The following is a 57,671-nucleotide window of genomic DNA, read 5'->3' on the forward strand; positions in this document are numbered from 1 at the left end:
CAACATCTATAGTAGAAAGAAAATCTATTACAATTATAAAGCCGTTTTTATTATGTTTATTAAGCTTGACATAATATGTATTAACAATTGATCCTGCCTAACTTTTAAACAGATCAACATTTAATGTTATTTATAGATATGGTTTATATGTAATTTTCAATAATAGATTAACTAAAAAAATACGAATGTATTAGTAGTGATTAGCTCACCAATGGTGCAATAATAAAAGCTATTAAATTAATCCATTATTAAAAATTATGCATTAGTACAGTTAAAAGATTAAATAATCAAGTCATCATCCTAATTTTATTATTAATATTAACTATTGCTTGAATAATTAGCTAATGATCTCACTTAAGCCTATATTCACACTACTTTTAAGGATATAATTATCGTACATTATCAAATTGTTAAGTTCCTATTATGACTTCTTCATCTCTTCGAAAATCGGGCGTAATTTTTGGCGCTTTTTTAGTGACTACATTTATTATTGGTGTGGCTGGTGCATTGCAATCACCCACATTAAGTCGTTTCTTATCATTTGAAGTGGGTGCTGATCCTCGTTTGGTAGGTATATTTTTCTCAATTAATGCATTAGCTAGTATTATCGGTAGTTATTTGTTAGCCAAATATTCAGACAACAAAGGTGACAGACGTAAGATTGTTATTTTTTGTTGCTTGATGGGATTAGCAAATAGTCTGATTTTTGCTTATTCACGTAACTATTATGTATTAATTACATTAGGCGTATTTTTTGCTGCGTTAGCTTCGGCTGCCATGCCACAAGTTTTTGCTATGGCGCGAGAATATGCTGAAAAAAGTGGCCGTAATGCCGTTGCATTTAATTCATTGATTAGAGCGCAATTATCTTTGGCATGGGTTATTGGTCCGCCATTATCATTTGGTTTAGCTATCCATTATGGTTTTACCTCAATGTATTTATGTGCGATGTCGATGTTTATCATATCCATGTTTGTAGTAGCAGTTTTTTTACCACCAGTAGAAAAAAAGTCAATCAGTTCACTGAGTCCTAGTCAGTTAGCTACCGCTAATCAATCAATTTTTACTAATCGCAATGTGATGTGTTTGTTACTTTCTACTATTTTTATGTGGACTGCTAATATGATGTATATTATCGATATGCCAATTTATGTTGAAACAGTATTGCATCTCTCTGATTCATTACCTGGTGCGTTAATGGGGCTGGCTGCAGGGATTGAGATTCCAGTAATGATAATTGCTGGGTATATGGTGCCAGCATTAGGTAAGCGCAATCTGTTTTTTATCGCTATCATTTGCGGAATTTTATTTTATGTTGGTATGATTTTATTTACTGACCCAACCATGTTATATGTATTGCAGATTTTTAACGCACTATTTATTGGCATCGTTGCCAATATTGGTATTATCTATTTTCAAGACTTGTTACCAACTCGAATGGGGGTTGCTTCAACTTTATTTAATAATGGCATTATTTGTAGTGTTATTTTGGCTGGGATTATTCAAGGTTTTGCATCACAAGCATATGGTCATGAAATAATTTATTGGATTGGCTTAATGATGGTTACTATTTCTTTTGTCTTTTGTGCATTGGTTAAGAAATAATTTCAAAAGCTTTATACTTATATTTTACGTCTTCCTGATTATTTAGCTAATCAAGGAAGACGCAATAATTCCATCAACCAAAAAGTTAAACGTTAAATGTAGCTTTTATTTGTTGATAAAAGTCGTAATCAGTACGTTCATAATGTAATGGCGTAATCGCGATATAGCCATTATTGGCTGCATCGAGCTCTTTATCATTATCAAGCACATTTTGATTGCGTTGTGCTCTAAACCAAAAATATTCATGTCCTTCAGGATCTTGTGTTTCAGCAACCACAAATTTGCTAACATCAGCAGTCCCTTGTTTGGTGATTTTAATTCCTTTTATTTGCTCTGCTCGGCAATTAGGAAAATTAATATTAAAACAAGTATTCTTTGGTGTCGTTAGGGATTGTAATTGCCTTATTACTGACTCAGCAAGATGAGTTGAGCAATGCCAATCTGTTGGTATATTGTCCTCACTACTCACTTGACTCAATGCTATTGCTGGCACACCAAGTGTCATAGCCATCATTGCTGCGCCAACTGTTCCAGATAATACAGTTTCAAAGCCTAAGTTTGAACCATTGTTAATCCCAGATAGAACCAAATCTGGTAATTGTGCCGCCATTAATGATTTGATGGCAAATAACGAACAGTCAGCTGGTGTACCATAAACTGCATATTCTGTTTGGTTACGCTTTTGTATGCGAAATGGTGATTTCAAACTAACTGAACAAGAAACACCACTTTGATCGACAACTGGTGCAACTATCCAAACTTCGTTGGCAATATTTTCAGCAATACTCTTTAAAATTCGGATCCCAGGTGCATCAATTCCATCATCATTAACTAATAAAACTCGGTTGACTAATTTTTTCGACATACTTATTTCCTTTTTAATTTCCTTATTGAATAAATGTATTGCACTGATCAATTGCTCCACTATCAAAACCACGTTTAAACCAACTATAACGTTGTTTTGATGAACCATGAGTAAAACTATCAGGAATTATATAACCATTATTTTGCTGTTGTAAGCGATCATCGCCAATTGCTTGTACGGTATTTAGGGCTTGTTCTATATCATCCATTTCCAAAATATTCTGTTTTTGCATGGCATTTCCCCATAATCCAGCATAACAATCGGCTTGTAATTCAAGTTTGACTGATAACTGGTTACTGGTCTCCTTAGATTGATTTTGCCTTAATTGTTCAACCTTAGCAAAAATCCCAAGTAAGTTTTGTACATGGTGTCCTACTTCGTGAGCAATCACGTAGCCTTGAGCAAAATCACCACCGCCCCCAAGGCGTTGTTTCATCTCTTGATAAAATGATAGATCAAGGTAAACCGTTTGATCGAGATTACAATAAAATGGTCCCATCATTGCTTGACCTGTGCCACAAGCAGTTCGAGTTGCACCACTATAAAGTACTAATTTAGGTGCAATATAGGTTTTACCTAATTGTTGAAACTCTTGACTCCAATAATCTTCAGTACTGGCCAAGATAATTGAGGTAAATTTAGTTGCATTATTATTTATAGAACTATTATCAACAGGCAATGTTGATGATATGGATGTGGTATCGTCTAAATCAATCAGATTGCTATTCAGTAAGCCAGTTAAATCAACGCCATAATAACCAGCAACTAACACGACAATAAATAAAATAATTTTACCTTTACCACCAATTGGAATCCTTGTTCCAATATCACTTCCTGATTGTGAGCGGCGATCTTCAATGTTATCACTCTCTCTTTGGTTTCTCCAACGCATAGGGAATACCTCATCAGTTTAAGTTATATTATTTTAAAGGATTATAGATAAGGTTACTAGCAATAGACATCCATTACGTGATTAAAAAAGTAAATGATAAAATAGTATGATGAGAGTGTTATTTTTGCTGATTTTAGGTATATAATTTTGGTTATACTCTTTGGAGTATTATTCGTATAAACAAAACTAAATTTGCAATTATATGTGATTAAAGTTTTATCTTAATTCTTTATCTAGTCACTTAGATAACGCTAATTATTTGTTAGTGTTACTTATTATACATTTTTATAACTTTACGATTTTATCTTTTTACTGTATCAATCATTGTGATATGGTCTTCTATTAATCAGAATCGTACACTTTCAACAAAAAAGTAAGTCAAGTCGGGTAATGACAACTACTTCTGTTTGGCATAGTAGCTAATTAAAGTTAATTATTTGGATTTAAATCTTAATATTGATTAATTTAAAAGGCGTTATTTTATGGCAAAATTAAATAAAACTAATAATAAACCGTTAGACATTACTGATATTCCCATTATTGATGATAATCAATTAAAAAAAGCGACTTGGGCATCGGCTTTTAGTAATGCTATTGAATGGTATGATTTTGGGGTATACAGTTTTTTGGCTTATATTATCGGACAGATATTTTTTCCTCATGTATCTCCTAGTGTGCAAATTATTGCTGCATTATCGACTTTTTCGATTCCCTTTTTTATTCGCCCATTAGGTGGCATTATTTTTGGCTTAATTGGTGATAATATTGGCCGTCAAAAAGTGTTATCGATTAGTTTAGTGATTATGTCATTAAGTACGTTTGGTATTGGGCTTATTCCCACTTATGAAACTATTGGTGTTACCTCGCCAGTTCTGTTATTAATTGTTAAATTAGCTCAAGGTTTCTCAATAGGTGGCGAATATTCAGGTTCAGCAACAGTTGTTGCTGAATATTCACCAGATCGTAAACGTGGTTTTATTGGTGGCTGGCTTGATTTTGGTTCAATGGTTGGATTTATTTTAGGGGCAGGTCTAGTAGTATTTTTGTCTATGCTACTTAGTCAGTCGGCATTGTACAATTGGGGGTGGCGTATCCCATTTTTAATCGCTTTACCTTTAGGTATAATTAGCTTTATATTGCATCATATCTCAGAAGAAACCCCAACTTTTCAACAGCACCTTGAGGCTAGGCAATCAGCTGACATAGCTGAAACATCATCAACTACTGCGTTAAAACAAATTATTAGCCAATATTGGCGACATATCTTAATTTGTGCTGGATTGATCATTGTGACTAATGTGTCTTTTTACTTATTATTAACTTATATGCCAAGCTATTTAGCACATAACCTAAATTATGATACTGAGCACGGCTTGCTAATTATTATCGCTATTATGGTTGGGATGTTAATTATTCAACCCATAATTGGCTTATTAAGTGACAAAATAGGTCGCAAACCCTTTATATTGATTGGTAGTATTGGCTTACTCCTTTTATCTTATCCTGCATTTGTGTTAATTAATAGCCAACATATTCCACTCGTCTTTTTAGGCGTATTTATTTTAGCGTTATTCATAAACTGTTTTACTGGAATTATCACTTCAATATTGCCGGCAATGTTTCCAACTAATATTCGCTATAGTGCCATTGCCAGTATTTTTAATATTGCGATTATTGTTGCAGGGTTAACACCAACACTAGTGGCATGGTTAGTTGAATCAACTGGCAATTTATTTATGCCAGCTTATTACTTAATGATGATAGGTTTTATTGGTGTTATTACTGGTCTTGCAATGCACGAAACAGCTAAAAAACCATTGCACGGTACGACTCCAACTGCGGCTAATCGCTATGAAGCCAAAGCTCTCTTATCTGAACATTTTGATTCTATTGAAGATGAAGTAGAAGATATTGATCAACAGATCGAAGATCTACAAAATAAAAGACAAGAACTGGTTGATCAGCATCCAAAATTGGATTAGAAAGTTTTATTCCCAAAAAATATAAAGATATGCAAAATTTTTGTATTTACTTAATTATTCTGGTTGATTAGGAATTTGCAGGAATAAAATGCTTTAATCCTATAAATGTACAATTTTATATTTTCTATAATGCAATCGTATACAGTTAATGAGTCCTGTTAGTGCAAAATTTATTTACTGGCCTTTGCTCTTTAGTGCTTGTTAAAATTAAGTTAATATAAAAAATTAAAAACTGGATGATTCAATAATATGGAATATAGGGCTATTAAAACTAAAGAGATAGGTATTATTTATGGCAGAGATGCTATTTATTTGGATGAATTTAGACAGATATTTGGTACAGAATATTGTTGTATTTTTAAAGGTGAATTTAGCTCCTCATTGACGGGTATAAATTCTGACAAACATTTTATTCCATATATTTTTTCTTTTTCTGGTGTTATTTATTATCAGTGTTGCGAATTAGATCTTTATATAAATGAAAAAAAATTAGATTCATCTTTTGATTTAGTTTGTAATTCTAGTTTAATTCAAGAGTTAAAAAACGGCAGCATATCCTCTAAGATAAGCGAAGATCATAAACACTATGTATTACAAACTTATGATTATATTTTTGATATTATTGCAAAAGATTACAAACTCGTGATTGAAAATGAATAATTGAATTTTATTAAGATGAAATTGAACGTGATGGCGTGTTCTATCCGCTTTGTAAAGCATTTCGGATTATAAGATAAACTACGTTGTTCTAGTATTTTTTATACTTGATTTTTGATTCTATAATTTAGCGTTAAGATCCATTTACTAATAAAATGGATCTCTTATTAAATTGTAGATAGTGGTCGTCATTGGTGGCATACTATTTTTTAACAGATTAAAACAGAGAATCTTTATGCCAAATATAATGATCTATAGGTAACCATTGATCTTTTTGTAGATGATACCAAACTGTTAAATTTTCTTCAGCATTAATTTGCCAAGTTATTTCGGTTATTTTAATTTTCTGCTGCTCAATTTCGTCTGGTTTGAAAATATTTAGCAGCCTTATCCTAAATTCTGTTATTGGACCTTCATCAGTTCCTAAAATATATGTTTCTTTTTCATAGGAAGGAAATTTTTCTAGTGCATCATCTAAGGATAAATTTTTCACCATTTCATAAGAAATATATTGAGATTGAGTATTTTTTTCTGTCACTACTGATGTTTCTTTAATAGGATTTACATCAATAGCTTTTTGTTCGGCAATTGCAGACTTACTACAATAAAATAGAAAAAAGAAAATAATCAATAAATAAAGTTTTTTCATCATATTAATATAAAATTTAGTTATTATATTCCCAACCATTAAATATTTATTTTAAATTTTAATATATTAAATAGTTAATGTACAAAGAATTAAATCTGAGTTAATCTTCTTGTTCTTTTCAAATTTTTATCCTCAGCAATATTTATAATTGCTTCTTCTCTATCTATATTAGAATATAAGGCCTTTTTATATCAATATAAACCAGCGTTTAACCTTTTATTTTTAGGTGTGCTTGTTTCAACAATTTGTTTGCGAAGAGTTACTTAATACATTGAAGTAAATCGTTGTTGACCGTCTAATAATAATGACAGTGGCGATTCAAATTTTGCTTTTTCAAGGATTCCTTCAATTATTCGGGGTTTAAATCCTACTTGTCCACCGATATATAAGGTCATTAAAGTACCGATATTAAACGAACGAGATATTGAAGTAATTAAACTTTCATTCTATCTTCATTCCATATCTATCTTCTTTAAAATCAGGTGATTATAATTTTCCTGTCTGATATTTATTAAGTGAAGTTGAAACATCAAGATGATTAGTTTGAAATGATAGCTTATCTATTGATAAAAGCGATTAAATTATATTTTTTAATTATGAATTTATGAAATCTATAACACAACAATGTTTAGATTATCTGCATAACCTAAATAGTCTAATTGGAAAAAATTAAATGATTTTCTAATGAAATACAATCTAAAATTATCTAATTTATATGCAAATTTTATACTTTGTTGTATGCTTATTTTCAGTCATCACTTAAGAATATAGTGAAAAAGGAATGTTAAATTTGAAAAGTGCTTTTTTATTTCCCATGCTATTTTTGTTAACTACCACAGATAGCTATGCAGCTGTAGTATCTACAAGATTTTATACTATTAGGGGTAATAGTGAACAGGTATTTTTCTTTGTTTTTTCTGAATTTTTAATCATATTATTTGTTATTATGATTAGTATTGTTGGCGTTATTGAAAATCGAATTCAAAATAAAAATATTAGAAAGCCAAAGAAACCGAAAAAAATATTCAAAATAGATGTACCATTAATAAAATCAGTCCAAGAATTTAAAAAACTAAAAAAGAATAGTAACCAACACCGTATATTTGCTTTTTTAGGAAAGTATTTTTATCGACTAAAAGAATTTTTTAGCAAAAAAAGTTGAGGAACGCTATTTTTAAAACTCAAAAATGTATGCATTGTTCGATAAAACTTTAATCTTCATTCTTTATACCACCGCTATACACTAATAATTATCTTTTATTTTTATTCCTTTTAGCTTTTTGTGTCAGTTTTGTCCTTTCTCTCTGTAAAGTGTAATGTACTCTTTTCAATAAATTTAATTGGTTATAATATAATCAGTAAGAGTTGAATATTTGTCTAATTCTAATTTAAATAAGGGAACCAAAATGACAGTGAATAATAGTACATCAGGCCTTGTTGAAAAGTTAAAAAGTATTGTTGGTGATAAATATACTTTAACTGATCCAAGTCGTACTTTACCTTATCGCCAAGGTGCGCGTTTTGGCCTAGGGGATGCATTAGCGGTGGTTATACCTGGCACACTATTAGAGCAGTGGCAAGTTTTGAAAGCTTGTGTTGAAGCTGATGTTATTGTAATAACTCAATCAGCTAACACTGGTTTAACAGGTGGTTCAACGCCAGATGGTAATGATTATGATAGACCGATAGTTATTGTAAGCACCCGTCGATTAGATGGTATTCAAGTAATTGAAAATGGCGATCAAGTTGTCTGTTTGCCGGGTAGTACGTTATTTCATTTAGAAAAAGAACTAAAAAAATATCATCGTGGACCACATTCAGTGATTGGCTCGTCTTGTATTGGTGCTTCAGTATTAGGTGGCGTTTGTAATAATTCGGGTGGTGCGTTAATTCAACGGGGGCCAGCTTATACTCAAATGGCAGTATTTGCTCAATTGGATGAGCAAGGGCAGTTACATTTGGTTAATCATTTAGGTATTGAGTTAGGCGATACGCCTGAGGATATTTTACAAAATCTACAAAATCGTGTTTATACCGATAAAGATGTTAACCCGAACGCTGGTTTAGGGCATGATCACCATTATTGTGATCATGTGCGACAAATCGATGCTGATACACCGGCTCGATATAATGCAGATCCAGCTCGTCACTACGAAGCATCTGGTAGTGCAGGGCGGTTAATGGTATTTGCGGTGCGATTAGATACGTTTCCATTAGAGGAAAACACTGCTGTGTTTTATATTGGCACGAATAATACCAATGAACTAGATGATATTCGTCGTCATATTTTAGGACAATTTAAAAATTTACCAGTTTCTGGTGAGTATATTCATCGAGATGCGTTTGATATAGCTGCAGTATATGGTAAACATCTATTTTTAGCGATCCAAAAATTGGGCACTGATAACATACCTCGTATGTATGCTTTGAAAAATTTTGTTGATCGAATAATGAGTAAAATTCCCTTCATTTCGGGCAGTTTTTCCGATAAATTTGCCGTGACTGTTTGTAAATTGTGGCCAAATCATTTGCCAAAATCGATGCGTGATTATCGTGATCGTTATGAACATCATTTGATTTTAAAAATGTCTGATGGTGGCATAGCTGAAGCTGAAGCATTTTTGCAGGACTATTTTGCTACCAGTTCAACGGAAAAACGTAATGGCAGTTATTTTCGTTGTAATGATAAAGAGGCAGAAGCCGCAATGTTGCACCGTTTTGCCGTTGCTGGTGCGGCGACAGTTTATCGTAATGTGCATACTAAAACGGTTGAGGATTTAGTCGCGTTAGATATCGCTTTGCGACGTAATGATAAAAATTGGTTCGAAACCTTGCCTGAAAGTATTAGTCAGCATTTTATTCATAAGTTGTATTATGGTCATTTTTTCTGTTCAGTGTTCCATCAAGACTATTTAGCAAAAAAAGGTACTGACTGTGCTAAAGTGGAAGAGGAGATGTTGGTGATACTCGATCAGCGTGGAGCGCAATATCCAGCTGAACATAATGTTGGTCATTTGTATCATGCTAATTCAGATTTGAAAAACTTTTACCATGAGTTAGATCCAACTAATAGTTTCAATCCAGGTATTGGTAAAACCTCCAAGAAGAAATTTTGGAAATAATTCAAACCAAAATTCTAAAATTATCACCGCCACTATTAATTTAATGGCGGTTTTTGATTAATTTACTATTATTGTTGATTAGTTAAAGTAATTTTTTTAATTGGTAAATGGTTTCTAACGCTTGTTTTGGTGTTAGTGCATCAGGATCGATCTGTTGTAGGGCTAGTTCGACTTCTGATGGTTCTGCATCGCCAATAAAGGTAAGTTGTGAGCTTTCAACATAGCTATTAGCTGATTGTTTAGAAATGACTTCTAGCTCTTTTAGTTTTTGTTTGGCGCGTTTTAATATGGTTTTAGGTACTCCTGCAAGTCCTGCTACCGCTATACCGAAACTCTTGCTTGCAGCACCTTCTGAGACTTCATGAATAAAGGCGACAGTATTATCATGTTCTATTGCATCAAAATGGATGTTATAAACACCTTGCATCTGTTCTGGCAATTGAGTTAGTTCAAAATAGTGGGTAGCAAATAGAGTCATCGCTTTGATTTGGTTAGCCAAATTTTCAGCACATGCCCATGCTAATGAAAGACCATCATAAGTTGACGTTCCACGCCCAATTTCGTCCATTAAAACTAAACTATTTGGTGTCGCATTATGCATAATATTAGCGGTTTCAGTCATTTCCACCATAAAGGTTGACCGTCCTGAAGCTAAGTCATCGGAAGCACCAATCCGTGTAAAAATACGATCAACAGGACCAATGATTGCTTTAGAGGCAGGAACGAAACTACCAATATAAGCCAGTAGAATGATTAATGCAGCTTGACGCATATAGGTACTTTTACCACCCATGTTTGGACCAGTTATAATTAGCATTCTTCTATTCGGTGATAATAATAATGAGTTGGCAATAAATGGCTTTTGTAATACCTGTTCTATTACAATGTGTCGGCCATCTTTGATTTCAATACCTGCTTGATTGGTTAAGGTTGGACAATAATAATTAAGCGTCAAGGCTCTTTCAGCAAGGTTGGTTAGTACATCAAGTTCCGCAATTGCATCAGCACTGATTTGCATATCAGCTAATGATGGCATCAGTTGATCGAATAGTTGTTCATAAAGTTGTTTTTCTAGAGCTAAAGCTCGCCCTTTAGATGTTAAAACTTTATCTTCGTACTCTTTTAACTCAGGAATAATATAGCGTTCGACATTTTTCAGTGTTTGTCTTCGCGTATAATGGATTGGTGCTAAATGACTTTGCCCACGGCTAATTTGGATGTAATAACCATGAACCGCATTAAAGCCAACTTTCAATGTATCAATGCCTAAAGTTTCACGCTCGCGAATTTCGAGCTGTTCTAAATAGTTGGTTGCACCATCGGCTAGATCACGCAGTTCGTCCAACTCTTGATTGTAACCGCTAGCAATGACACCTCCATCACGAATAATTACTGGTGGTGATTCAATAATTGCTCGATTTAATAGATCGGCTATTTGATCAAATTGATTGATTTTAGCACGCAATGCAATGAGTGCCGGTGCCTTAAATTCAGACAATGATTGCTGAAGTTGTGGTAAAAGGTTGTAGGCATCACGTAATCGAGCAAAATCGCGCGGACGAGCACTTCTTAATGCTAATCTTGCCAAAATTCGTTCAAGATCACCGATTTGTTTTAATAATGGTTGTAAATCGATAATATTATTCTGTAATTCACTTATTGCTTGTTGCCGATTGTGTAAAATAGATAGATTGCGTATCGGTGAATGCAACCATCTTTTAAGCATTCGACTACCCATAGCGGTTTGGGTTTTATCTAAAATGTCGGCAACGGTATGTTCAGTACCACCCGATAAATTTTCAGTAATTTCTAGGTTTTTTCTGGTAGCTGCATCTAAGACTACAAAGTCAACAGGCGATTCTTTAATTATTGACCGAATATGAGGCATAGCCGTACGTTGGGTATCTTTGACATATTGCAATAAGCATCCCGCTGCACATAATGCATAATGACAATTCTCAACTCCGTAACCAACTAAATCATTAGTACCAAATTGTAAATTAAGTTGTTGTTTTGCCGTTTCAAGATCGAAATCCCATATAGGTCTTCGCCTTAAACCATGACGATGTTCAATCAAAGACAGCGATTCGAAATTTTCTGGATAGAGTAATTCGACAGGCGCGGTTCGTTGTAATTCTGCTTGTATTGCTTCGGGATTATCACATTCAAATACAAAGAAACGGCCAGAACTCATGTCTAAAGTTGCATAACCAAAGTGTTCTTTTTGTTGCCAAATACAAGCAAGTAAATTGTCTTTGCGATCTTCTAACAACAATTCATCACTTACAGTACCGGGAGTAACAATACGAACAATTTTACGTTCAACCGGTCCTTTACTTGTTGCAGGATCGCCAATTTGTTCGCAAATTGCGACTGATTCACCAAGTGAAATGAGTTTGGCTAAATAACTTTCAACCGCATGGTAAGGTACTCCGGCCATCGGAATAGGTTGACCATTAGATGAGCCTCGTTTGGTTAGGGAAATATCCAAAAGCTGTGAACCACGTTTAGCATCTTCATAAAACATCTCATAAAAATCCCCCATACGATAAAATAGCAAAATATCAGGATTTTCAGCTTTCAATTTTAGATACTGGCGCATCATTGGTGTGTGGTCGGTAAAATCTTGGTTATCAGTCATAATGTTATTTCTTTAATTTTTTAAATTCAATTTATCCAATTTATCGCAATTTCAACTTCTATCGCAGAATTTCATCGTTAGACAGCCAAATGGCTTATGATAGTAAAAATTTGTAGTTAAGATAAGCTAGCATAAATTATTGCTAGGATAATATATACCACATTTATGGTCGATTAAATCTTGCACTATACAATTGTTACTTAATTTAAAGCTGTATCACTCTAATAATCTATTATTATAACGAATTATTTTTACTTAATGCAGAGGTTATTTTTATGCTTAGGGTAAAATTTTTTATTGAATTAATATTATGATTTTATTTGATATTGTTTGCAAATTCTTTTGTGATTAAAAACTATTTGATTAATTAGTGCCTAATTATGTGTAATGGTCTTGAATAAGACCCCAAAATTTGGTAGTTTACTGCAAGTTATTTTTATCATTTAAAACAAAAAGAAGGTAATTGTTATGACAATCAAAGTAGGTATTAATGGTTTTGGCCGTATCGGTCGTATTGTTTTCCGTGCTGCACAAAAACGCTCTGACATTGAAATCGTTGCTATCAATGATTTATTAGACGTTGATTATATGGCTTATATGCTTAAATATGATTCAACTCACGGTCGTTTTGACGGTACTGTTGAAGTTAAAGATGGTAAATTAATCGTTAACGGTAAAACAATCCGCGTTACTGCTGAAAGAGATCCTGCGAACTTAAAATGGAATGAAGTAGGTGTTGATGTTGTAGCTGAAGCAACTGGTTTATTCTTAACTGATGAAACTGCTCGTAAACACATTCAAGCTGGTGCAAAAAAAGTTGTTTTAACTGGCCCATCTAAAGACAATACTCCAATGTTTGTTATGGGTGTTAATGATAAAGAATATGCTGGTCAAGATATCGTTTCTAATGCTTCTTGTACTACTAACTGTTTAGCGCCTTTAGCTAAAGTAGTTAATGATAACTTCGGTATCGTTGAAGCGTTAATGACTACTGTTCACGCAACTACAGCAACTCAAAAAACTGTTGATGGTCCATCTCACAAAGATTGGCGTGGTGGTCGTGGTGCTGCTCAAAACATCATCCCATCATCAACTGGTGCAGCTAAAGCTGTAGGTAAAGTTATTCCTGAATTAAATGGTAAATTAACTGGTATGGCTTTCCGTGTTCCAACTCCAGATGTTTCTGTTGTTGATTTAACTGCACGTTTAGAAAAACCAGCTAAATACGAAGACATCTGCAAAGCTATCAAAGCAGCAGCAGAAGGCCCAATGAAAGGTGTTCTTGGTTATACTGAAGATGACGTTGTGTCTACAGATTTCTTAGGTGAAGTTTGTACTTCTGTATTTGATGCTAAAGCTGGTATCCAACTAAGTGACAATTTTGTTAAATTAGTTTCTTGGTATGATAACGAAGTTGGTTACTCAAACAAAGTATTAGACTTAATTGCAGTTGTTGCTAAATAATCAGAAGCAGTTGTAATTGCAAAAAAGCGACCTGGTGTCGCTTTTTTTATTTCTAGTAAGAGGGTATATACTCTTCCCAATAAAAAACGCCTATTTCGAGAAATAGGCGTTTTGCTTTTATTATTTAATTAAACTTTAATTAGATAACAACTACTTCAGCCGCTGCTGGTCCACGTGGGCTATCTTGGATAGCAAATTCGACTTGTTGCCCTTCAGCTAAGGTTTTAAAGCCATCGCCAGAAATTGCAGAAAAGTGTACAAATACATCTTTGCTGCCATCAGCTGGAGTGATAAAACCGAAACCTTTACTTTCGTTGAACCATTTTACTTGGCCTGTTTTTTTATTCATTTACTAGACATCCTAACAATAATTAATAATTTGCCTTATCGGCTGTTTAGGCATTAACTAAACATTAATACGTCAACTCATAAACTAATATAACTAGTTTAGAACTAAATTAAAAAGTTAATCGTTTCCATAAAAATGCTTCCCGTTGTTAGCCCGTTACTATTACCTCACAATTTAAAATCGAAAGCAAGATGTTAATGACAATTTTTTCATCTTAGTGTACGGTTTTATATAAAATTTTTATATTAAATAGTGTAATTTGATATATGACAAATTGTTATGGTTCTAAGTCATTGAAGTTATTTCGAAAGTAAAAAAAAGTTTAAAAACTGAATCATAAAAAATTTTTCTTATGACTCAGTAGAAATGATTACTTTTTTGAATAATTTAGATAGGATTACTTCTGTTTGGCTCTTTCAAAAGATTCAATTATTTCTTTACGAGCAGCTTCAGCATTATCCCAACCATCAACTTTTACCCATTTGCCTTTTTCAAGTGCTTTGTATTGCTCAAAAAAGTGTTTAATTTGTGATTTTAATAATTCAGGTAAATCGTCTACATCTTTAATATGGTCATATTCTTTTGATAGTTTAGTATGCGGTACCGCAACTAATTTAGCATCAGAACCTGCCTCATCAGTCATTTTCAAAACACCGACTGGACGACAACGAATTACAGAACCTGGTTGTAATGGATATGGAGTTGGGACTAATACGTCAACCGGATCTCCATCAAGTGATAAAGTGTGATTAATGTAACCGTAATTACATGGATAAAACATTGCAGTTGCCATAAATCTATCAACAAATACTGCACCTGTATCTTTATCGACTTCATATTTAATTGGGTCAGCATTCGCTGGGATTTCAATCACGACATAGATGTCATCAGGTAATTCTTTACCGGCTGGTACATTTAATAGTCCCATTTTTGTATCCTCTATCTTTTTATTAGTTAATAGTGTTTAATCATAAATATAAAACGAACATTATAAAAATTTACTCTGTTTCGCTCAATTCTTTTAAATATTGAAAAATTTGTCTGGCTGTTTTTGGCGGCTTATTGGCAGTTAGTTCTTTTTTAGCTGAACGTGCAAGTGTGCGTAATTGCTGTCTATCTGCGGTAGGAAATAACTCCATAATTGATTCAGCATCGCCAGTTTCAATCAATTCATCGCGTAGTTTCTCTAATCGGTGAAACATGGCAACTTGCTGATTATGGCGATTTTTAAGTTTATCCAATGCCTGTGTAATCGGTTCAATATCACGATTTCTAAGTAATTTACCTATGTATTGAATTTGTCTACGATAGCCTTCTTTTTTTATTTTTTGAGCTAATTCAATAGCATATAATAAATCTTCATCAAGTGGGATTTTACTTATTTCATTTTTGCTTAAATTGACAAGTTCGACACCTAGTTTTTTAAGCACCTCGGCATCTCTTTTGATTTCACTTTTACTAACGTAAATAATTTCATCATCTTCTTGATTTATATTGAAGTCAGGTTCTAGATTTGGCTCTTGATTGTTATTCATGCTATTTCTTTTGTTAACTAAAATTAAATTCTGGCATATTATAACGTATCACTAGCAGAATTGTAGAAAATAATAAAATGAGTATTGAACAAATTAAAAAAGATGCGATAAGCCAACAACAACATCTATCCTCTATTGTTGCCGATGCTATCAAACAAGCACAAGCTCGGGTTGATTCAGTAGAAGTGTCGATTAATCAATCTACAGGTATTAATGTTAGTACTAGAGAAGGTGATACTGAAAATGTTGAATTTAATAGCGATGGTGCATTAGGTATTACTGTCTATCAAAATCAACGTAAAGGTAGCGCATCTACCAGCGACTTGTCACCACAAGCGATCAGCCAAACAGTGGATATGGCAATCAATATTATGCAATATACTTCGCCAGACCCTTGTTCTGGTTTAGGCGATCGTGAATTAATGGCATTTGATGCTCCTGATTTAGATCTTTTTCATCCAAGTGATTTAAATGTTGATAATGCAATAGAACAAGCAAAACAGACCGAACTAACTGCACTTGCAGAGTCTTCATTAATAAGTTGTGATGGTGGTTATTTTAGTAGCCGTTATGGTGTTTATGTCTATGGTAATAGTTTAGGTATGTTACAAGGCTACTGTGCCAGTTCGCATTCACTTTCTTGCTCGGTGATTGCTGAGCAAAATGGGCAAATGGAGCGTAATTATGCCTATACTTCTTCTCGGGATATTAATAAATTGCAATCACCAGTTTTTGTTGGAAAACAAGCTGCTGAGAAAGCTGTTGCCCATTTAGGTGCTCAACAAATTCCAACCATGCAAGTACCTGTCCTTTTTTGTTCTGAAGTAGCAGTGGGTTTAATAAGGCATTTAGTTGCTGCAATTAGTGGTGGTTCGATTTACCGAAAGTCTTCTTTTTTGTTAGATAGTGTAGGAAAAGCAATTTTGCCTGCTTGGCTAACAATTTTAGAAGACCCATATATTTTAAGAGGGGTAGGTTCTTCACCATTTGATAGTGAAGGGACGAGAACTGTTAAGCGCAATATTATTGAACAAGGTATTTTGCAAAGTTATCTGTTAAGTAATTATTCCGCCAAAAAATTAGGTTTAAAATCTACCGGACATGCAGGCGGTATACATAATTGGTTAGTCTCACCAAGCCAAACTGATGCTGATTTCACTGCAATGTTAAAAAAACTAGATAAAGGCGTTGTTATTACGTCATTAATGGGACAAGGTGTTAACAATGTGACCGGTGATTATTCGCGTGGAGCTACGGGTTTTTGGGTTGAAAATGGTAAAATCCAATATCCAATTAATGAAATTACCGTTGCCGGTAATCTTAAAGAAATGTATCAAAATATTGTAGCGATAGGTAATGATATTGAAACAAGAAGTAATATACAATGTGGTTCAATATTGATTGAGAAAATGAGCATAGCAGGAAAGTAATTAAACATGGGAAAGTTTACAAATAATGCATTATTCCAAAAAATCATTTTTTGGATGCCTGGGCTGATGAGTTTATTGCATTATAAGCGAGAATATCTCAGTTTTGATATTAAAGCTGGATTGTCAGTAGCAGCAGTATCGTTACCGGTTTCAATAGCATATGCTGAACTTACTGGCGTAGGAGCAATTGCAGGCTTATATTCGACGATCTTACCATTGATTGTGTATGCACTATTTGGTTCTTCTAAGCAACTAATTGTTGGGCCCGATACAGCAACTTGCGCAGTTGTAGCTGCTGTAGTGTTTCCTTTAGCTGCTAATGACCCAGTTTTACGATGGCAATTAGTTGTCTTATTAACCATTATGATTGGTATTTGGTGTCTGATCGCCGGTAGACTTCACTTAGGTGCTTTAGCTGATTTATTAAGTCAACCGATTCTAATTGGTCTTTTAAATGGTATTTCAATAACGATTATGGTTGACCAGTTAGCCAAAACATTGGGATTTAAGTATGACTACTCTTATTTAATTGAGCGCATTGCTTATTTCCCTTTGAAGATATCACAAATCCATGTGCTAACTGCGTTTGTGTCATTTTTTACTTTAGTAATATTGGTAGTGTTAAAAAAATTCAAACCGCGTTATCCGGCACCGCTATTTGTGGTCATTATTATGACTTTTCTTTCATGGCTGTTTAATTTTGAACAATATAATGTTCGGATTATTGGAAGTGTGACCAGTGATTTCATCCCTGCAGAATCATGGTTAGAATTTGATAAAGGGTTAATGCGGAATTTAGTCGTTCCATCCCTCAATATTGCTGTTATCTGTTTTGTTAGTATGATGATAACGGTACGCAGTTTTGCTTCTAAAAATAATTATGAGACCAATGCCGATGTCGAATTTAAAGCATTGGGTATGGCCAACATAGTTGCCGGGTTATCCCAAGGATTTGTCGTTAGTGGTACCTCTTCCCGAACGGCTGTTAATGATGCCAATGGTGGTAAAACTCAGTTAGTGTCAATTATTGCCGCTATTCTAATTGGCTTTGTGGTGTTGTTCTTTTTATCACCATTACAATATATTCCTACCTGTGTATTAGGCGTGATTCTAATCTATTCTTCACTATCACTTATTAATTTTCAAACCATTATTCGATTTTTTAAATTTGATCGCGATGCATTCTACTTAAGTTTAACTACACTTATTTCGGTTTTAGTTATTGGTATCATTCCTGGAATGGCGCTAGCGGTTTTATTAGGGTTATTTTTATTTTTGCGTCGTGTTTTTAGACCGAATGATCAGTTATTAGGTGTTGATGATAGTGGTCGAATTCATTCAATTGGTTCTGATGTCAAACCATTGAGTAATACTATGATTTATCGATTTAATTCACCGCTTACTTATTTTAATATTGCCTACTTTAAGCGTAGAATTATCAATTATATTGATGATTCTGCTGAACCTATCAATTATGTTATTGTTGATGCGATACCTTGTTTTACTTATAAAGATGTTAGTGTGTTGACGGGTATTGATGAATTGGTAAACTCATTAAAAGTTAGAAATGTCGTGCTGATTTTGGCTGGTCGACGCAAAACATTAAAAAATTGGTTTAAACAGATGAATCTTAAATTAGATAGTGACTATATTGAATTTGCCTATGACCTCTATTTTGCTGTGCGATTAATGCAAAGTAAGGAGCATATGGACAGTAAAGTGGATGAAGAAGTTATTAACTAAATGTTGAATAATCATTTTTAATTAACTAAGGATAATTATGACTAACATCAAAGATTGTATTAAAATTGAAATGATTAGTACTGGTGATGAAGTTCTATATGGTCAAATTGTTGATACTAATGCTGCATGGTTATCTAATTTTCTGTTTCAAGAAGGAATTATCATTACCTCTCGCCATACAGTAGGGGATAATTTATCAACGTTGATTGAGACTTTGCAAGAGCGTAGTTTGCAAAATGATATTTTAATTATCAATGGTGGATTAGGGCCAACCAGTGATGATCTTAGTGCTCAAGCAGCAGCACTGGCTAATAATGAATCACTAGTTTTACAGGAAGAATGGATTAAGTCACTTGAGCGTTATTTTCTTAATCGTGGTAGAGTGATGCCTGATAGTAATATTAAACAAGCCATGCTACCTCAAAGTGCGACGTTAATTGATAATCCTATTGGTACCGCATGCGGTTTTAAAATCAAGCTGAATAATTGTCTATTATTCTTTACTCCCGGTGTGCCTTCTGAATTTAAACAAATGATTAAAAATGAGATTCTTCCTGAGATCAAGTTGAATTATCCACTGGCAGAAAGCAAACTTTGTTATCGATTAACAACAATGGGCCGAACTGAAAGCGATTTAGCACAAGAAATTGACTCCACATTGGATATACCGGAAAATATCACGATTGGTTATCGTGCCGCAATGCCTATTATTGAATTAAAATTAACGGGTCCAGAAAACCAAAAAAGTGAAATGGATAAGCTGTGGCAACAAATTAAATCGGTTGTTAATGCTAATTTGCTTTATGAAGGTGTATTAAGTGAATCAGGTGAGACAGGATTAGCTCATGTGGTATCAAAATTATTACACGATACTAATCAATCTATTGTTATTATTGAACAACAATCAGCAGGGATGATTAGTTATCAATTGTTCGAAGCTGATGCTCCTGTCGTCAAATCAGAGATTGTACCTTTATTATTGGATGAACCGAGCAGTTATTTCACAGGATTATTAAAAGCACAAGGTGCTAATATAGCGATCGGTATTATTAATTTTCAAGAAAAGAATAGCCAATTTACTTTAATTATTGCAACATTAAAACAAGTATTACACTTTAATTTAAAGTATACCGGACGAAGTCAAAGCAAAAGAACACAGCAACAAGTCTTAGCAGCAATTGCATTGGATGGCTTACGACGTTACCTTTTAAATATGCCTATAATAGGTGCTAATGTTTGGTTAGAGGTAATGGAATAGATATTTATTATTTCAATTCATCTAAAATAATGGATTTTACATAACATAGTAATATTAGTTATGGACAATTCGCTACAAAATTAAGTAGAATAGCGGATCTTTCAATTGAAGCATATAAGTTAAAATATTAGAGGTAAAAATGGCTCGTGTAACTGTCCAAGATGCAGTAGAAAAAATTGGTAATCGCTTTGATCTCGTTTTAGTTGCAGCAAGACGTGCTCGTCAATTACAAGTCGAAAATAAATCGCCATTAATTCCAGAAGAAAACGATAAAGAAACTGTGGTTGCTTTACGCGAAATTGAAGATGGGCTTGTCAATAAACAAATTCTTGATACTGCTGAATTCCAAGCTCGTCAAGATGAAGAATCAGAAGTGCGTACAGCTCTTCATGAAACGGTACTTTTAGAAAATACTCCTTCATACGAATAAACATTGCTGAGAATTGCCCATGCAATATTTTGAAAGCTTAAAAGAGGTAGTTGCATCTTATCTTCCTGTCAAGCAAGTTGAATTGATCCAAGCTGCATATCTCTTTGCTAAGCAAGCACATGAAGGGCAATTCCGATGTAGCGGTGAACCATATGTAACCCATCCGGTTGCTGTTGCAACCATTTTAGCTGATATGCGGCTAGATTATGAAACCATCATCGCTGCACTTTTGCATGATACTATCGAAGATACCCCGGTCACCTTCCAAGACATTACGCAAAAATTTGGTAAGCATGTTGCAGTTTTAGTGGAAGGGGTTTCAAAACTTGATAAGTTAAAATTTAGAAACCGGCAAGAAGCACAAGCTGAAAATTTTCGGAAAATGGTTTTAGCCATGACCGAAGACGTGCGCGTAATTTTAATTAAATTAGCTGATAGAACGCATAATATGCGTACTCTTGGCGCATTAAGACCAGATAAACGCCGCCGTATTGCTAAAGAAACTTTAGAGATTTATGCGCCATTAGCTCATCGTTTAGGCATCCATCATATTAAAACTGAGCTTGAAATACTTGGTTTTACTGCTATGCATCCTAATCGAGCTAAGGTTCTTAAAAAAGTGGTTGAAATTGCTCGAGGAACCAGAAAAGAACTGATTCAGCAAATTCTCTCTGAAATACGAGGTCGCCTTGCAGATGCAGGTATTGATGCTCAAGTAGAAGCGCTTGAAAAGAATATCTATGCGATTTATCAGAAGATGCAACTGCGTGAACAACATTTTCATTCAATTATGGATATTTATATTTTCCGAATTGTAGTGGAAGATGTTGATGCTTGTTATCGTGCGCTTGGTTTAGTGCATAATTTATATAAACCACGCCTTAATCGTTTTAAAGATTATATTGCTATTCCTAAAGCTAATGGTTACCAATCATTGCATTCATCTTTAATTGGTCCGCATGGTACTCCGGTAGAGGTTCAAATACGAACTGAAGATATGGAGCAAATGGCGGAAATGGGTGTTGCTGCGCATTGGATTTATAATGAGAATGATGAGTTAAATAATACTACCACTCAGATTAAGGCCCAACGTTGGATGCAAAGTTTGCTAGAACTCCAGCAAAGTGTCGGTAATTCATTTGAATTTATTGAAAATGTTAAGTCTGACCTTTTCCCAAAAGAGATTTATGTCTTTACGCCAAAAGGTCGTATCGTCCAATTACCTGAAGGCTCAACAGCGGTTGATTTAGCTTATGCTGTGCATTCTGATATTGGTTTCCAATGTATTGGTGCATTAGTTGATCGTAAACCTTATCCGCTTTCTCAACCTTTAAGTAATGGCCAAACTGTCGAAATTATAACTTCGCCAGAAAGTCGTCCTAATGCAAGCTGGCTAAATTTTGTCGTTAGTGCTAAAGCACGATCTCGTATTCGCCAAGCACTAAAAACGTTAAAAAGAGAAGATGCAATTGAGTTAGGGCGTCGTCTACTTAATTTAGCGTTAATTAAATCTGGCGGTATTGAATCATTAACACTCAAACAGAAAGATCGTATTGTTGAGTTGACCAAGTTAACATGCTTTGATGATGTATTAGCCGAAATTGGTCTTGGTAACATCATGTCCCATTTTATTGTTAAAGGTTTAGAACATAAAGCGCTTTTATCTAATCAATCTGATACCAATAAAACCTTAGTTATTACCGGTAGTGAAGGGGTTTTAGTGACCTTTTCGAAATGTTGTCATCCTATTCCCAATGATCCGATTGTTGGCCATGTTAGCCCTGAAAAAGGTTTAACCGTTCATCATGAATCGTGTCGCAATATCAGTGGTTATCAGAATAATCCAGAAAAATATATTGCACTTAAGTGGGCACCAAATATCAAACAACAATTTATTGCTGAGATTTGGATTGATATTATTAATAGCCAAGGTACTTTAGGTCATATTCTTTCAATTATTAATGACGAAAAAGCTCATATTCAATGGCTAAATACAGAAGAAAAAGATAGGCAAATTTATACAATTATTTTGCAGCTTGAAGTTAAAAACACACAACAATTAAATGATTTAATTAGAAAGTTATCACTACAACAAGATGTAGTGAGTGTGATGCGTAATATTAATTAATTATCATGTCTGATCGTTTACTAAACCATATACCACTAATCAAATTAGCGGGTATTGGTGCTAGTTTAGAGAGTAAATTCCATGCGCTAGGCATTAAAACCATTCAAGATCTACTATTACATTTTCCTCTCCGTTATGAAGATCGAAGTTCTTCTTGCGCTATCGGTGATGCTAAAGTTGGCGAATATACCACTATTGAAGGTCGTATAATTAAAACAGAGATTATTTTTAAGCGTCGCCAAATGCTGTTATGTTATATTCAAGATGATTCTGGAATCGCTATTTTACGTTTTATGCATTTTAATGCAGGTATGAAAGCGTCGATGATGGTAGGAAAATGGATAAGTGCATATGGTGAAATAAAAAGCGGTAAAACCAATTTAGAAATTATTCATCCGCAATTTAAGATCAACGCGAATAAAGATGAACAAGCATCGCTAAGCGATTTAAATGAAGAGCGATTTACACCTATTTATCCTTCTACATATGGATTGACACAAAATGTAATCCGTAAAATGATAAAATCGGCATTAATTTTACTGAAAAACAATTTACCAAATGAAATATTACCTGATTCATTAAGTCAAAATTATTTACCTATTTTGGATGCATTGAATATCATTCATAATCCTTCTATTACGACTGATATTGACCAGTTATTAGTCGGTGAACACCCAGCTATAAAACGTTTTGTATTTGAAGAGTTACTTGCCTATCATTTAAGCATGTTAATGATTAAAAGAGATAATCAAAAGCAACATGCTTATTCAATGCACAGTAATCAGCGTTTAATTCTGCCTTTTCTAGCTTCATTACCATTTAATCCAACTCACGCTCAACAAAGAGTTGTACAAGATATCTATCAAGATATGACAAAGCATATTCCAATGATGCGACTAGTGCAAGGAGATGTAGGCTCAGGTAAAACTTTAGTGGCAGCTATGGCAGCCTTAAATGCGATAGAGAATGGTCATCAAGTTGTTTTAATGGCGCCAACCGAAATATTGGCAGAGCAACATTTTAATAATTTTAAACAATGGTTTGAACCATTAGGTATTACTGTAGATTGGCTATCTGGTCGATTAACAGCTAAAAATAAACAGCAGCGATATGAGGCTTTAAAGCAAGGTGAAATAACGATGTTAGTTGGTACCCATGCGGTGTTTGTTGATAAAGTTGAATTTTCCAATTTGGGGCTGGTTATTATTGATGAACAACATCGATTTGGCGTGAATCAACGGTTAAGTTTGTGGGAAAAGGGTATTAAAAATGCCATACATCCACATCAATTAATCATGACTGCAACACCAATACCAAGAACGTTGGCAATGACAGTTTATGCAGATTTGGATGTTTCAATAATTGATGAATTACCTCCAGGACGAACCCCAGTTACCACTGTTGTTATTCCTAATTCCCGTCGAGAAGAAATTATCGACAAGGTTAATCAAGCTTGTTTAAGTCATCGTCAGGTTTATTGGGTTTGTACTTTAGTAGAAGAATCAGAAACTCTGGATGCTCAAGCCGCTGAAATATTAGTTGAGGAATTGAAAGAAAGGTTACCACATTTAAATATAGCACTTGTCCATGGCAAAATGAAATCTGATGAAAAGCAATCTGTTATGCAGGCTTTTAAAGCGGGAGAGGCTCAACTTTTAGTTGCGACAACGGTTATTGAAGTTGGGGTCGATGTGCCCAATGCGAGCTTAATGATCATTGAAAATGCTGAACGTTTAGGACTTGCTCAACTACATCAATTACGAGGTAGAGTAGGACGAGGCAGTGCAATTTCACATTGTGTGTTAATGTATCAAGCTCCATTAAGTAGAATTGCTCAGGCTCGCATGAAAGTAATGCGTGAAAGCAATGATGGTTTTGTGATTGCCCAAAAAGATCTTGAAATTAGAGGTAGTGGTGAAATTTTAGGGACTAGGCAAATGGGGGAAGCAAATTTTAAAATCGTTGATTTAATCCGTGATCAGCATTTAATTAGCGATGTGCAAAAAGCATCATATCTTATCTTAAGCGAGTCTCCGGAGTGCGCTAAACAACTTGTTGATTGTTGGCTTCCGGAACGGCAAAAATATATCAATGCTTAATCTCGTTCTTACTGATAAATTTCTTATCATTTTCACTGTTAATGATTATTTTTATGTTGAAATCTCTTTTCTTACTAGGATATAACCACACAGAAAAGAACAATAAAACAGTGGACTTAGAAAGTTGTTCTAGTCCACATTAATTAGCTTTTTAATTATAAAAATGAACGGTATGGCAGCTCTGGTTCATCTGTAAAAATATCTCTGAATCCGCGATAATGTTGATAGTTCATTTTATGCTTATCAGTTGGATATGTATACTTTCCACCAACTTGCCAAAAGAATGGTGTAAATTGATATTCAAGACGATCTTTTTTCATTCGCCAAAGTACTTCTATTTCACGAGGGTCACTTTGGAAATTAGCCCAAATATCATGATGGAAAGGTATCACGATTTCCGTTTTTAATGATTCTGCTGCTCGTAAAATGTCAGAAGATGTCATTTTATCCGTCACCCCTCTAGGGTTTTCTCCATAAGATAGCAGTGCAACATCAATTTTGTGATCATTACCATGTTTCGCATAATAATTAGAATAGTGTGAATCCCCAGAATGATAAAGTGAACCACCAGAAGTCTCGAATAGGTAATTTACAGCGCGATCATCCATACTATCTAATATTGATTTGTCAGTGGATGATACACCTTTAGGTAAGGTTACTAATGACGTTCTATCAAAAGAGTCTAATACGCGAATTGTGATATCACCAACTTCAATGGTTTCTCCTACCTTAGCAACAATACAACGATCCTCTGGAACTCCCCAGCTTTTCCATAGGTCAACACAGGCTTTAGGGCCGATGAATTTTACTTTCGGTGAACAATTTTGAATGACTGCCGCTGCAACATTAACATCAATATGATCGGCATGGTCATGGGTTGCCATAACTGCATCAATCTCTTTTATTGCAAAAGGATCGAGAACAAATGGGCTAGTCCTTAAATTAGGTTGTAATTCTCTTACTCCTCCCATTCGCATCATTTGATGTTGTTTATTCATGAATGGATTCGCGTGAGTCTTTTTACCTGTACCACACCAAAAATCGACAGAAATATTTGTATTACCGGCAGATTTTAACCAAATTCCAGTACAAGCAAGCCACCACATGGTAAATGTATTTGGTTTAACCTCGGTCGTTTCTATTTCTTCATTAAGCCATGTTCCCCATTCAGGAAATGTATTTAAAATCCATGATTCTCTGGTAATTTCGTTCACTTTACTCATACTTTATTCCTTCTATATTTGTGTTTTTAAACTAAAATCACTTCAGTACCTTGTTCCTTTATCTTTTCGATTACTTCCTTATTTGCTTGTTTACCAGTAATTAAAATATCAATTTTAGTTACTGGGCAAAAAAGCATACCAGAATTAGCTTTAGTATTTATTTTAGAACTATCAACAACGACTACTAATTTTTCAATTTTTTCAAGTATTTGTTGTTCAGCCACCGCTCCTAGTATTTCATTCTTATACAGCCCATTGGGTGTTAATGTTTTACCACTTGTAAACATCCATTTTCCTGCATAAGAATCAGTTATATTTGCTATAGGATTTAGAATAATGTTTTGTGTTTTGTTATATAACCCTCCCATAATGATGACGTTTTCGTGATCATGTTCAATCAAGTAACAAGCTAAAGGAAAATAGTTGGTAATGATCGAAACATTTTTACCACATAATTCACGACCTAATAAAAATGCAGTCGACCCACAATTAATAACTATATTTTCATCACTTCCACACAATTTTGCCGCTCTTATGGCAATACGTGCTTTTTCATGATAATGATCGGTATTATTATTTCCTATCGGTGCCCAAATTGGTTTTTGTACTTCTATTCGCATAATGCCATTACGAACTTTTTTTACTTTTCCGTCCTGATCGAGTTTTGTAATATCTCGACGGGCTGTCGCTGGTGATATTGCAAAATAAGAAACCAATTCAGTAACTCTTACCATCCCTTTTTCATTAACCATTGCCACTATTTCGTTGTGGCGTGATATTTCGTTCATTGTTCCCTCTTATTAATTTAATATGATCAAATTTGATTAAAAATGATGTTGGTTATCATTTTGTATTTTGTCAATTATTTAAATATTAATATCAATAATCATAAGTTCAATATATTGATAATAATAGTTATATTTTTAGGTTTTGCTTCTGTTTTTTGAAGATAATGTGATGAGTGTCACAATTGCTAAGTCAATAAGTTTAGAAAAGTGATCAATATCAAAATAATCATAAATAATCATTGAGTGATTATTTATGATTGTGGAATATAACAAGTGTTATTCAGCGAACTGAATAATATTAAATAGGTTGAAGTTCCATCTATGAGTTTTGCGATAGGTAATTATATAAAAGACATTTGAAGGTTATAGATACCTAAACAATAACGTTAACGTTAGAAATGTCGATAACCAATGAGAGGGACATATGGAAGTAATTTATAACATATTTTATATTTTTTATAGTCAGGTTATGACAAAGGCACCTTTATTATTAGGGTTGGTCACCATGTTAGGTTATTGCCTTTTACGTAAAGATATCACGACGATTTTAAAAGGTACGATTAAAACCATTGTTGGTTTTATGTTATTACAAGTTGGTTCAGGTGTTTTAGTTTCAACTTTTAAACCTGTTATTGCCAAACTTTCAGAATATCATGGTATTACAGGATCAATCATTGATACATATGCTTCTATGGTTGCGGTGGAAAATGGCATGGGTGAACACTATTCATGGGTTGGCTATGCTGTTTTACTGGCATTAGCTATTAATATCCTACTCGTTATTTTTCGTCGTTTAACTGGTATTAGAACGATTATGTTAACTGGCCATATTATGTTTCAACAAGTTGGTTTAATTACACTGTTTTATTTCTTATTTGGCTATAACATGTGGGAAACCATTATCTATTCATCAATTATCACTGCATTATATTGGGCAATATTCTCGAATATGATGTTTAAACCTACCGAAGCAGTCACTGGAGGAGCAGGTTTTTCAATAGGCCATCAACAACAGTTTGGTTCATGGATAGCAGTTAAGTTAGCGCCAAAATTAGGGGACAAAAATGATTCTGTTGATAATTTAAAACTACCTAAATGGTTACATATTTTTCACGATAGTATTGCTGCAACTACAATAGTTATGACGATATTTTTCGGAATTATTTTACTTTCATTTGGCTTAGATAACTTACAAACAATGGCTGGATCAACCCATTGGACTATTTATATTTTTGAAACAGGACTTAAATTTGCTGTCGCAATTCAGGTTATTGTTGGTGGTGTAAGAATGTTTGTAGCAGAGTTATCCGAAGCATTTAAAGGCATTTCTGAAAAATTAATACCAAATGCGGTTCTTGCTATCGATTGTGCTGCTATTTATGCATTTTCTCCTAACGCCATGGTATTCGGTTTTATATGGGGAGCATTAGGTCAATTTTTAGCTATTGCACTATTATTGATTTTTAAATCACCAATCATGATTATTCCTGGATTTATCCCGATGTTTTTTTCAAATGCAACAATAGGGGTATTCGCTAACCATTTTGGTGGATGGAAAGCAGTAATGAAAATCTGTTTTGTGATGGGAATGATAGAAGTATTGGGTTCGGCGTGGGTAATTAATATTTTTGCTCAACATGGCACACCAATTGATTCATGGATGGGAATGGCTGATTGGGCAATTTTATTTCCTCCAATTTTACAAGGCTTATCTTTCTCTCATTTATTCATTTATTTACTAATCGGACTAGCACTGGTGTATATGTTTTTTGCTGCAAAAAGATTACGAGCAGAAGAAGCATTACAAAAAAATAGACTAGAAGACAACGATGTTAGCCAAGATATTAATGAAGCTGTTGTTGAAAAAATGGATGAAGTAGCAATCAGTGAAGGTCAACCGATACGTATTCTTGCTGTCTGTGGTAGTGGTCAAGGCTCGTCAATGATGATGAAAATGAAAATAGCTAACTATCTAGATAAAAAAGGTATTCCAAATATTATGGATTCATGTGCAGTTACGGATTACAAATCACGATTGCCTAACGTTGACATTATTGTTGCTTCAAAGCATTTAATTCATGAAATTGAAGTTAATGAAGGACAACATGCATTAGGTGTACAAAATATGTTAAATCCACAGACATTTGGCGATGAACTCATCGAGATTATCAATAAAGTTAATGCTAAATAGACAAAATATACTAAAAAGGAGGCTAACATGGCTTTCAAAGAATCATTAATTGAAAATAACTCTATTTTACTAAAAGCAGACGCTAATAATTGGCAACAGGCGGTGAAGTTAGGCACTGATATGCTGGTTGCTTCTAATGCAATTGAGCCATCTTACCACGATGCAATCATTCATTGTGTTAACTCCATGGGGCCTTACATTATTATTGCTCCAAATCTCGCCATGCCTCATGCCAGACCTGAAGATGGTGTAAATCGCACTGCTTTTGCGTTAGTTACCTTGAAAAATCCAATACATTTTGATGGTGAAGTAGCACCTGTTGATGTTCTTGTCACGCTTGCTGGTAGTACATCCGATCAGCATATGGAAGGTTTGATGGAAGTGATAAAAATCGTAGAGGATAAAAATAGTGAAACAGGTATTGATTTAGATAAATTAAGACGCTGTAACACGAAAGACGATGTTTATGCTGTCATCGATCAGGCATTAAATGGAGGTTAAATATGTTTCTAGCTTTAAAAGAACGAGTTTTACAAGCTAACTTATTATTACCCAAATACAATCTTGTCACTTTTACCTGGGGCAATGTTTCAGAAATTGATCGTAAAAATGGGGTGATGGCTATTAAACCCTCTGGCGTTGAGTATAGTGATATGGCTATTGATGATATTGTCATTGTGTCATTAACGGGGGAAATAATAGAGGGTAATTTAAATCCTTCTAGTGATACAGCTACACATATTGAACTTTATAAAGCCTTCCCAAATATTGGTGGGATTGTCCATACTCATTCGCGATATGCAACCGTTTGGGCACAAGCTGAATTGGATATACCTGCACTAGGCACTACACATGCTGATTATTTTTATGGTGATGTGCCTTGTACACGCCGACTAACTGATAGTGAAATTGCTACAGATTATGAAAAAAATACCGGTTTAGTCATTATTGAAGAATTTAAACGTAAAGCTATTGATCCTAGTGCTATGCCTGGTGTGATTGTTTCAGGCCATGCGCCTTTTTGTTGGGGTAAAAATGCTTCAAATGCTGTCCATAACGCGGTAGTTCTTGAAGAAGTAGCAATGATGGCCATTTCAACTCGACAACTTAACCCAACAGTTAAAATTCAACAAACATTATCCGATAAGCACTATTTCCGTAAACACGGTGCTAATGCATATTATGGCCAAAATAAAATAAATTAAGGAAATAAAATGACTTTACCAAAATTACAAATTGCTTTAGATCAAACAGACTTAAAATCAGCTCTTGATGTTGCTAAAAACGTATCAGGATTTGTAGATATCATAGAAGTAGGAACTATTCTTGCTTTTGGTGGTGGAATGGAAAGTGTTAGATGTTTAAGACAACTGTATCCTAATCATATCTTAGTGTGTGATTTGAAAACCACTGATGGCGGAGCTATTTTAGCAAAAATGGCTTTTAATGCAGGTGCTAATTGGTTAACTGTATCAGCAGCAGCACATATTGCCACTATTGAAGCATGTAAAAAAGTGGCAGATGATTTCAAAGGTGAAATTCAAATTGAACTATATGGACATTGGACTTTTGATGATGCCAAAGCGTGGCGAAAATTAGGTATTAAACAGGCTATTTATCACCGTTCTCGTGATGCTGAATTAGCTGGTATTGGCTGGGGAAAGGATGATTTGGTTAAAATGCGACAATTGTCAGATTTAGGTCTTGAACTTTCCATAACGGGCGGAATTATTCCTGAAGATATTCACCTATTTGCAGGAATTAAAACCAAAGCCTTTATTGCTGGTCGAGCTCTTGCTAGTGAAAATGGTAAGCAAACTGCTCAAGCTTTAAGAGAGCAAATTGCTAAATATTGGTAATAGATGCGATGCAGTCAGTAAAATGACTGCATATTTGATGTTCAAATAAATATTATTAGGTTTTATTATGGCAAAATATGCAATCAATCCGACCAATCAATCTAATTATATTGGTATTTATGAAAAGGCATTACCTAATGAACTTACTTGGCAAGAAAAACTGCACGAAGCGAAAACATTAGGATTTAATTTTATCGAGATATCAATTGATGAATCAGAACAGCGAAGAGCAAGACTTGATTGGTCAGATGATGAAATTTATCAATTAAAGCGATTATGTGAACAATATGGACTACCATTGCATTCTATGTGTTTAAGTGCTCATCGTAAATTTCCATTTGGATCTGCCGATAAAAGCGTACGTCAGCAAGCCAAAGTTATTATGAATAAAGCACTGATGCTCGCCTATAAACTAGGAATAAGGGTAATTCAATTAGCTGGATATGATGTTTATTATGAACCAGCCAATTTACAGACTCACCAGCGATTTATTGCGGGAATGCAGTGGTCAGCGAAACAGGCTGAAAAAATGGGGATAATGCTTGCCGTTGAAATCATGGATACTAGTTATCTCAATTCACTCTGTAAGTTTGAAATTCTAAAAAAAGAAGTCAATTCTCCTTATTTTATGGCTTACCCAGATGTAGGGAACATTTCTGGTTGGAATTATGATGTCTGCACAGAGCTTATGTTAAGTCGAGAGCACATTGTTCAAATACATCTTAAAGATACTTATAAGGTTAAAGCTAATTATTCTGGTCAGTTTAGAGATTTAACTATTGGCGAAGGAGAGGTTGATTTTCTTGCTATATTTAAAATACTAAAACAGATAAATTATACTGCTCCGCTTGTTATTGAAATGTGGGCAAAAGATCATAAATGGAGAGAAAACATTATAACAGCTCAAAAACGGCTCAAAACCATAGCCGAAAATGCCGAATTTGTTCTGTTTAGTTGATTTTTATCTAATCATAAATTATCAATGTTCCATGTTTGATGAACTTTAGAAATGGAGCATTGATGACTTTATAAATCATTTGAAAATATATAGTTATTCCAATTATGGTAGCTTTAGATTTATTAGTTGCTATTATAATTTTATTTTTAGACTTACTGCTTTTAATAACGAAATAATTATGATTATTTGAACTAAATTTCAGCGATACTATGATGTAAGCGTTGTAATTTATATTAAATTTTTATATAACTTTTGATTATCAATAGCATAAAATTATTCAAATTTTTTTGTATCTTGCTTAGAAAACTTAATGATTTGATCTTTGCACGAATATGGCTATCGTGTAATATAGTCTGCATTATAAATCTGATTAAATTGCGAATATTTTATGAAATCCGCTCTAAAACTCTTTTCTCTTTTTTTAGTTATTTTCACATTATTAGGCTGTGGTTTAAGAGGTCCTCTTTATTATCCAGCAGATCAGTCAAATGCAATTATTGAATCTAATGATACAAATAAATTAGCTTAAAGGAATAATATGATGGATTTTTTACATTATCAAAATGGCCATTTATTGGCGGATAACGTTGCTATTTGTGATTTAGCTAATCAATATGGTACTCCTTTATATGTTTATTCTGCTGATCATATAACTAAGCAATTTCTTTCTTATCAAGATTCTTTAAAAAATAAGAAGCATTTGATTTGTTATGCTGCAAAAGCAAATAGTAATTTATCTGTTTTAAAATTATTAGCTAAACTTGGTGCCGGTTTTGATATTGTTTCACAAGGTGAATTAGAGAGAGCTTTAAAAGCTGGCGCCGATCCAAAAAAGATTGTATTTTCAGGCGTTGCAAAATCTGTTGTTGAAATTAGACGTGCACTTGAAGTAGGAATTAAATGTTTTAATGTTGAATCAGAACCTGAATTATATCGTATCAATCATATTGCTCATCAATTAGGGAAAATAGCTAGCATTTCTTTACGGATTAATCCTGATGTAGATGCAAAAACACATCCGTATATTTCAACAGGATTGCGTGAAAACAAATTTGGTATAAGTTATCAATTAGCGTTAGATACTTATCGTAAAGCAGCATCATTAAATAATATTAAAATAGTCGGAATTGATTGTCATATTGGCTCTCAATTAACTGAGTTGTCGCCTTTCCTTGACGCAGCTGATCGTATATTGGCATTAGTTGACCAATTAGTAGCAGAAAATATTCATCTTGAGCATATTGATTTAGGTGGAGGGTTAGGTGTTTGTTATGATGATGAACAGCCACCATCAGCGACATTACTGGTATCAGAACTAATTGAAAAGTTAAAAAATTATCCTGAACTGGAAATTGTTTTCGAACCAGGTAGATCAATCGTTGCCAATGCTGGATTATTAATTACTAAAGTTGAATATACTAAGCATCAAGATGGCAATCATTTTGCGATTGTTGATGCCGGAATGAATGATCTGATTCGACCTGCTCTTTATCAAGCGTGGATGCAAGTCCTACCAGTCAAAGAATCAACAGATTCAAATACCAAAAAGATTTATAATGTTGTTGGGCCAATTTGCGAATCTAGTGATGTATTAGCTTATCAACGTGAACTTTCAGTTGAACAAGATGATTTGTTAGTTATTTGTAGTGCAGGTGCTTATGGCTTTAGTATGGCGTCTAATTATAATAGTCATCCTCGACCGGCAGAAGTCATGCTTGAAGATGGTAATCAGCATAAATTGATTAGAGAGCGTGAAACTTTTGATGATTTATGGCGTGGTGAATTAGTATTATAATTCATTATCAAGCTAATAATTATATTTATTTTGTTTGATAAATTCATCTAATCAAACAAATATGATAAAAAACTAATAAATACTGACGATTTACAATAAAAGGTAACTAGAGATGAACTTTTCAAAAATGCATGGACTGGGTAATGATTTTATGGTTATTGATGCAGTAACGCAAAATGTTCATCTTTCAAATGAAATGATTAAACGTATGTCAGACCGATACACAGGAATTGGGTTTGATCAGTTACTTATTGTTGAGCCACCTTATTCTCCTGAAAGTGATTTTCATTACCGTATATTTAATGCTGATGGTTCTGAGGTTGAGCAATGTGGTAATGGTGCTCGTTGCTTTGCTCGTTTTGTACGATTGAAAGGATTGACTAAAAAAAGAGTGTTAAAAGTCAGTACAATGAAAGGTAATATTGTTTTGACGGTGAATGATGATGAAACCGTTAGGGTTAATATGGGAACACCAATTTTTGAGCCTAATAAAATTCCTTTCAAAGCTATTAAAGAAGAAAAAACTTATATTATTCGAGTTCAAGAACAAACAGTTTTATGTGGTGTCGCTTCTATGGGTAACCCACATTGTGTAATTCAAGTTGAAGATGTGTTAACCGCTCAAGTATTAACTTTAGGTCCGTTATTAGAGCAACATGAACGCTTTCCTGAAAAAGCAAATATTGGTTTTATGCATATTATTGACCGAGATAATATTAATTTGCGTGTTTATGAAAGAGGCGTTGGTGAAACTCAAGCTTGTGGAACAGGGGCTTGCGCAGCTGTTGCTGTTGGTATTAATCAAGGATTATTAAACCAAAGGGTGAATGTTAATTTACCCGGAGGAAAATTAATAATAGATTGGAAGGGTAATCAGTCTCCTCTTTATATGACTGGACCAGCTACACATGTGTATGATGGTTATATTGCAATTTAATTATGCTAGACTTTATGAATTTTATTAACTGATTACATAAAGACAATGAAATAAATTATGGTCGTAAAAAAAACACAAACATTGAAGTCAAAACAGCTGCGACGAAAAAAATCATTTGTTAAATTAAATGATGAAATAATTAGCCAATACATTATTGATAACCCAGATTTTTTTATTCGAAATGCGACTCATATTGAGCGTATGCGCGTACCTCACCCTGTGCGAGGTATGATTTCACTACCTGAATGGCATATGGCAAGGCAACGTAATAAGATTAGCCAACTTGAGTCAGAAATCACGATGCTGATGGAGCACGCAAGTGCTAATGAATTACTTTTTAATCAGCTAATAAAATTGCAATTTCAATTAATTAAAGCAAAAGATATAAACGAATTATTAGATTCTTTAAAAATTTGGGCCAAAGATTTAGGGCTTAATGGTGCTTATGTATATTTATTTGATGATAAATGGTTACTCAGTGCACCATCAAATTACCATTACCTAGCTTTAAATTCATCGCAGTTCGATTTTATTCGGGTAAGACACTTACAGTATAGCCAATTTTATTTGGGCTCATTAAATACTACTGAATTAGATTTTTTATTACCTAAACATGGTTATGTTGGCTCTGTGGCTTTATCATTATTGGGACAATTTGGGGATCTTGGTTTGTTAATGTTCACGAGTGCCGATCCTCAGCATTATCAGACAGGACAAGGAACCTTGTTGTTAGAAAAGATCAGTGAACTATTGCCAATTCTTATTGAAAAATGGATTATGCGAAGAAAGTAAGGAAATATGATGGTTAAAATGAACTCCACTTATCCTTCTTTTTTAACCGAGCCTGTTGAGCATTTTTTAAATTATTTAAAATCTGAAAAACAACTTAGTCTAAATACTCAAATTAATTATCGTCGTCAACTTTATGCGCTTATTAATTTAACTGACGGCTTAGATATTACTAAATGGCAGGATATTGATTCATCTGCTGTGAGGTTACTTATTAGTCGCAGTCGACAAACCGGCTTACAAGCTCGTAGTTTATCATTAAGATTATCTGCATTACGCAGTTTTTTTGATTGGATGGTTAAAAATGAGCTGATCTCAGCCAATCCAGCCCGTGGTGTATTAAATCCTAAATTAGGTCAACATCTTCCAAAAAATATTGATATCGATGAGATCAATCAACTGCTTGATATTGAGTATAGTGATCCGCTTTCTGTACGTGATAGAGCAATGTTAGAAGTGATGTATGGCTCAGGATTACGCCTTTCTGAATTAGTAAGTCTCAATTGTCGGGAATTAAATTTAACTGAAGGTGAAGTCCGGGTAACAGGAAAGGGTAATAAAGAGCGGAAATTGCCTTTAGGCCGAGAGTCAATTAAATGGATTGAGCAATGGTTAACTATGCGAAATGATTTGAAACCACAAGATGATGCTGTTTTTATCTCTAAACTGGGTAAGCGAATTTCACCACGAAATGTTGAAAAACGGTTTGCACAATGGGGGATAAAACAAGGATTAAGTTCACATATTCATCCGCATAAACTGCGTCATTCATTTGCTACTCATATGCTTGAATCAAGTGGCGATTTACGGGCAGTACAAGAATTACTAGGTCATGCGGATTTATCTACCACTCAAGTTTATACCCATTTAGATTTTTCACATTTATCAGAAGTTTATGATTCGGCTCATCCAAGAGCTAAAAGAGGAAGAAAATAATGCACTTTTATCGTTCAATTAACTGCATTAAAGCAATCACATTCGATCTCGACGACACTTTATATGACAATAGTATGATTGTTGATAAAGCTGAAGAGGAAGTGATAAAAAACTTACAACAATATGAACCATTACAATATCTGACATTAGATTTGTACTATCAAGAAAAAAAGTTGATACTTGCTTTAAATCCAGAAATATATCATGATGTTATAGAATGGCGAGTTGAGACAATCAAATCGTTATTAAATAAAACCAATATTCCTTCAGTACAACATAGCAAAATTATTGATGAGGCTATTGATTGTTTTAATTTTTGGCGTCATAAAATGGTTGTTCCTAAATCAACTCATATATTATTAACTAAATTAGCCAATAAATATCCATTAGGGGTAATTACTAATGGTAATGTTGACATAAATAGAATAGGCTTAGGCGACTATTTTCAATTTTCATTAAGAGGTGGCCCTGACGGTCGTTCAAAACCATTTCCCGAAATATTTGCTTTAGCCGCTCATAAGTTAGCTATTCCTAATAATTATATTTTGCATGTTGGTGATAATTTGGAGACAGATGTCAATGGTGCGATCAATAATGGTTTTTTAGCTTGTTGGATAAATATTTTTGGTCAGGATATTTATCAACTCTCAGATGCTAGATGTTTACCGCATATTGAAATAACGCAATTGCCAGAATTAGATAATCTGTTATAATTCATTGCATACATGTATAAAAAGACAGTGAAGTTGAATGCGATTTGCATTTAATATCTGTCTTTATTCTTTTATACCCTCTACTTGAAATAATTATAAATACAATGAAAAAATTAAAAATATATACAACATTAATATTAATTAATGGTTGCTATAATTGCGATGGGTTAACACATAATGGAAAATAAACAGTCGTTATTAACCGACTTAAACACAGAACAAAAAAATGCTGTTACAACTGATAGTCAATATACCATTGTTCTTGCGGGTGCGGGAAGTGGTAAAACACGTGTATTAGTTCATAGAATTGCTTGGTTGTGTGTTGAAAAAAATTATTCTCCTAACTCTATTTTTGCTGTTACTTTTACCAATAAAGCGGCTGCTGAAATGCAAGAGCGAATACAAACTTTAGTCGGTGAAGGATACCTAAATGGTATGTGGGTAGGAACTTTTCATGGTTTAACCCACCGTTTATTGCGTATGTTTTCTCAGCAAGCTAAATTACCCGAAAATTTTCAACTTATTGATAGTGAAGATCAGATTCGTCTTATTAAACGAATTCTTCGTGAACTGAAAATTGATGAAAAGCAATGGTCACCAAAAGAGTGTGCTAATTTTATTTCCACACAAAAAGAAAAAGGTCTTAGGGCAGATAATCTAAAACCAGAAGATCCGAAACAAGTAATGTGGCAAACAATTTATCGTGATTATCAAGCAATTTGCGACAGAGTTGGGTATGTTGATTTCTCAGAATTAATTTTGAGAGCATATGAGTTGCTTTGTAGTAATGAAAATGTTTTAAATTATTGTCGCCATCGTTTTTCAAATATATTAATAGATGAATTTCAAGATACTAATAAAATCCAATATTGGCTGGTGAAAAAATTAGCTGGAGACACCGCGAATGTAATGATTGTTGGTGATGATGATCAGTCAATTTATAGTTGGCGTGGAGCTAATGCTGATAATTTACAAATGTTTATCAATGATTATCCAGAAACTGAAATTATTCGCCTAGAGCAAAACTATCGATCGACAGGCATTATTTTAGATACTGCAAATAAATTGATTGCTAACAACCAAAATCGGTTAGGTAAAAATTTATGGACCGACAGTGGTGACGGAGAAAAAATTTCACTATATGTCGGTTTCAACGATATTGATGAAGCAAGGTTTGTTGTAGGACAAATAAAAAAATATCATGACGATGGTCATAATTATGCTAGCTGTGCCATTTTATATCGTAATAATGTGCAATCACGTATTTTTGAAGATACTTTATTACAAGCTGGCGTACCTTACCAAATTTATGGTTCGATAAGATTCTATGAAAGGCAAGAGGTTAAATTAGCTTTAGCCTATCTCCGATTATTGCATGACCATGATAATGATATGGCATTTGAAACTACGGTAAATACTCCAACTCGTGGAATAGGTAATGTCACTTTAGACAAAGTTAGATTATGTGCTAAACAAAATAATATTTCGTTATGGAATGCATGTTTAATGCTGATCCAAAAAAATGCTTTAACTGAAAGGCAACGTTCAGGTATTAGTCGTTTTTTAGAATTAATGGAATCTATTCATGTCGAAGTTAATGAATTACCATTTTATAAACAACTAGATGCAATTATTAAATTATCTGGCGTATTGCAAATGTATGAACAAGAACCAGGCATCAAAGGACAAGCACGATTGGATAATCTAGAGGAGCTTGTTTCATCTGCAGAGCAATTTTTTAGAGTTAACCAAGATAATGTAATTCAAGACAATGAAACAGGCAAAACCTTAACTGTTTTAGAATCATTTTTAGCATTTACCTCTCTTGAAAGCCGTGACGTAGTAAATCAACAAGATTCGGTGCAATTAATGACTTTACATTCAGCAAAAGGATTAGAATTTGACAATGTTTTTATTGTTGGATTGGAAGAGGGTATTTTTCCGGCACAACGTTCCTCTCAAGAACGAGACAAAATGGAAGAAGAAAGACGCTTAGCTTATGTCGGTATTACCCGAGCACGTAAGTTTTTAACGCTCTCTTTGTCTGAACTAAGGCGGCTTTATGGGCGTGAAGAGCGTAATTTGCCATCACGTTTTTTAGCAGAATTACCAGTTGATAATTTACAAGAAATCAGTTACCGAGCTAATTTAACATCATTTAATAATAATGATGATGATACTTTCACTAAAGATGAGCAATTCTATCAAGATCGTAAAAAGTCATATATTAAGAAGAAAAAAGAAAGTGATGGATACACATTAGGTAGGAAAGTTAAGCATAATCGTTTTGGTGAAGGTACCATTGTTAATTTAGATGGCGAAGGTGAACATAGACGAGTGCAAATTGCTTTTGTTAACGAAGGGGTTAAATGGCTAGTTGTGAAACTGGCAAATCTTACCTTAATGTAAATAATAAAATACTAAACAATCAAAGGATACTAACTTTTAACTTAGTATCCTTTTTTGATCATTATAATTATTGCTCAGATTGCTCTTGCACTGACGAAGCAAATATCTCTTCAAATGGTTGATCTGTTCGATTACATATCCATTGTTCATTAATTAAATCAAAATGATAACCTTGTTTTTGTGTTGCTAACCAAACTTGAAAAAGTGGTTCTTGAGTATTAACAATAATTTTACTATTGTTTGGAAAACTAATGGTAATAACATTGCCATTAGTTTCATAATCTAAGTCTATATCGTGTTCGTCAGCGTATTTATCTAGATATAATTCGATTTGGTAAAAAAGTTGATCGGTTAAGGCATGGAATTGCGTGATATTCATATTGATGTGATTAAAATATACAGTTAATAAATTGATATTAACATAAAAAAAAATACTCCGCCACCGCTAGGTGGCAAGAGTAAAAACGAATGAAAATAGAATTAATTGTTTAATGGTAATGAACAGGCAATAACGAGTAATTTATGCTTTTCATCGCCTTTATCTGCTCTCGTCCAACGATTTGGAATATCAATAGTATTTACTAGTTTACCTTCGGCAAAATAGTTCTCGATAAGTTCAATTTTACCTTTAGCAATTTCTTTTTTATCACAATTAGCATAATGATTAACAACTACTGTGTGATATGGTGTTTTTACATTATCAATATCTTGAACTAATGCTGGAATGTAATTGGTAACTTCCTTAAAAATTCGAATTTTATCGTTATAAGGATGTAATTTTATGGATTTTTTATCAAGATAGGCATAACCAATGGTGTTATCCTCATCAGTTTTAGATAGAGGAGTAAATTGTTCACCTATTTTAGGATTACTTAGCATTACTTCTACTTCTTTAGCTTGAGCTGCTAATTCATCTTCAGTAAGTGGTTTCTTTTCTTCTGCATGAGTGATAGCTGTAAAAGAAAAGAGCATTAAAAATAAACATAATTTTTTCATTTAAATTTTATCTCCCTCTTTTGAGCTATTTTCAACTGGTTTATCTTGTTGGGGTTGAGATTGCTTTTCTTGGGCTTCTTTTTGTTCTTTTTCTTGTTGTTTTTTCAATTTATAAGCTTTGATCTTTTCTTGGCGCTCTTTATCCATTTGGTCGTCAAGTGGTTTCATATCTGGACGATCTTTATAAAGAATGTCTTTCTTTATATCACCTTGGATGGAACAAAGTACACGGTTTTGATTATCAGTAAAGGCTTCTAGATAAAGTGATTTTTCAATGGTACCAAGTTTTGGTACAACACCATCAATTGAGTAGGGATTATCTTGCCATACCGGTGATTTTGTATTGCGATCATAGATTTTGGCATTGGCAATATAAACAGCATTATTATATTTTAACCATTTTAAATTATTAAGTGTATTAGTAATTTCTTCTTGGCTATTATCAAAAATAAAGCCCCAATAGTAATATTGTCCAGATAAATTGGTTGGAATATAGATGTTTTGATACCCAGTTATTGTTAATCCGTGGTATTTAAGAGGTTTTTTGAAATTAACTTTATCTTTGTTCTGTTGATAAATTGATTCTACAGGAATATAAGTAACATTATCTGTTGTTGTTAAATCAACATATTCGCTGAATAATTTTTTATTTTCAGCCAATTGCTTAAAAAATTGGTTATCACAAGCGAGAAAACTATCTACTATCTTATCTGTAATGCTTACACTATCGTTCTGCGCAAAAGCCATGCAAGAAACGAGAGAAGAACAAGCAAGCACAGTAAGTTTTTTTATTATCATAGAGCGGTTCCTTTCACCAAAATCACGCTAATTGTTTGTAATAGTATTGTAAAGTAATGTAAATATTTATGTCAATCTAATTGAAATCATTTTGGATCAAAATTAGTAAATCACCGTTTTTAAAAGAGATTTGTACTTTATCATCGATAGCTTTGTTACGCAAACTAATGTAGCCGCCAAGAACTAATGTTTGGTCAGTTAAAGGATATTCAAAGCCTGTTATAGTCAAATTAGTTACTGTAGACAATGGCATTAACGAAACAATATGATTTTTCACGTGGTGGATAATCTGATGATGATCAGCGAAGAAAAAATGGCAATAATTGTCATAAAACATCATTTTGAACTGATGATAGTATTGCATTGCTATAGATAAGTTACCTAAGAAATGATCACTGGCTCCTCCTGATGCACCATATATTGTAAATGATGTAACACCTTTACTATTCAAAAATAATAATGCTTTTTCAAAATCAGGTTTAGATTGATCTGGCGTATGAATAATTTGTGTTTTTGACGGAATTGCCCTAGTTGAGTCTATGCTATCTAAATCACCGATAATAAAATCAGGTTCAATGGCTGATGTAAATAAATAGCTATGATAGGCTCCATCAGTACAGGCAATATAAGTATAATCTTTTATATTACTGGGAATATCTTTTGGTGGTTCGCCATTGACAAATAGTAGTGCTGTTTTTTTTTGCATGATTATTCCCATTAAATTAATTTATAGCGTTAATGTGTAAGCCATAATAATTGCATCTTCTTGATGACCATCAACTGTCGGATAATAATTTTTTCTTACTGTTATTTGGTTAAAGCCAATTGAATGATATAACTCAATTGCTGGCGTGTTAGATTTTCTAACTTCCAACCATAAAGTTGAAATAGCCTGCGGTGAGCTAATGGCTATTAAGTTATCAATTAAATGATTTAATAATGCTTTAGCTAATCCCTGTTGTCTGTATGCAGGATGTATTGCAATATTAAATAAAGTTGCTTCGTCGGCAACTTGTTGGCAAATACAAAAGCCGACTAGCTTATTACCAACAGTTATTTTAAGATTGATATAACGTTCCCCTTGATTTGAAAAAAAAGTTTCTTTGGACCAAGGAATAGGGTGGCATATGAGTTCTAACTCATATGCTTCCGTTAAATCATGTTCATTCAGGATGGAAATTGTTTTCATATTTACATAACTGCTGCCAAAGTTTACGTTTTTGGTGTGGATCTTTAGCTAGCGAATCTAAATCACAGGTATTAATGGTTAAACTATTTTGCCATGGTTCATTGCTAAGCACATCTATAAACCATGTCACTATTTTTACTTCATCCGCCGAAATAATTAATTGCGAAGGGGTAAGAAATAACACTTGTTCTTCTGTTAAACGGATGGCTTTTAAAATATCGTAATATATTTTTTGTGTTGGTTTTTGTTTAGCAACAACAATTAAACGAATTTTATCGTCTATATGAGTCGCAAGTTCACCCTGAAAAACGGTTGAATTGCGTAAAACATATTGAGTAATATTACACTGTTTAAGATACCAATCAGTTTGTGTCATTATCAGATTACGGTTTTACTAGGGATTAAAGGAAGTTAATTGTATAATCTTCGCTTCAATTTATAAAGGTTTTTCATTGAGGCATTATGGCAACATCTGTTTTTACTCCAGCTAGCCAAGTACTTGAACGTCATCAGTCATTTTTTGATGATAAAAATATCCTTATTGCTGGTGATATTCAAGATAATTATCCTGCGGTTATTTCAGCAAATATAGTTAAGATTCATTGTTCCCAATATCATACTTTTTTAAGCTTTAAAAATAGTAAACGAGCCAATAGCGCTATATTTTCGCTCTATCCTGATACATCTTTTTATACTGATATAAATACCCTCATTTATTATTGGCCTAAAACCAAGAGTGAAGCCCAATTTCAGTTATCCTATTTATTGAACAATATGCCTAAAGATAGTGATATTTTTATCATTGGTGAAAATCGTTCTGGGGTGAAAAGTGTGGAAGGGCTGTTAGGTGACTTTGGTTCTATCCAAAAAATAGATAGTGCAAGACGATGTGGTTTATATCATTTTCGAGCTGATAGTCGTTTGGCTTTTGAAGTAAAAGACTGGTGGTTGAGTTATCACTTAACGATTGAAAATCAGGATATCGAAATTAAAAGCTTACCAGGTGTCTTCAGCCAAAAAGCCTTAGATGCAGGAAGTGAGCTGTTATTAAATGCACTTATGGATCATAGTGATATTATCAAAGGAAATATCCTTGATGTTGGTTGCGGCTCGGGCATATTATCAACAGTAATAGGTAAACTAAATCAAGATATAAGCTTAACATTAACTGATGTAAGTAGTACTGCATTAGAATCAAGTAAAGAGACTTTAGCTGCTAATAACATTATTGCAAGAGTTGTTGCTAGTGATGTATTTTCAGATATAAGCGATAAATATCATTTAATCATCTCTAATCCACCTTTTCACGATGGCAAAGAAACAAGTTATACCGCAGTTAACAAGTTGATTAAGGAAGCAAAAAAACACTTAAAACTAAATGGCTATCTTTGTATTGTGGCAAATTCATTTTTACCATATCAATCGATCTTAGATGAAACATTTAAAAGTGTTGAAATTATTGCTCAAACGACTAAATTTAAGGTTTATTTAGCCAGTCATTAACACTTAAATCAGTATCATTAAATGGTCATGCGTGAATTTATTCAATTAAATCACGCGTGAAAACTGTTGTTGTCGTACCAATCGACGCATATAAATATCAAAGCACATGCAAATATTGCGAATTAGAAGCTGGCCTTTAGGTCGAACATTAATGCTATCTTGATTAACGACAACCAATCCATCTTGTTCTAGTGGTGCAAGCAGTTTTAAATCTTCAGCAAAATAGTCATCAAATTGGATATGGTAATATTGTTCAATCTGCTTTTTATCAAGCTGGAAATGGCAAATAAGTTGTTTAATAACATCTCGACGTATTTTATCATCACGATTTAAGGTAAATCCTTTCCATAAACCATGTCCTTTTTGTTCAACTTGATTTTGATAACTTTTTAAGTCTTTTTGGTTTTGGGCATAGCTGTCTCCCAACATACTTATTGCTGATACACCGAGACCAAGTAAGTCAGCATCCCCTTTAGTGGTATAACCTTGAAAGTTGCGATGTAACTTGTTCTGTTGTTGTGCGATAGCTAACTCATCAGTTGGTTTTGCAAAATGATCCATACCTATAAATTGGTAACCAGCGAGAGTCAATTTTTCAATACTGGTTTGTAAAATTTTCAATTTTTGACTTGCATTAGGTAAATCATTATCTTTGATCTTACGTTGTGCAGCAAATCGGCTAGGTAAATGTGCGTAATTAAAAACACTTAATCGATCAGGCGAAATATCAATCACTTTATTTAATGTTTCCGTGAAACTTTCAACAGTTTGCTTTGGTAATCCATAAATTAAATCTAGACTAATAGAACGAAAGTTATTTTTTCTTGCTTGAGTAATTAGTGAACGGATCAAGTTTTCATCTTGCTCACGATTAATTAAATTTTGAATTTCATGATTGAAATCTTGGATCCCCATACTTAACCGATTAAAGCCAACATTAGCTAGATGATCAATCGTTTGTGGACTTATTTCTCTTGGATCTATTTCAATGGATAGTTCGGCATTTTGAGCAAAGTTAAAGTGTTTTTTTATTGAAGAGAGCAAGCGGCTAATTTCAGCATCAGTTAAAAAAGTAGGAGTTCCTCCTCCCCAATGCATTTGTGTAACAGTCCGGTTTTTAAATAATTCGGACTGTTTAGCAATCTCGATATCTAATACATCAAGATATTTAGTGACTTTATGGGTTTGTCGTGTAATCAGTTTGTTACAACCACAAAAATAACAAAGTTTATGGCAAAACGGAATATGTATATAAAGCGATAATGGTCGTTCAGGATAAAGTTTGGTCGCTAAAATGAAATTTTGTTCAGCAAACTGTTCGTTAAATTCAAGTGCTGTTGGATAAGAGGTATATCTTGGACCTGAATAATTATATTTTTCAATTAACGCTTGATCCCATAATAGGGGTTGAATCACATTTTTATTTAGTCCTGCGTTTGACATTGTCATTTCCATAACGTTTTGCTGTATTACGTTGTTTTGCTCTTATTTGTGTTTTTAATTTAATGTAATTTGTTTTTTTTAAATATAATAAAGTGCAAATAAATAATCCTAAATATAAACATAGCATAATCAATAGTGGCATGGTATACGACTCTTTATCGTGATTATTTTGTATATAAGATTATTGATGTTTTTAACACATATTTAATTAAAACTAAATTAATTACGTTTCAGTAGACTGACGATATCTTCTTTTATTTCTTCTTGTTCATCCTCGAAATCTTCATCTTCATAACCTAATAGTTGCATAAGTTTGTCTATACGATTTAGTTTATTATCAAGATAAGTCTGTTGTTCGTCAGTTAAGGTTTTACCTTGTTCAACTAAATCTAGTAATTGATCCAATTTAGTATCATTTTCAAGTTGTTCTAATTCTTGTTGTGGTGTTAATTTAGCTTTAGTTATTTTGGACTGATTAATTTTATCTACCTTTTTAATAGATGAATTATCATCTACTACCAATGAAATTGGTTTTTTACTGCCAATACGAGGATCTTTTATTGCTTTAGTTGTTTTGTTACTTTGATTGTTATCTTGACCATTGAAACGTGAACCACTAGGTAAACCTTTATGCTTACGTTTGCGCTTCAACTCACGAGATTCTTCATTAATCTCTTGGCGGTTTTTTTTAGGTTTTTGTTTTGATTTATTTTTTAACATACAATCTCAATTTAATATCTGATTATTAACTCACTAAATGTATTTTACCAGTAAGTCATCAATATAGCTATGAGCATGAGATAATACCAATTTATGATTGTAAAAAAATAGATTTAGTATAATCTGAGCCAAATTATTTATATCAGCTAGCAATAGAGAACAAAATATGACAAATCATTTGAGTCCTTACATGCAATTTACCCGACAAGAATGGGCGAGCTTGCGTAATGCGGTACCAATGACTTTAACGCCAGAAGAATTGACTTCATTACAAGGTATTAATGAAGATTTATCCATGGATGAGGTAAGTGAAATTTACTTGCCTTTATCTCGATTACTCAATTATTATATAAGCAACAGTTTTAGCCGTCAGGCAGTGTTATCAAAATTTTTAGGAAAAAGTCAAAAAATACCTTATATTATTGGTATTGCAGGTAGTGTAGCTGTTGGTAAAAGCACTACCGCCCGTGTCCTACAGGCATTGTTGACTCGTTGGCCAGAGCATCGGAAAGTTGCATTGGTGACAACTGATGGTTTTTTATATCCTAATCGTTATCTTGAAGAACGTGGTATCATGAATAAAAAAGGATTTCCACAATCCTATGATATCAAAAAATTACTTAATTTTGTTGCTGATGTAAAGTCAGGACAGGCAGAAGTTAAGGCGCCCGTTTATTCTCATTTAGTTTACGATATTGTTGAAGATGAACATATTGTTGTTGATAGTCCTGATATTTTAATTCTTGAAGGATTAAATGTTCTACAAGGCAGCATAAACTATAGTCAAGCTAGTAATCGTGTATTTGTTTCAGATTATGTCGATTTCTCAATCTATGTCGACGCACAAATACCATTATTACACGATTGGTATGTCAACCGATTTTTAAAATTTAGAGCTGGGGCATTTAGCGATCCTAACTCTTACTTTAACCATTATTCAAAGCTTCCTGAGGAAGAGGCCATGAATATTGCTAACCGCCTTTGGCGAGATATCAATGAATTAAATTTGATTGAAAATATCCTACCTACACGGGAACGAGCAAGTTTAATTTTAACCAAAGGTGAAGATCATAAAGTAGATTGTGTTCAATTAAGAAAATAAACTTAAGAGGAATCAATATGAAATCAGCAATAAGGTTATTAAGTAAATTAAGCATTATCACTTTAGTTACTGCATTTTCGGTAAATAGTTATGCATCAAGTAATGATGAAAACCAAGGATTAAATTGCGATGCTAAAAAGCAAGCAATTGAAACAAAAATAGAACAAGCTAAAAAAGCAAATAATAGTAATGAAGTGACAGGTCTTGAAAAAGCATTGCAAGAAGTTAATACCAATTGTACTGATGAGACTTTAGAACAAAAATATAAAAGATTAGTAGTTGAAAAAACTAAAGATGTTACAGATAAAACCAAAGAATTAGCTGAAAAAACTAAAGAGTATGCAAAAGACAAGATTAATGCTCATCAAGATACAATCGATGCATTAAAAGCGAAATTAAATGATGCCGAAAAAGAATTAGCTGATGCTAAAGATAAGCTTGCTGATTATTACAAACAATTGACCAACAAATAAGTTATATTCGGCGTAAAAAAGTGCTTTCCTCACATTTTTTTACTAAGTTATAACTAAATAAGCACCATTGATCTAGTATTAATGGTGCTTTTTATTAATATACTCAACTTTGCTTAAACTGGACTTTTTTATTTAAAAAGAGTATGGTGTGCGCCTGATTACGTGGTTCGTGAACCTCCCACGCTAAAAAACTAAGGAAAAAAATGAGTAATATAACACTACTAGGCGATCAATCCGTTCGCTATCCTACTGACTATTGTCCAGAAATCTTAGAAACATTCGATAATAAACATCCAGGAAACGATTATTTTGTAAAATTTAATTGTCCTGAATTTACCAGTCTTTGTCCAATAACTGGGCAACCTGATTTTGCCACTATTTATATTTCTTATGTGCCAAATATTAAAATGGTAGAAAGTAAATCGCTTAAGCTTTACCTATTCAGTTTCCGCAATCATGGTGATTATCATGAAGATTGTATTAATATCATCATGAAAGATCTGATTAAATTGATGGATCCAAAATATATAGAAGTGTGGGGTAAATTTACTCCCCGAGGTGGAATATCTATTGATCCTTATGCTAATTATGGTAAAGCAGGTACTGATTGGCAACAAATAGCCGTGAATCGCCTAGCTAATCATGACCTTTATCCTGAAAAAATCGATAATCGTTAATCTTTTTACAGGAATAGTTAAAAATGCAAAATCGTAAAGCACTTGTTATCTTTTCTGGTGGCCAAGATTCTACCACATGTTTATTGCAAGCTATTGCTGATTATGGTCGTGAAAATGTCGAAACCATTAGTTTTCAATATGGCCAACGTCATGCAATTGAACTGGAAAAAGCTAAATGGATTGCTGAAGATCTTGGTGTCAAACAAACTGTTATTGATACTTCTGTGATTAAACAGACAACCAATAATGCTTTAATTGATGACTCTCAAGAAATTACTGCCACGAAGGAAACTGATTATCCTAATACATTTGTTGATGGTCGTAATATGCTGTTTTTACTTCTAGCTGGATGTTATGCCAAACAACACGATATTTGCGACATTATTATCGGTGTTTGTGAAACTGATTTTAGTGGCTATCCTGATTGTCGAGATATCTTTATTAAATCAATGAATGTATCGATGAATCTGGCTATGGATTATCACTTTAATATCATTACACCATTGATGTATCTCACTAAAGCTCAAACATGGGAGATAGCCGATAAGCTCGGTTATTTGGATTATGTTCGAAAATATACCCATACTTGTTATTATGGCGTTGATGGTGGTTGTGGTAAATGTCCTAGCTGTATTCTTCGAGATAAAGGTTTAACCGATTATCTTAGACATTCAAACTAATTGTAACACTGGGTTCACTTACCCCATTAAAAAAGGAAAAACTTATGTATCTGAACGTTAATTCAGAACAAACTAAACCATTTACTCATGTAGAACAGATGAAAGCACTTGGATGGCTTTCGTTCTTTCATATTTTGGTTATCGCTTCAAGCAATTATCTAGTACAAATCCCATTTGATATTTTTGATTTTCATACTACCTGGGGGGCTTTTACCTTCCCATTTATCTTTCTTTCTACGGATTTAACTATTCGGGTCTTTGGCGCTAGTTTAGCCAGAAAAATAATTTTTGTGGTAATGATACCTGCTTTGCTACTTTCTTACGGGGTTTCAGTGTTATTTTTGGATACTCATTGGATGGGATTTGCTGCTTTATCTGAATTTAATAGTTTTGTTTTCCGGATTGCTTTAGCTAGCTTTGCCGCTTATCTAGTTGGACAGTTAATGGATATTACCGTTTTTAATTATTTAAGAAAAAATAGAGCATGGTGGGTAGCACCTTCTGCTTCGGCAATATTAGGGAATGGTATTGATACTATTGTTTTTTTTGCTATAGCGTTTTATAAAACTAATGACGAATTTATGGCTGCTCATTGGATTGAAATTGCTATTATCGATTATAGCTTTAAAATTATTATCTGTGGATTATTCTTTTTACCGTTATACGGAATTATTTTAAATTTCATTTTGAAAAAACTGGTTATCAAATCTTAAAAACTTGACTTTAAGTTTACTTATAAGGGGTATTACTTATTCAGCAGTTAAAGTTTATTGTTAATATAATAAATTCTAACTGCTTATCTTCCTCTCAAAAAAGGCCGTTCCTCAAAATTTTAACAAAATTCAGAACTTAATTAAAAAAAAAGTAAAAATCTTATTAAAGAAGTTTTGCCAAACCTTGTCTGAAAGTGCATAATATTGCTAAAAAAACAGCCAAAACATTTATTGTAACTGTAAGGGATTAGGTGAAATAATGAGATTGATAAAACACTTAGCAGTGTTAAGTTTATTTTTGATGCTATGTGCTTGTGATAATCAGAAAGATAAAACAGTAGAGCCGCAGCAGGTTGATAAAAGTGAGGTGGCAACAGATGTCGTTGACAATAAAACCGATGCTGTTGCAACAGAAACTTTAACTGAGGCGAAAGTCGAAACTGAAACTGAAACAGAAACTGAATCTGAATCTCATAATGTTTTTAACCCAACACCAGAGTTAATTGAAAAGTATAAAGGTAAACAATTAACTGTTATTGACAGTTCTGAGGTTATTCTTGATGGCTCAAGTACATTAGTGGTAACTTTTTCAGTACCACTTAATCCTAAATTAAATTTTTCTAATTTACTCAGATTAGTTGACAAAAAAACAGGTAATGTTGATGGCGCTTGGGAATTATCTGATAATGGTTTACAACTAAGACACCGTTATCTTCAACCAAATCGACAACTGGTTTTAACCATTGATAAATTATTGTCAGCTATTAACGATAGTCACATACAATCTGTTTATCAAAAAGAAATTACTACTCAAGACCGCCAACCGACAGTAGGTTTTGCAAGTTCAGGTATATTACTGCCAAGTAAATCTATGAGCGGATTACCTGTCACAACGCTGAATGTAAATAAAATTGATATTAACTTTTTTAAAATTAAACCAGAAAAATTATCTAAATTAGTGGATGATTTTGGTTTTATTGATTTGCTTTCGATTTGGCGTTCAAAAGAATTGACTAAATATGCTGATTTAGTTTATTCATCAAGATTCGATCTTCATCCAAAACCTAATGCACAAGAAACAGTTCTAGTAAACCTTGCTAATATTGCTGAACTTAATCAAGAAGGTGTTTATATTGCTGTGATGAATGAAGCAGGTATTTATAACGAATCAAATCCAGCAACTTTATTTTCAATTAGTAATATTGGTGTGTCAGTTCATCGTTATAAAGATGCCAAGATAGCAGTAATGACTCATGGTTTAGATAATGGTAAACCATTAGCAAATATTAATTTATCATTAATGTGTCGTAAAGAAGATAGTAAAAAATGTCATACAATTTCAGCAGTTACAGATCAAGATGGTTATGCTGAATTTAACCTAGGTAATAATTATGACTATTCGTTATTAACAGCCAGCGATGGCCTGCAAACTTCGTTTGTTAATATTGATCGTAATTCGCTTAATTTGACTGATTTCAATTTGTCCGGTAGTACTTATTATCAAAAACAATTGTTTGTTTTCGGACCTCGTGATCTTTATCGTCCAGAAGAAACCGTCTATTTTAATGCATTACTACGTAATGCTGATGGGCAATCATTACCAGATCAACCTATCATTGTTGATATTCTTTCTCCTGATAGTCGAGTGATTAAAAATTACCAATTAAAAAGTAATGCTGATTTAAATGGTTTATATCAGCAAACGTTTGATATTCCTTATGATGCCGCAACAGGTAGATGGGCAATTCGTTTTAATTTAGGCGATGATGATTATCGCTTGTGGAGGTTTCACGTTGAAGAGTTTTTGCCTGAGCGCATGGCAATGGAAATCAAAAGCACTGCAAGTGGGGCGGTTCTTAATAACGAAGATATTCACTTTGATGTTAAAGGTTGGTATTTATATGGTGAACCAGCAATAGGTAACAGTTTAGAAGTTAATCTCTATTTAAAGACCGTCGATTCAATTACTGGCCTAGCTGACTTCAAAATTGGAAAAGTGGCAGACGAAAGCCTATATCGTGAGCTTAATTCTTTTGAAGTTGAGTTGAATGATGATGGTTTAACTCAAATTGAGGTTAGCAAAAATAATTGGTCTGGATTACAGTCTCCTGCTAAATTGATTTTACAAGCAAGTCTACTTGATTCAGGAGGTCGACCGGTTACACGTTATGCGACACAAAATATATGGCCAGCAGATAAATTACCTGCAATTCGAGCGCTATTTGAGGATTCACCATATTATGATTGGAACAGTGATGATTATTATGGTCGTCCTACTGTAGATGTTGGTCATAATGCGGAATTTGAAATTGCTTATATTAATCTTGAAGGTGAAAAGTTAGCTACAAATTCATTAAAAGCTCGGTTGATTCGCGAGCGTCGTAATTATTATTGGACTTGGTCAGATGATGATGGTTGGCGATTAAATTATAATTCTAGTGAATATGTGGTTTCAGAAAATCAATTATCTATTGATGCAGATAGTACAACAAAAATAAGTTTTCAACCAACTGATTATGGCTCTTATCGCGTTGAAGTTGTTGATCCTCGAACTAATGTTGTGACAAGTTTCCGTTTTTGGGCAGGTTATGATTGGGAAGATAATACTCGTGGCACAAAATCTGTACGGCCAGATCAAGTTAAGTTAACTATTGATAAACCATCTTATAAAGTTGGCGATATAGCCAGAGTGAATGTGCAGGCACCAGTTGCTGGCTCCGGTTATATCTCTTTAGAAAGCAATGGTGGTACCATTTGGAAAAAATCAATAACTATTGATAAAAATGGTTTAGATGTTGATATACCAATTGAAAATTGGGGACGACATGATATTTATATTAATACTATGATAATTCGTCCATCGACAGATGCTGCTGTACAAACAGTTAAACGAGCAATTGGGTTATTATATTTACCAATTGACACAACAGACCGGCAGTTAAATGTTGCTATAAATGCACCCGCTCAAGTTGAACCAGAAACTACTGTGCCAATAAAAATTAAATTGGATAAACAATTTATTCAAAAGGATAAAAAAGTCACAGTTTTGGTTTCTGCAGTTGATTCCGGTGTATTAAATATTACTGATTTTGTTACACCCGATCCTTATACAGGATTTTTAGGTCGTAAACGCTTTGATGCCTCTATTTACGATGTTTATGGTAAATTGATTGAAGCTTCAGGTCGTAATGTTAATATGAGCTTCGGTGGTGATGCGATGACTGTTGGTGGTAAAAAAACATCAAATGAAGTCCTAATTGTAGCACAACAACTTGAAACTATTCAGTTAAATGATGAAGGCGAAGGGATAATTAACTTACCATTGCCTGATTTTAATGGTGAACTACGAATAATGGCGCAAGCATGGGATAACAATCGTTTTGGTAGAGCTGAAAAAACGATGAAAGTTGCTGCTCCTGTTATTGCTGAATTAACAACACCTCGATTCTTATCTGGTGGTGATCAGGCGATTTTAGCATTAGATTTGCATAATTTGACTGGTAGTACGCAAAACATGCAAATTGATGTATCAACTAGTGGTTTGCTTTATCAAAATGAGAAACAATCTATTACTGTAAAACTAGATAGTAAGCAGAAAAATATTGTTAAAATTCCAGTTGCTGCCGATTATGGTTATGGTAAAGGGAAAATAACTATAGATGTAAAAGGCATTGTACTTGAAGATAATTCTGATTTTAATATTAGTCGTTCTTGGACCATTGGTGTAAGACCTGCTTATACTGCAACTTCAAGATCTTATGTTGTAGCATTAGATGCAAATGAAAGCTGGCAATTATCAGACCAAGCTTTAACTGGTTTAATCGAAAATACTGTTGAAGGGCAATTAGTTGTTTCTAATCAACCTCCGTTAAATATTGCACAATATATTAAAAGCTTATTTGCTTACCCGTATGGCTGTTTAGAACAAACTACGAGTGGGTTATTCCCATCTTTATATGCTAACAGTGAACAACTGGCGCAGTTAGGCATTAAAACTGATTCTGATGAAAAGCGCCGAGAAAAAGTTCAAACAGGTATTTCACGCATCTTATCAATGCAACGTAGTAATGGAAGCTTTGGTTTATGGAGTAACTATAGTGAAGAAGAACATTGGCTAACAGTTTATGCTACAGACTTTTTATTGCAAGCTAAAGAACGCGGATATCAGGTTAATGATAAAGCACTTGATGCTGCAATGACACGTATTGGTCAATATATTTATGATGCTTCGGCATTTAATAATCTTAGTTATTACGGTGATTTAGACGTTCTTGAGTTTAATAAATTATCTATTAAAGCCTATGCTTTGATGATACTTTCTAAACAAGAGAAAATTACTTCAGCAATGCGTAATGAAATTAATTATTTAACCGATAAAATAATTAGCAGTGATAAATCATTTATCTACTCACCATTACCATTAGCTCATTTAGCGGTAACTGCAAAATTAAATGGTTATCAGGCAACCTATGACAAATTACTGCCGTTAGTTTTTACCACTCCATATACATATAATGATAGATGGTTAGGCAATTATGGTAGTACAGTTCGTGATCAGTCATTAATTCTGTCTTTATTAATTGAAAATAATATGGCTCAGAATAATCAAGCAAATTATCTATCTAATTTGTCAGATTTATTAAATGATCAACGTTATTTCTCAACACAGGAATTAAATGCGTTATTTATTGCTGGTTGGACATTAGAACAACATAAAAGTGGTAATCAATTCAAAGTCTCAATCAATGGCAAAATTGATAATGTTGATTCAATTGTTTCTCACTCCTATGATTTTAATGGATTAGCACAAGGATTATCTATTGATAACACTGCTCATGATGAACCACTTTATATTAAATTTTCTGTTACAGGTTATGCAAAAACACCTCCAGCACCAACATCGCAAGATGGTTTATTAACTATTAATCGAACCTATTATGATTTACAAGGTAAAGAGATAATGCCATCGAATATAGAAGTAGGTTCAATGATGGTTGTCGTTTTGGATGTAACAGCTCAAAAAGCAGTGCATGATGCTTTGATTGTTGATTTCTTACCTGCAGGTTTGGAGCTAGAAAATCAAAATCTTGCTAATAGCAGTGTAAATTTATCGACAATTCCGTGGGTAGCTGATTTATTAAAAAGTGATGATATTAACGAGATTAAATATCAGGAATTTAGAGATGATAGATATGTTGCTGCGGTGAATATCAATACCTATATCAATGAAAATAAATATCATAAACGCGTTGCTTATTTAGTTAGAGCAGTGACTACTGGTGATTATATGATTCCTTATCCTTATGTTGAGTCGATGTATCGACCAGAGCGATTTGCTATAGGACAATCACTTGATTTGATGAAAATATCTAGTCCTAGCAAAAAAGATAATAATGGAGATGGTGATAAGTAATTTCACTGCGACATTTTATAAAAATGATTATTCCGCCAATATAGTTGGCGGAATTTTTTATTTCTGAATAAATTTAGCTGGGTAATATAATAACGATAATGAAAAAGTTCTTTTACAAACTATTTAAATTTTTGTTGGTATTACTGGTTTTATTAGTTAGTAGCTTTTTTGTTGCTGATTATCTTTTTCCATTATCTGTTTCACAAAATAAAACTACGCAAACTGTCATTGCCGACGATGAAACTCCATTATGGCGATTTGCCGATAAAAATGGTATTTGGCGTTATTCTGTGAGCCTTGATGAAGTTCCAGATTATTACCTTGACGTTTTATTAAATTATGAAGATCGTTATTTTTACGATCATATCGGTATTAATCCAATTTCTTTACTGCGTGCTGCTTGGCAAAATATATCGAATGATAGAATTGTTTCTGGAGGTAGTACCATTTCAATGCAAGTGGCTCGGTTATTATATCCTCATGATCGAACACTGTTTGGTAAGTTAAAACAGATCTTTCGTACTTTTCAACTAGAATTACATTATAGTAAAAAAGAAATACTCACTTTATATATTAATCACGCACCTTATGGTGGCACAATTGAAGGTATAGGTGCTGCAAGCTGGTCTTATTTTGGTAAACAGCCCAAAGCATTAACCCGTAGTGAGGCAGTTTTATTAGCTGTGTTACCGCAAGCGCCTAGTAGGTTACGACCAGATAGGTTTCCTGAAAGAGCTAAGCAAGCTCGTGACAAAGTTCTAGATAGATTAGCTGAATATCAAGTGTGGCCAAATGACTTGATTGAACAAGTACGCCGTGATGAGGTTTGGGTTTATCCACGAAAGGCCCCTCAGTTGGCTCCATTATTAGCTTATCGCTTAAAACAACAATATCCTAATGAGGATATTATTCATTCAACCATTGATGTGTCTCTCCAATATAATTTAGAAGATTTAGCTGTTAATCGTAAAAAACAATTACCACCTAAATCATCATTGGCTATTTTAGTTGTTGATCATACTGATATGACTGTAAAAGGCTATGTAGGCTCGGCTGATTTTAATGATAAAGAACGTTTTGGCCAAATTGATATGATTAGGGCATTACGTTCTCCGGGTTCTACATTAAAACCGTTTATTTATGCCTTTGCTATTGATGATGGTATGATTCATTCTGAATCTTTACTGCAAGATGTTCCTCGTATTACCTCAGATTATCGACCCACTAATTTCGATGAAGGTTTTTATGGTCCAGTTAGTGCATCAGAGGCACTAAGGAAATCACTGAACTTACCCGCAGTTCAATTAATCGAATTATATGGTCCAAAGCGATTCAGCGCCAAACTGGCAGGTATTGGATTGCCTTTATCTTCTATAGCTAATGAACCGAACATTTCTTATATATTAGGTGGCGCTTCATTAAGAATGGATAATCTTGTTAGTGCTTATAGTGCATTTGCTAGGCATGGTGAGGTGAGTCCGTTACGTTTTACTAAAAAGGAACCACTAATAAACAAACCACTTATTTCTGATGGTAGTGCTTGGATAACAAGGCAAATGCTAATTAACAGTAATCTGTTAGCTTATAAAACGGGTACCAGTTATGGCTATCGGGATGCTTGGGCGGTTGGAGTTAATCCAAGATACTTAATTGGTGTCTGGGTTGGGCGACCGGACGGTACACCTGTAGCTGGACAATATGGTTCAATATCTGCAATGCCAATTTTGCAACAAGTTAATTCGATACTTTTAAATAGAGAAAATCGTTTAAATCGACTTATTACTTCTAATAAAAAACCAGAATCAGTCTCTTCTATGAAAATTTGTTGGCCATTAGGACAACCCCTTCCTGAATCAGATGTGAATTGTCATCGACAAAAAACAGCATGGATATTGGATAAAATGGTACCACCAACATTAAGTACTTATAGCGAATTGAAAAACAATATTTACCGTTCTGGTTGGATAAATATTTGGGTTAATGCGCGAGGGGAACGTGTCGCAGCTGATTGTTTAGGCGCGCAAAAAAAACAGGTAGCATTATGGCCTGTTTCGCTAGAAAACTGGTTATTAACTAAAGAACGAAGACAATCGATATTACCGCCTATCGATAAAACGTGTCCTATAATGGGTAAAGATATCTTTACTTCACTTAATATTGTTGGGATACGTGATAAACAATTAATTAGAGCATTGCCGGGCGTTGATCAAGTGACTATTGATCTCACTCCGGAAGGTGGTTATGGAGAGAAATGGTGGTTTTTAGATGGTGATTTAGTGGCTAATTCTCAAAATAATGAAAAAATTGCTTTAACAGTGGTCAAAAAAGGAAAACATCGTTTATTATTATTAGATGAAAGCGGTCAAATTGTTCGATTAACTTTTATATCAGATTAATAAAGGAACTCTCACATGACTATACAACGCACTTTATCAATCATTAAACCCAATGCTGTTAAAAAACAAGTCATAGGTGAGATTGAGACTCGAATATCAAAAGCAAAACTCAAAATCATTG

At 33.6% G+C, this 57,671-nt stretch carries 51 protein-coding genes and 1 riboswitch (1 of these 52 running past the window's edge); of the genes, 33 read left to right on the plus strand and 18 right to left on the minus strand.

Annotation, left to right across the window (positions count from 1 at the left end; all coding sequences use genetic code 11):
• The first annotated feature begins 423 nt into the window (after nt 1-423).
• Nucleotides 424-1,605: a sugar efflux transporter gene (locus B6D18_RS05140; protein ID WP_086363468.1), complete on the plus strand. Its 1,182-nt coding sequence runs from the start codon at nt 424-426 to the stop codon at nt 1,603-1,605.
• 85 nt (nt 1,606-1,690) lie between these two features.
• On the opposite strand, the gene surE is transcribed toward B6D18_RS05140, so the two are convergent.
• The gene (surE, locus tag B6D18_RS05145; protein WP_158092522.1) at nt 1,691-2,470 is read right to left on the minus strand and encodes a 5'/3'-nucleotidase SurE; all 780 of its coding nucleotides are present in this window, start codon (nt 2,468-2,470) and stop codon (nt 1,691-1,693) included.
• A gap of 22 nt (nt 2,471-2,492) precedes the next feature.
• Complete coding sequence (locus B6D18_RS05150; protein ID WP_086363470.1) at nt 2,493-3,362, minus strand: neutral zinc metallopeptidase; 870 nt, start codon at nt 3,360-3,362, stop codon at nt 2,493-2,495.
• Between the two features lie 482 nt (nt 3,363-3,844).
• Here B6D18_RS05150 and proP point away from each other — a divergent pair, with 482 nt between their 5' ends.
• Complete coding sequence (gene proP, locus B6D18_RS05155) at nt 3,845-5,344, plus strand: glycine betaine/L-proline transporter ProP (protein ID WP_086363471.1); 1,500 nt, start codon at nt 3,845-3,847, stop codon at nt 5,342-5,344.
• A 249-nt stretch (nt 5,345-5,593) separates the two neighbouring features.
• Nucleotides 5,594-6,004: a hypothetical protein gene (locus B6D18_RS05160; RefSeq protein ID WP_086363472.1), complete on the plus strand. Its 411-nt coding sequence runs from the start codon at nt 5,594-5,596 to the stop codon at nt 6,002-6,004.
• Between the two features lie 214 nt (nt 6,005-6,218).
• Here B6D18_RS05160 and B6D18_RS05165 read toward each other — a convergent pair whose 3' ends face one another.
• Nucleotides 6,219-6,689, minus strand: a complete 471-nt coding sequence (locus B6D18_RS05165; protein ID WP_144063954.1) for a hypothetical protein — start codon at nt 6,687-6,689, stop codon at nt 6,219-6,221.
• Nucleotides 6,690-6,913: 224 nt separating this feature from the next.
• The gene (locus tag B6D18_RS12900) at nt 6,914-7,045 is read right to left on the minus strand and encodes a hypothetical protein (RefSeq protein WP_256363482.1); all 132 of its coding nucleotides are present in this window, start codon (nt 7,043-7,045) and stop codon (nt 6,914-6,916) included.
• A 395-nt stretch (nt 7,046-7,440) separates the two neighbouring features.
• On the opposite strand from B6D18_RS12900, the gene B6D18_RS05170 reads away from it, so the two are divergent.
• Nucleotides 7,441-7,812, plus strand: coding sequence for a hypothetical protein (locus tag B6D18_RS05170; protein ID WP_086363474.1), 372 nt, complete (start codon nt 7,441-7,443; stop codon nt 7,810-7,812).
• Nucleotides 7,813-8,056: 244 nt separating this feature from the next.
• The gene (gene dld, locus B6D18_RS05175) at nt 8,057-9,772 is read left to right on the plus strand and encodes a D-lactate dehydrogenase (protein WP_086363475.1); all 1,716 of its coding nucleotides are present in this window, start codon (nt 8,057-8,059) and stop codon (nt 9,770-9,772) included.
• An 82-nt stretch (nt 9,773-9,854) separates the two neighbouring features.
• Here the strand turns inward: dld and mutS are convergent, their stop codons facing one another.
• Entirely contained in the window at nt 9,855-12,413 is a 2,559-nt protein-coding gene (gene mutS / locus B6D18_RS05180; RefSeq protein WP_086363476.1) for a DNA mismatch repair protein MutS, read from the minus strand.
• A gap of 468 nt (nt 12,414-12,881) precedes the next feature.
• Here mutS and gapA point away from each other — a divergent pair, with 468 nt between their 5' ends.
• The gene (gene gapA, locus B6D18_RS05185) at nt 12,882-13,877 is read left to right on the plus strand and encodes a glyceraldehyde-3-phosphate dehydrogenase (protein ID WP_086363477.1); all 996 of its coding nucleotides are present in this window, start codon (nt 12,882-12,884) and stop codon (nt 13,875-13,877) included.
• A gap of 139 nt (nt 13,878-14,016) precedes the next feature.
• Here the strand turns inward: gapA and B6D18_RS05190 are convergent, their stop codons facing one another.
• From B6D18_RS05190 to yjgA, 3 genes are all read right to left on the minus strand, one after another.
• Entirely contained in the window at nt 14,017-14,226 is a 210-nt protein-coding gene (locus B6D18_RS05190) for a cold shock domain-containing protein (protein WP_025315032.1), read from the minus strand.
• Between the two features lie 397 nt (nt 14,227-14,623).
• Nucleotides 14,624-15,154, minus strand: a complete 531-nt coding sequence (ppa, locus tag B6D18_RS05195; protein WP_065578025.1) for an inorganic diphosphatase — start codon at nt 15,152-15,154, stop codon at nt 14,624-14,626.
• A gap of 70 nt (nt 15,155-15,224) precedes the next feature.
• The gene (gene yjgA, locus B6D18_RS05200) at nt 15,225-15,761 is read right to left on the minus strand and encodes a ribosome biogenesis factor YjgA (RefSeq protein ID WP_034903110.1); all 537 of its coding nucleotides are present in this window, start codon (nt 15,759-15,761) and stop codon (nt 15,225-15,227) included.
• Between the two features lie 77 nt (nt 15,762-15,838).
• On the opposite strand from yjgA, the gene pmbA reads away from it, so the two are divergent.
• The 6 genes from pmbA (at nt 15,839) to recG (ending at nt 24,849) form a co-directional block, all read left to right on the plus strand.
• Complete coding sequence (pmbA, locus tag B6D18_RS05205) at nt 15,839-17,191, plus strand: metalloprotease PmbA (RefSeq protein WP_086363478.1); 1,353 nt, start codon at nt 15,839-15,841, stop codon at nt 17,189-17,191.
• 6 nt (nt 17,192-17,197) lie between these two features.
• On the plus strand, nt 17,198-18,934 hold the full coding sequence (locus tag B6D18_RS05210; protein WP_086363479.1) for a SulP family inorganic anion transporter: 1,737 nt from the start codon (nt 17,198-17,200) through the stop codon (nt 18,932-18,934).
• A 37-nt stretch (nt 18,935-18,971) separates the two neighbouring features.
• Nucleotides 18,972-20,192, plus strand: coding sequence for a CinA family nicotinamide mononucleotide deamidase-related protein (locus B6D18_RS05215; protein WP_086363480.1), 1,221 nt, complete (start codon nt 18,972-18,974; stop codon nt 20,190-20,192).
• A 139-nt stretch (nt 20,193-20,331) separates the two neighbouring features.
• Complete coding sequence (gene rpoZ, locus B6D18_RS05220; RefSeq protein WP_034903119.1) at nt 20,332-20,622, plus strand: DNA-directed RNA polymerase subunit omega; 291 nt, start codon at nt 20,332-20,334, stop codon at nt 20,620-20,622.
• 19 nt (nt 20,623-20,641) lie between these two features.
• Nucleotides 20,642-22,750, plus strand: a complete 2,109-nt coding sequence (spoT, locus tag B6D18_RS05225; RefSeq protein WP_086363481.1) for a bifunctional GTP diphosphokinase/guanosine-3',5'-bis pyrophosphate 3'-pyrophosphohydrolase — start codon at nt 20,642-20,644, stop codon at nt 22,748-22,750.
• A 5-nt stretch (nt 22,751-22,755) separates the two neighbouring features.
• Nucleotides 22,756-24,849 carry an ATP-dependent DNA helicase RecG gene (gene recG / locus B6D18_RS05230; RefSeq protein ID WP_086363482.1) on the plus strand — a complete coding sequence of 698 codons (2,094 nt, stop codon included), beginning with the start codon at nt 22,756-22,758 and terminating at the stop codon, nt 24,847-24,849.
• 155 nt (nt 24,850-25,004) lie between these two features.
• Here the strand turns inward: recG and ulaG are convergent, their stop codons facing one another.
• Both ulaG and ulaR read right to left on the minus strand, forming a co-directional pair.
• Complete coding sequence (ulaG, locus tag B6D18_RS05235) at nt 25,005-26,072, minus strand: L-ascorbate 6-phosphate lactonase (protein ID WP_086363483.1); 1,068 nt, start codon at nt 26,070-26,072, stop codon at nt 25,005-25,007.
• 26 nt (nt 26,073-26,098) lie between these two features.
• Nucleotides 26,099-26,860: an HTH-type transcriptional regulator UlaR gene (gene ulaR / locus B6D18_RS05240; RefSeq protein ID WP_086363484.1), complete on the minus strand. Its 762-nt coding sequence runs from the start codon at nt 26,858-26,860 to the stop codon at nt 26,099-26,101.
• Nucleotides 26,861-27,329: 469 nt separating this feature from the next.
• On the opposite strand from ulaR, the gene B6D18_RS05245 reads away from it, so the two are divergent.
• The 12 genes from B6D18_RS05245 (at nt 27,330) to uvrD (ending at nt 39,447) form a co-directional block, all read left to right on the plus strand.
• Complete coding sequence (locus B6D18_RS05245; RefSeq protein WP_254048621.1) at nt 27,330-29,051, plus strand: PTS ascorbate-specific subunit IIBC; 1,722 nt, start codon at nt 27,330-27,332, stop codon at nt 29,049-29,051.
• A gap of 27 nt (nt 29,052-29,078) precedes the next feature.
• Nucleotides 29,079-29,552 (plus strand): PTS sugar transporter subunit IIA, encoded by a 474-nt coding sequence (locus B6D18_RS05250; RefSeq protein ID WP_086363486.1) that lies wholly within the window; start codon nt 29,079-29,081, stop codon nt 29,550-29,552.
• 2 nt (nt 29,553-29,554) lie between these two features.
• Complete coding sequence (locus tag B6D18_RS05255; protein WP_086363487.1) at nt 29,555-30,256, plus strand: L-ribulose-5-phosphate 4-epimerase; 702 nt, start codon at nt 29,555-29,557, stop codon at nt 30,254-30,256.
• Between the two features lie 9 nt (nt 30,257-30,265).
• Complete coding sequence (locus B6D18_RS05260) at nt 30,266-30,910, plus strand: 3-keto-L-gulonate-6-phosphate decarboxylase UlaD (RefSeq protein ID WP_086363488.1); 645 nt, start codon at nt 30,266-30,268, stop codon at nt 30,908-30,910.
• 67 nt (nt 30,911-30,977) lie between these two features.
• Nucleotides 30,978-31,868: an L-ribulose-5-phosphate 3-epimerase gene (locus B6D18_RS05265; RefSeq protein WP_086363489.1), complete on the plus strand. Its 891-nt coding sequence runs from the start codon at nt 30,978-30,980 to the stop codon at nt 31,866-31,868.
• A 388-nt stretch (nt 31,869-32,256) separates the two neighbouring features.
• The gene (locus B6D18_RS12480) at nt 32,257-32,397 is read left to right on the plus strand and encodes a lipoprotein (RefSeq protein ID WP_144063955.1); all 141 of its coding nucleotides are present in this window, start codon (nt 32,257-32,259) and stop codon (nt 32,395-32,397) included.
• A 12-nt stretch (nt 32,398-32,409) separates the two neighbouring features.
• Nucleotides 32,410-33,663 carry a diaminopimelate decarboxylase gene (lysA, locus tag B6D18_RS05270; protein WP_086363490.1) on the plus strand — a complete coding sequence of 418 codons (1,254 nt, stop codon included), beginning with the start codon at nt 32,410-32,412 and terminating at the stop codon, nt 33,661-33,663.
• A 112-nt stretch (nt 33,664-33,775) separates the two neighbouring features.
• Nucleotides 33,776-34,600, plus strand: a complete 825-nt coding sequence (gene dapF, locus B6D18_RS05275) for a diaminopimelate epimerase (RefSeq protein WP_086363491.1) — start codon at nt 33,776-33,778, stop codon at nt 34,598-34,600.
• A 57-nt stretch (nt 34,601-34,657) separates the two neighbouring features.
• Nucleotides 34,658-35,392, plus strand: coding sequence for a DUF484 family protein (locus B6D18_RS05280; protein ID WP_216818860.1), 735 nt, complete (start codon nt 34,658-34,660; stop codon nt 35,390-35,392).
• An 18-nt stretch (nt 35,393-35,410) separates the two neighbouring features.
• Nucleotides 35,411-36,325 carry a tyrosine recombinase XerC gene (gene xerC / locus B6D18_RS05285; RefSeq protein ID WP_086363514.1) on the plus strand — a complete coding sequence of 305 codons (915 nt, stop codon included), beginning with the start codon at nt 35,411-35,413 and terminating at the stop codon, nt 36,323-36,325.
• Nucleotides 36,325-37,038 carry a 5-amino-6-(5-phospho-D-ribitylamino)uracil phosphatase YigB gene (gene yigB / locus B6D18_RS05290; protein ID WP_086363492.1) on the plus strand — a complete coding sequence of 238 codons (714 nt, stop codon included), beginning with the start codon at nt 36,325-36,327 and terminating at the stop codon, nt 37,036-37,038. The genes xerC and yigB overlap by 1 nt, the downstream gene beginning before the upstream one ends.
• Nucleotides 37,039-37,215: 177 nt before the next feature.
• Entirely contained in the window at nt 37,216-39,447 is a 2,232-nt protein-coding gene (uvrD, locus tag B6D18_RS05295; protein WP_086363493.1) for a DNA helicase II, read from the plus strand.
• Nucleotides 39,448-39,514: 67 nt separating this feature from the next.
• Here the strand turns inward: uvrD and cyaY are convergent, their stop codons facing one another.
• The 6 genes from cyaY to B6D18_RS05325 form a co-directional block, all read right to left on the minus strand.
• Entirely contained in the window at nt 39,515-39,826 is a 312-nt protein-coding gene (cyaY, locus tag B6D18_RS05300; RefSeq protein WP_198199271.1) for an iron donor protein CyaY, read from the minus strand.
• A 101-nt stretch (nt 39,827-39,927) separates the two neighbouring features.
• Complete coding sequence (locus B6D18_RS05305) at nt 39,928-40,443, minus strand: surface-adhesin E family protein (protein WP_086363495.1); 516 nt, start codon at nt 40,441-40,443, stop codon at nt 39,928-39,930.
• On the minus strand, nt 40,444-41,241 hold the full coding sequence (locus B6D18_RS05310; RefSeq protein WP_086363496.1) for a hypothetical protein: 798 nt from the start codon (nt 41,239-41,241) through the stop codon (nt 40,444-40,446).
• Between the two features lie 76 nt (nt 41,242-41,317).
• Complete coding sequence (locus tag B6D18_RS05315; protein WP_158092523.1) at nt 41,318-41,947, minus strand: thiamine diphosphokinase; 630 nt, start codon at nt 41,945-41,947, stop codon at nt 41,318-41,320.
• 21 nt (nt 41,948-41,968) lie between these two features.
• Complete coding sequence (rimI, locus tag B6D18_RS05320; protein ID WP_086363498.1) at nt 41,969-42,430, minus strand: ribosomal protein S18-alanine N-acetyltransferase; 462 nt, start codon at nt 42,428-42,430, stop codon at nt 41,969-41,971.
• A complete protein-coding gene (locus tag B6D18_RS05325) occupies nt 42,405-42,806 on the minus strand; it encodes a DNA polymerase III subunit psi (protein ID WP_086363499.1) in 402 nt (133 codons plus the stop codon). Before B6D18_RS05325 ends, rimI begins: the two co-directional genes overlap by 26 nt.
• Nucleotides 42,807-42,892: 86 nt before the next feature.
• Here B6D18_RS05325 and rsmC point away from each other — a divergent pair, with 86 nt between their 5' ends.
• Nucleotides 42,893-43,933, plus strand: coding sequence for a 16S rRNA (guanine(1207)-N(2))-methyltransferase RsmC (gene rsmC / locus B6D18_RS05330; RefSeq protein ID WP_086363500.1), 1,041 nt, complete (start codon nt 42,893-42,895; stop codon nt 43,931-43,933).
• A gap of 45 nt (nt 43,934-43,978) precedes the next feature.
• Here rsmC and hemN read toward each other — a convergent pair whose 3' ends face one another.
• Nucleotides 43,979-45,376: an oxygen-independent coproporphyrinogen III oxidase gene (gene hemN, locus B6D18_RS05335; RefSeq protein ID WP_086363501.1), complete on the minus strand. Its 1,398-nt coding sequence runs from the start codon at nt 45,374-45,376 to the stop codon at nt 43,979-43,981.
• A gap of 219 nt (nt 45,377-45,595) precedes the next feature.
• A complete protein-coding gene (gene yihI / locus B6D18_RS05340) occupies nt 45,596-46,096 on the minus strand; it encodes a Der GTPase-activating protein YihI (RefSeq protein WP_086357040.1) in 501 nt (166 codons plus the stop codon).
• Between the two features lie 166 nt (nt 46,097-46,262).
• On the opposite strand from yihI, the gene coaA reads away from it, so the two are divergent.
• The 8 genes from coaA to ndk form a co-directional block, all read left to right on the plus strand.
• Entirely contained in the window at nt 46,263-47,198 is a 936-nt protein-coding gene (gene coaA, locus B6D18_RS05345; RefSeq protein WP_086363502.1) for a type I pantothenate kinase, read from the plus strand.
• A 17-nt stretch (nt 47,199-47,215) separates the two neighbouring features.
• A complete protein-coding gene (locus B6D18_RS05350; protein WP_086363503.1) occupies nt 47,216-47,671 on the plus strand; it encodes a DUF1090 domain-containing protein in 456 nt (151 codons plus the stop codon).
• A gap of 156 nt (nt 47,672-47,827) precedes the next feature.
• A riboswitch (PreQ1 riboswitch) is annotated at nt 47,828-47,872 on the plus strand.
• Nucleotides 47,873-47,874: 2 nt separating this feature from the next.
• A complete protein-coding gene (gene queF / locus B6D18_RS05355; RefSeq protein ID WP_086363504.1) occupies nt 47,875-48,348 on the plus strand; it encodes a preQ(1) synthase in 474 nt (157 codons plus the stop codon).
• A gap of 23 nt (nt 48,349-48,371) precedes the next feature.
• Nucleotides 48,372-49,028, plus strand: coding sequence for a 7-cyano-7-deazaguanine synthase QueC (queC, locus tag B6D18_RS05360; RefSeq protein ID WP_086363505.1), 657 nt, complete (start codon nt 48,372-48,374; stop codon nt 49,026-49,028).
• A 44-nt stretch (nt 49,029-49,072) separates the two neighbouring features.
• Entirely contained in the window at nt 49,073-49,741 is a 669-nt protein-coding gene (locus B6D18_RS05365; RefSeq protein ID WP_086363506.1) for a 7-cyano-7-deazaguanine/7-aminomethyl-7-deazaguanine transporter, read from the plus strand.
• Between the two features lie 259 nt (nt 49,742-50,000).
• Nucleotides 50,001-55,154 carry an alpha-2-macroglobulin gene (locus B6D18_RS05370; protein WP_086363507.1) on the plus strand — a complete coding sequence of 1,718 codons (5,154 nt, stop codon included), beginning with the start codon at nt 50,001-50,003 and terminating at the stop codon, nt 55,152-55,154.
• A gap of 98 nt (nt 55,155-55,252) precedes the next feature.
• Complete coding sequence (gene pbpC / locus B6D18_RS05375; protein ID WP_086363508.1) at nt 55,253-57,550, plus strand: penicillin-binding protein 1C; 2,298 nt, start codon at nt 55,253-55,255, stop codon at nt 57,548-57,550.
• A gap of 15 nt (nt 57,551-57,565) precedes the next feature.
• On the plus strand, nt 57,566-57,671 hold the beginning of the coding sequence (gene ndk, locus B6D18_RS05380) for a nucleoside-diphosphate kinase (protein WP_086363509.1). The gene runs 317 nt beyond the window's last position; the window shows 106 of its 423 coding nt (coding positions 1-106); the start codon lies at nt 57,566-57,568; the stop codon falls past the right edge of the window.

This window comes from Gilliamella sp. A7, from assembly GCF_002142015.1.
GTDB lineage: Bacteria > Pseudomonadota > Gammaproteobacteria > Enterobacterales > Orbaceae > Gilliamella > Gilliamella apis_A.

Excerpts from the sequence above, each read along its gene's own strand:
- B6D18_RS05315 (WP_158092523.1), bottom strand. The coding sequence starts at position 41,947 with ATGCAAAAAAAAACAGCACTACTATTTGTCAATGGCGAACCACCAAAA.
- yigB (WP_086363492.1), top strand. The coding sequence starts at position 36,325 with ATGCACTTTTATCGTTCAATTAACTGCATTAAAGCAATCACATTCGAT.
- B6D18_RS05215 (WP_086363480.1), top strand. The coding sequence starts at position 18,972 with ATGACTAACATCAAAGATTGTATTAAAATTGAAATGATTAGTACTGGT.
- B6D18_RS05250 (WP_086363486.1), top strand. The coding sequence starts at position 29,079 with ATGGCTTTCAAAGAATCATTAATTGAAAATAACTCTATTTTACTAAAA.
- B6D18_RS05265 (WP_086363489.1), top strand. The coding sequence starts at position 30,978 with ATGGCAAAATATGCAATCAATCCGACCAATCAATCTAATTATATTGGT.
- B6D18_RS05325 (WP_086363499.1), bottom strand. The coding sequence starts at position 42,806 with ATGACACAAACTGATTGGTATCTTAAACAGTGTAATATTACTCAATAT.
- B6D18_RS05255 (WP_086363487.1), top strand. The coding sequence starts at position 29,555 with ATGTTTCTAGCTTTAAAAGAACGAGTTTTACAAGCTAACTTATTATTA.
- yjgA (WP_034903110.1), bottom strand. The coding sequence starts at position 15,761 with ATGAATAACAATCAAGAGCCAAATCTAGAACCTGACTTCAATATAAAT.
- B6D18_RS05310 (WP_086363496.1), bottom strand. The coding sequence starts at position 41,241 with ATGATAATAAAAAAACTTACTGTGCTTGCTTGTTCTTCTCTCGTTTCT.
- queF (WP_086363504.1), top strand. The coding sequence starts at position 47,875 with ATGAGTAATATAACACTACTAGGCGATCAATCCGTTCGCTATCCTACT.
- hemN (WP_086363501.1), bottom strand. The coding sequence starts at position 45,376 with ATGTCAAACGCAGGACTAAATAAAAATGTGATTCAACCCCTATTATGG.
- recG (WP_086363482.1), top strand. The coding sequence starts at position 22,756 with ATGTCTGATCGTTTACTAAACCATATACCACTAATCAAATTAGCGGGT.
- B6D18_RS05305 (WP_086363495.1), bottom strand. The coding sequence starts at position 40,443 with ATGAAAAAATTATGTTTATTTTTAATGCTCTTTTCTTTTACAGCTATC.
- B6D18_RS12900 (WP_256363482.1), bottom strand. The coding sequence starts at position 7,045 with ATGACCTTATATATCGGTGGACAAGTAGGATTTAAACCCCGAATAATT.
- mutS (WP_086363476.1), bottom strand. The coding sequence starts at position 12,413 with ATGACTGATAACCAAGATTTTACCGACCACACACCAATGATGCGCCAG.
- spoT (WP_086363481.1), top strand. The coding sequence starts at position 20,642 with ATGCAATATTTTGAAAGCTTAAAAGAGGTAGTTGCATCTTATCTTCCT.
- lysA (WP_086363490.1), top strand. The coding sequence starts at position 32,410 with ATGGATTTTTTACATTATCAAAATGGCCATTTATTGGCGGATAACGTT.
- B6D18_RS05370 (WP_086363507.1), top strand. The coding sequence starts at position 50,001 with ATGAGATTGATAAAACACTTAGCAGTGTTAAGTTTATTTTTGATGCTA.
- xerC (WP_086363514.1), top strand. The coding sequence starts at position 35,411 with ATGAACTCCACTTATCCTTCTTTTTTAACCGAGCCTGTTGAGCATTTT.
- B6D18_RS05140 (WP_086363468.1), top strand. The coding sequence starts at position 424 with ATGACTTCTTCATCTCTTCGAAAATCGGGCGTAATTTTTGGCGCTTTT.
- dld (WP_086363475.1), top strand. The coding sequence starts at position 8,057 with ATGACAGTGAATAATAGTACATCAGGCCTTGTTGAAAAGTTAAAAAGT.
- B6D18_RS05350 (WP_086363503.1), top strand. The coding sequence starts at position 47,216 with ATGAAATCAGCAATAAGGTTATTAAGTAAATTAAGCATTATCACTTTA.
- surE (WP_158092522.1), bottom strand. The coding sequence starts at position 2,470 with ATGTCGAAAAAATTAGTCAACCGAGTTTTATTAGTTAATGATGATGGA.
- B6D18_RS05365 (WP_086363506.1), top strand. The coding sequence starts at position 49,073 with ATGTATCTGAACGTTAATTCAGAACAAACTAAACCATTTACTCATGTA.
- rsmC (WP_086363500.1), top strand. The coding sequence starts at position 42,893 with ATGGCAACATCTGTTTTTACTCCAGCTAGCCAAGTACTTGAACGTCAT.
- uvrD (WP_086363493.1), top strand. The coding sequence starts at position 37,216 with ATGGAAAATAAACAGTCGTTATTAACCGACTTAAACACAGAACAAAAA.
- ulaG (WP_086363483.1), bottom strand. The coding sequence starts at position 26,072 with ATGAGTAAAGTGAACGAAATTACCAGAGAATCATGGATTTTAAATACA.
- B6D18_RS05260 (WP_086363488.1), top strand. The coding sequence starts at position 30,266 with ATGACTTTACCAAAATTACAAATTGCTTTAGATCAAACAGACTTAAAA.
- ulaR (WP_086363484.1), bottom strand. The coding sequence starts at position 26,860 with ATGAACGAAATATCACGCCACAACGAAATAGTGGCAATGGTTAATGAA.
- B6D18_RS05150 (WP_086363470.1), bottom strand. The coding sequence starts at position 3,362 with ATGCGTTGGAGAAACCAAAGAGAGAGTGATAACATTGAAGATCGCCGC.
- B6D18_RS05160 (WP_086363472.1), top strand. The coding sequence starts at position 5,594 with ATGGAATATAGGGCTATTAAAACTAAAGAGATAGGTATTATTTATGGC.
- B6D18_RS12480 (WP_144063955.1), top strand. The coding sequence starts at position 32,257 with ATGAAATCCGCTCTAAAACTCTTTTCTCTTTTTTTAGTTATTTTCACA.
- yihI (WP_086357040.1), bottom strand. The coding sequence starts at position 46,096 with ATGTTAAAAAATAAATCAAAACAAAAACCTAAAAAAAACCGCCAAGAG.
- B6D18_RS05190 (WP_025315032.1), bottom strand. The coding sequence starts at position 14,226 with ATGAATAAAAAAACAGGCCAAGTAAAATGGTTCAACGAAAGTAAAGGT.
- rimI (WP_086363498.1), bottom strand. The coding sequence starts at position 42,430 with ATGAAAACAATTTCCATCCTGAATGAACATGATTTAACGGAAGCATAT.
- B6D18_RS05280 (WP_216818860.1), top strand. The coding sequence starts at position 34,658 with ATGGTCGTAAAAAAAACACAAACATTGAAGTCAAAACAGCTGCGACGA.
- B6D18_RS05165 (WP_144063954.1), bottom strand. The coding sequence starts at position 6,689 with ATGGTTGGGAATATAATAACTAAATTTTATATTAATATGATGAAAAAA.
- pbpC (WP_086363508.1), top strand. The coding sequence starts at position 55,253 with ATGAAAAAGTTCTTTTACAAACTATTTAAATTTTTGTTGGTATTACTG.
- B6D18_RS05210 (WP_086363479.1), top strand. The coding sequence starts at position 17,198 with ATGGGAAAGTTTACAAATAATGCATTATTCCAAAAAATCATTTTTTGG.
- gapA (WP_086363477.1), top strand. The coding sequence starts at position 12,882 with ATGACAATCAAAGTAGGTATTAATGGTTTTGGCCGTATCGGTCGTATT.
- dapF (WP_086363491.1), top strand. The coding sequence starts at position 33,776 with ATGAACTTTTCAAAAATGCATGGACTGGGTAATGATTTTATGGTTATT.
- rpoZ (WP_034903119.1), top strand. The coding sequence starts at position 20,332 with ATGGCTCGTGTAACTGTCCAAGATGCAGTAGAAAAAATTGGTAATCGC.
- cyaY (WP_198199271.1), bottom strand. The coding sequence starts at position 39,826 with ATGAATATCACGCAATTCCATGCCTTAACCGATCAACTTTTTTACCAA.
- queC (WP_086363505.1), top strand. The coding sequence starts at position 48,372 with ATGCAAAATCGTAAAGCACTTGTTATCTTTTCTGGTGGCCAAGATTCT.
- coaA (WP_086363502.1), top strand. The coding sequence starts at position 46,263 with ATGACAAATCATTTGAGTCCTTACATGCAATTTACCCGACAAGAATGG.
- proP (WP_086363471.1), top strand. The coding sequence starts at position 3,845 with ATGGCAAAATTAAATAAAACTAATAATAAACCGTTAGACATTACTGAT.
- ppa (WP_065578025.1), bottom strand. The coding sequence starts at position 15,154 with ATGGGACTATTAAATGTACCAGCCGGTAAAGAATTACCTGATGACATC.
- pmbA (WP_086363478.1), top strand. The coding sequence starts at position 15,839 with ATGAGTATTGAACAAATTAAAAAAGATGCGATAAGCCAACAACAACAT.
- B6D18_RS05245 (WP_254048621.1), top strand. The coding sequence starts at position 27,330 with ATGACAAAGGCACCTTTATTATTAGGGTTGGTCACCATGTTAGGTTAT.